Source organism: Stenotrophomonas sp. SPM (assembly GCF_003105135.1).
Lineage (GTDB): Bacteria > Pseudomonadota > Gammaproteobacteria > Xanthomonadales > Xanthomonadaceae > Stenotrophomonas.
Genome location: NZ_QETL01000004.1, coordinates 1 through 56,220, shown reverse-complemented (window position 1 = coordinate 56,220; position 56,220 = coordinate 1). Strand labels below are relative to the sequence as shown.

The window sequence follows — 56,220 nt, the reverse complement described above, 5'->3', positions numbered from 1 at the left end:
ATGTTCAGGCCGGCCAGAAGGACAAGCACCACGCAGAGACACTTTGGAAAATCGCTTGCAGTCATCAGTCAGCTCGTTGGTTTCAGCGACGCAATGGCAACCCTTCCGGCCATCCGAATCAATTCTCGAAGAACTCGGGAACCGCACAGGCCGAATACACCAGGATGCACGACTGACCGCCCTCTGCCGATTGGCAGTCTCTCATTGGTTCGCTTCGGCTTTCTAAAGAAGGTCGGCACCGGCTGTCCTCACTACTCCGCCGTTCCCGAGCAACTCCAACTCAGCTGAAAAACAGCACGCCTCAACTACCAATCAAGCAGCGTTCAATCCTCGATAAAGTGCGGAGCACTGCATGCGGCATACACCACCATGCAACTTTGCCCACCGTCTTCGGCCTGGCACCGCCTGAACGAGTCTTCCTTGGCCTTCTCAAGACTACCCGCTCTGGAAGCGTTCAGGACACCGCCGCGCGCCTTCAATTGGGAGATATCCGGACCGGAGAGCGCGGCACATTGGTTGTGATAGGCCAGAAGCACCTAGCAGTCGTTACCTCCGGTCTGCACGCATCGAGACAACGCGATCCGGCTCGCCTCTTCCTTGGTTGCTACGGACTCAACCACACCAATGGCGAGATTTGTATCCCGCGTTGGCTTCTCATCCTTTGCAATCGCACCCCAAGTAGTGACCCAATGACCAGTAGGTTGTGCCGCCCCTTGCCCCGTCGCGCTGGGGATGAGAGCGCAACCGCCAACCCCCTGATCACCGATCGGATACTGGCCCGGAAAGCAGCGGCCCTCGCCCATCACCACTACTGGCGTCAACTGACCAAACAGGACCACGCCTAAGAGCATGTACCTTTTCGATGCCAAAGCGATCTCCGCTAGCGTCCAGTGCCTCGATCACGTCAGCCGGTCAGAACGATTCATATACCGGCTTCGTGCAATTCTCGTATGCGACCGTACACGCCTTTCCACCGGTATCAACGCACGACTGTTGGGCATACTTACGCGCCTCCGCAGAGTCCTTGGCACTGGCAAGACCGGCGCGAGAAGACCCATCCTGAGTACTGGGAACCAACCAAGCAACGCATTGATTCCGATATGTATAGATGACCCGGCAATCGGACGCACCGCGCCTCCCGCAGTCTGCCAGAGCCATCTGTTCTGCGTTCTCCTTACTTAGGCGCCCCGTCGCAACACCAGCATCTGCGGTCGCATCGGACGAAGCAATTGCCCCCCAGGTCTTATGCCACTGTCCCGCAGGTTCAGGCTCGCGGGCGCCACCACCGGCGCCTGGAATTGGAGCGCAGCCTCCTACCCCCTGATCTCCGATCGGGTACTGGCCCGGAGGGCAGCGCCCCTCTGCACTTACGTTATGGAAATAGCTAATGCCCAAAAGGAAAACAAGACCAAGTCCAAGCTGACCCATTGTGCGCAAAGCGGAAAAGCCCATAAAAACCTCAATATCTATAGTTACCCGCGAAGCCAATTTAATGACCCGACGCATTGCCTCGTGCACCTGGGGTTTGAACTGCCGCCCCGTGACTGCCATCGAGCCGCGGCATTGTTGCGTTGTGCTGCGCTTGACCGTGGCTTCCGTCCGCAGCCGGAGCCGTCGGCGGCGGCGCCGACATACCCGGCGGACGACCATCAGCGCTCGGCGAAGCACTCGCGCCACCGCCTATCTGCGAATATGCCATGAAGGTACCGAGGGTGCCCTGGAAGAACATCGCGGCCATTGGGGGTGTAGTCAGGATCAGCGCCGTGAGGATCAAACCCATACCGCCCTGCTGCATGGCCTGGCTGGTCATGCCGTCGGACATGCTTTCCTTCAGGATGAACTCCTGCACCAGTGCGGTTGTCCAGAATGTCGCGGCCACGCGCACCACCATGTCCAGCGCGATGGACACCATCGCCGCAAGCACCGCCATGGAGAACATGGTTCCGAGCCCATAGAAGAGCCAGCGCTGGAACAGCTGCTTCGTCTGTTCAAACAGCAGGCACAGAATGAACAGCGGACCGAAGCCGATGAACAATGCCATTGCGATCTCATAGAGCATCAGCATGGCACCGGCAGTGATCGCCGGACCGGCGGTACCCATACCGATGAAGAACAGCGCGCGCTTCTTGTCTTCCAGCAACTCGCCATCGTTCATGATCTGGATGGCATCGATGCTGGACAGCGCGACCTGCATCCAAGCCAGGCTCTTGTCGATCTGGTCTTCGGGTGATTCGTCCGAACCGGTGACGACCTGGGTGATCTCTTCCTTGACGTCATGGGTCAGGAAGCGATGGAGGTCGGTGCCGAACATGCCCATGGTCGTCGCAACGCTGACGATGAGCGCAGCGCGGGCCATGTTGGTCACCAGCACCATCATCGAATCGCGGCTGCGGCCGGTGATGATGCGGAAGCCCTGCACCAGTACCCACAGAGTCATGAGCGTGAGGGCGATGCCGCCGACCCACTGCATCATGTGCCCCATCATGTCGATGCCGAACTTGTTTATCTTGCTTCGCAGGAAGTCGAAGATGAACTTGAAGAACACGAAATCCCCGATCGACTGGACACGTGCCACGTGCCCCATCAAATCCTGGAATCCGCCGTTGAAATCAAAATTGGCAATCGACCTGAGCATTTCCGCAATCCCTTGATGTATCCCTATCCGACAACCTCATGGGACAGGCGCACCCGCGCCGGCCCCGATCTGCGTCAATCGACGCTCAGTGCGCCCTTCAGCGCAGCGGTCTTGACCAATTGCGACATAATCCCCGGCTTACCCTTCAGCGCTACGCGCGCGAGTACGCGCTGGTTGGCCATCATCGACTGCTGATAGGCGTCATAGGAGCGCATGCGTGCTTCCCATTTCTGCTGCAACACGGATATCTCGTTAGCAGTTCGAAGCGAATCGCTGTTGACTGCGCTCACCGTACCGGACAGGTTTCCACTCCCGCCCATACGCCACCCCATGATTTCACTCAACGTCTTGTCCACGCTGGGGATCGTCTTCTCCATGAAGTCGACGGTCTCATTGCGCTTGCGGTTCTCCATCATCTGGATGTTCACGCAGAGCTGCTGTTGCTGCGCGTAGAGGTCACCGGAGGTGTCGAGCACAAACTTCTTCAACAGGCTTGTGGCGCTGAAGCCGCCCGAGGTCCGGCACACCTCCGCAACCATGTAGTCGTCAGGCACGCGCTCCAACGTAGCCCCCGGAGGCAAGCCAAAGTTGTTCATCAGCCCCTGGATCTTGACCATCGCGTCGCGATATTCCTGGAGCGTCCTGTTCCAACGACTGATCTGCTCGCCATATTCCTTGCCGTCGGCGATCAGCTGCGCGTTCGACTGCTTGAAGTCCTTCAAGGCCTGGATGAGGGCGCTGAAGTCGAACACCGGATAGCCGCTCGCCCCTGCCGGGGTGGTGGAGAAAACCGCCATGCTGCCGAGCAACAGGGCTGCCAGGCGCTTCTGGCGCAGGGTGCGGCCGGAGGTGCGGTTGTGGTTCGCCTTGCTCATGTCGTTCTCCACGAAGATGGGTTTCATCATTGTCGTCCTTGTCATTCGGCGCTCAGGCCGCATCGGTTTCGGCGGCCGCCCTGGCCTTGCCCGAGCCCTTCCGATTCCTGTAGAAATCTTCCAGCCACTGCTCCGGCGTCAGTTCGTCCACCGTCACGCGCGCACGAATGGCTGCGGTCTGCAGCACGCGGTGCATCACGTCGATGTTGTCGGTGGACGCGGAGATCACCGACAGGATGTCATCCATGCCGCGCAGGTTGAGCTGGCAGACGCTGGAGGCGTGACCCTGCTTGACCAGGAAGCAGCGCGAGCGCTCGTCCAGTGCGGTGACCACCCGGAACTCCGCCTCGGTCAGCTTGAGGCCATCCATGTAGTCGCTCTTGCTTGCGTTCGGATTCGGCAACAGGATGAGCGTGGCAGTCTGCTCGATCAGCGCCGCGGAGATGTCGCTCTTCAGCGCGTCCTCCGGGCTCTGCGTAGCGAAGATGCCCAGGCCATTCTGCTTACGGATGGTCTTCTGCTTGTTCTTGGCAAATTCCTTCAGGCCACCTTCGCCATCCAGGATTTTCCAGAATTCGTCCATCACGTAGATCAGCGGACGACCGTCGATCAGCGACTCCAGGCGGTGCAGCAGGTAGTTGATGACCGGCACGCGCACTTCAGGGTTGTCGATGATGTCGGTGTAATCAAAGCCGATGATGTTGGCCTTGCTCAGGTCCACGGTGTCGACCGGGTTATCGAACACCCAGCCCAGCGAATTGCCCGACGTCCAGCGGCGCATGCGCGCGTAGAGACCATCGTCGCCCATGTTGGGCAGGCTCTTCTGGAAGTTGGTCATGCTGCGCAGGTGCATCGGCGTGTCGAGCATGCTCTCCACCGCGCGGTAGATGTCCTCTTCCTCACGGGCGCTGTATTCACGCTTGCCGGCTAGTACCTTGATCAAGTCGGCCAGGAACTGCACGTTGGCTTCATTGTTCTCGCACTGGAACGGATTGAAGCCGGTCGGCGCGCCGTTCTCCAGGGCCAGGTAGTTGCCACCGCAGGCGCGCACGAAGATCTCCGCACCGCGGTCCTTGTCGAAGAAGAAGATGGTCGGCGACGGGTCGTACTTCTGTACCTGGCTGAGCAGGAAGTTGATCAGCGCGGTCTTACCGGTACCCGACTTACCGATCACCATGGTGTTGGCGATGGCTTTCTCACCCAGTGAGTTTTCCGACGGGTGGGTGGCGTGGAAGTTGAAGTAGTACGGCTGGCCGTTGGTGGTCTGCAGTGTCGTCACGCAGTCGCCCCACGGGTTGTTGTGCTGCTTGCCGGTGGCGAAGTTGTGCAGCGGCGACAGGCCGAGGAAGTTAAGCGAGCTGACATTGGCCAGACGCGTGCGGTAGCGCCAGTTGCCCGGCAGCTGCGAGTAGAACGAGGACGTGACGGCCAAGTCTTCCTTGGTCGATACGAAGCCGGCATTGGACAGCTCGGCGCGCGTGGTGGCGACGTTCTGAGACAGCGTGGCCTGGCTGTCGCCATACACGGTCATGATGAAGTGGTACTCGCCCAGCACGAAGTTGCCCGAAGACAGCTGGTCCATGGCCTGGTCGAGTTCAACGATCTGGCTGACGGCCTTGTCGCCCGAGGAGATCATCATGCCCTTGGTGCGGTCAAGCACCTTCAGTGCGTCCTGGCGACCCATCGGGCTGAACGAATGGGTGATGACGTACTCATAGTCCAGGTACTTCAGCCCATTGAGGATGCCCGGGTAGGTACCCTCGGCATACTCCTTGATATTCAGGATTGCGCCGAAGTGGTTGGCGCCATTGGGGGTATTGATGACGAAGTCACCGGTCTTCGCCGAGAACATGTGCCGGCTGACCGGGAGATAGTCCTTCACCGGGGCGGACAGCACCGGAACCGGCTCATCGATGCGGTTGATCAGGTAGCCGAACAGCTCCAGCGTTTCGGAGAAGACCACACCGTTTTTTGCTTCGTACATGCCCATGCGATACGGCGCGTAATCGCGAATGACAGCTTCGACGTTGCCGGCCAGCTCCAGCAGCTTTTCGACGGCCTGTTCCTGCTCTGCACGCAGCTTGTCGACATTGGCCGACTTCTCGACGAAGCGCTTACCGGCCACGACCGGGCGATAGATCATCGTCAGGTAGAGCTCGTTCTGCATGATGCGCTGCGAGGACAGCATGCCCATGTACTGGTCGGATACGTCCTGGTTGAAGCGCTGCTTGAACGTGCTCTTTCCCTTCAGCGTGCGGCGACGGCGGATGTCGTGCACCCAGAAGGCGACGTTGACGAAATCCGGCGCGCGCAGGGTCTGCAGCAGCCGGTTGAACGTATTGTGCCGGTGCTCCAGCTCCCACTCCTCGCGACCGACGAACGGCAGCCCTTCCAGATGCCAGGTCAACAGGTAATCGCCGCCCGTGGTCTTCACCACGTTCGGGGCTACATGCGACGACAGGGGAATGAATTCGCTGATGGAGGTATCTGGGCTGAACATACGACTGCTTCCAAAGAGGTACTGCGAAGGAATTCTCGTCAGGAGCCGACGGGCGCTGGACGCCCGTCGGTTCCCTACCGACCCTCAATCCATTCGGGCCGGCTTGTCGCGGTAGTGATTCGGGCTGAACACCCACATGCCGTCGTGCTCACGTGCGTTTCGAACCCGGAGCTTGACCATCAAGCGCAATCCCAGCAGCCGGAAGATCATCTCGTCACGCTTGGCCATTTGTCGCATGATGAAAACCGCGACCGGAATGGTGAGCAGGAACCAGAAGTTCGTGTACATGCTGAGCAGCAGCAACCCACCGGCCACCATGAAGAACGGCAGGTAGGGCACGCCCAGGAACATCGCAGGGCGAGTGCAGCCGCGAAAAACGACGTTCTTATGCACCGTAGTACTGAGCGACGTTCTTGATGACCATCAGCGCCATGCCGCCGTTGCCGCTGGTTGCATTGCACTCGCCGAACTCATCACCCAGGAGCATCTTGGCGATCTGGCCAGCAGCGCCGATCAGCACGCCACCGATCAGGATCGGTGCGACATCGCCAATACGCTTGTGTGCGAAGGCAATCTGGTAGCCTGCGAAGATCACGGCGATGGTGACGACGGCGATCGAAGCCATGTTGAGCAGGCCGTTGACGCTGCCGAAGAAGCCGCAGACCTTGCCATCGGTACCACCGTAGTTGACGTTGTTGGCGAACGCCTCAGGTGCGAGGACAGCACCCGCAAATGCGACGGCCATCAGCATGGTCTTCAGCGTGCGCTGGGCCTGTACGACGTCGAGATTGAAACGCTTCATGGATGGATTTCCTTGTTGATGGACTAACACAACTGAATCGACCGGCCGGGGGACCAGTCGCACCACGACTTCGTCAGAACACGAAGGCCGCATCCCCTGCGGGAATCTGTTGAACTGGCGCGGCAGGTGCCGCCGCCGGTGCGTTGTAGGCATTGCCAGGTGCCGCGACCGGCTGGTTGCGCTCACTCCAAGGGCGGAGCATCACCGGAGCATCGCCACCCGCCGCGACAGCACCCGGCAGCTGCTGCGGCATGGCCAGGGAAGGCTGCTGCGCCGCTGCCTGCGGGAACTGCTGCGGCAAGCCTTGAGGCGCCTGCGCCTGCGGCTGCATCGCGCGATCAACCGAACCCAGCACGACCCGCGACAAGGCCTGGTCGGCGATGTTCAGCAGACTGCCGCGCGCCATCGCGCCGGCGGAAGGGTAGACCGTATAGGCACGCGCCGGGTCATTGGAGGGCACGTAAACCGGCGCGGTGTTCTGCGCCACGATCCGCGCGTCCATCGGCGAGACGCTCTGCGGGTGGTGCTCGACCTTGACGACGCGGCGCTCGCCGCGGTTGACCACGTCGATGGGCGCCACGCCATTGCTGGCCAGCTGCTGGCCACGGCGCATCGAGTCGTAGATCTTCTGCACGTAGCCGTGGCGGAAGCCGGTCTCGAAGTTGCCCGAGTAGTAGCAGCTGAAAGATTTGCCCCAGTCCTGCCCCGAGCGCTTGTAGCACTCGGCCAGGATGCGGGAGCCGGCCTGCAGGTTCGCGCACTGCTGGAAGGCCTTTTCGTAGGAGTCCAGGCCGTACTTGCCAAGGTTGTAGCGGTTGACCTGGGCCAGGCCGACGGAGAAGTTGTAGCCCTTCTCTTCCAGCATGCGCACCGTCGCCAGCGCTTCATCCAGCGCCTTGGGCTGGCGCACCAAGGCACCACCCACCACGCCGATGGCATAGGGGTTGCGCGAGGATTCGACGTTGATGACGTGCTGCATCACGTCCATGGAGACGGCCATTTCCGGGCACGCCATCATTTCCAGTCCTGGGAGCATGGTTCAGCCCTCCTGCCCCTGGGCACGCCCAGGATTGAAGTCGATGCCGGTGATGTAGCGCGCGCCGGCATGCGCCTTGATGTGCACAACGATATCGATGGTCATCATCAGCAGGCGCTTGATGACGTTGAATTCCAGGCCGGAGCCTTCGGCGGATGCCTTGACCATCAGCGCCAGCTGGTCCCAGGTCTGCTCCGGGCTGCCGGCGTGGCAGCTGGTGATCGAACCGGGGTGACCGGACGCGCAATTGCGGATGAAGTAGAAGGCTTCATCGCCGCGCAGCTCGGCCAGGATGATGCGCTCGGGCTTCATGCGCAGGCAGGCTTCCATGCAGCTCTTGGCGGTGACGTTGCTCGCGCTCTGCCCGCCCTTCGAATACAGCAGGTGCACCACGTTGGGCTGGGTCAGGAACAGCTCGCGGGCATCCTCGATGGTGACCAGGCGCTCGCTGTCCGGAATGTGGTTGACCAGCGCCTTCATGAAGGTGGTCTTGCCGCTGCCGGTCGCGCCGGAGACGACGATGTTCTTGCGGTACATCACCGCGCGCCGGAAGAACTCGGCGTACTCGCGGGTATGCCGCAGCTCCAGCAGCTCGCGATCCTGCTCGCTCAGGCTGCCATCCTGTTCGAGGATCTGGGCGAAGAAGCCATCCTCGTTGTACTGGGTGAGCGACTTGGTTTGCTTGGACGGCAGGCGGATGGTGATCGACACCTTGCCGGCATCGCACGCCGGTGGAATCACGAACTGCGCACGCTGCCCGGTCGGGAAGGTGAGCGACACGACCGGATCGGCATCGGTGATGCGCTGGCCGGTGTTGCTCTCGTTGACCACGGCGGTGCAGAACTGCCGGGCCCGCTCGAAGGTCAGGCCCGGGACATCCACACGCTGCCACCCCGCCCGCGTCTCCAGGTACAGCTCGCCCGGCCGGTTGATGCAGATTTCCGTCACTTCAGGCGAGGTCATGTACTCGGCGATGCCCAGCACTTCGTACTGATAGCGCAGGAAATCGCTGGAGACGAGGGCGAGGGGTGACACTTCGGCGTCCATGGTCGTTCTGTCGGTTACCGGCGCGGGTTGAGCACGTTGGTGAAGTCAACGTCCTTGGCGACGTAGACGTTCACGATGGTGCCCTGGTTGATGGTGACCGTCGGCGGGCGACGGCCTTCGCTGAGCGCCTCGTTGGCCAGGCGTTCCATGGTGCGTGCGGTGGCACTCTCATAAGGCGACTGCACGGCGAACCCATTACTGCCGATGGTGGTCGACTCCGGGCCGTGCTCTGCAGCGGCGTATTTGAAGGCGTCGGCAATCAGGCTGATCATCAGCGCCGAGGCGATGCGGCTACCCCAATGCGCGCTGTACTGACCCGGATGACCTGCGCCACCCAGCCCATCGACGCCCGGACTGGACATGGCCACGTCGATACCATTGGGCGTGGTGATTCGGTCCCAGATGACCTCGACACGCTTGCCCGAGGGGCCGCCACCGTAGGCACCGTAGATCTTCGAACCCTTCGGCAGCAGCAGGCTGCGACCGTTGACCGAGTAGACCGGCTCGGTGAGCAGGCAGGAGGTGTAACCGGCCAGGTCGGTGATGATGCGGGTTTCCAGCACGCAGCGCAGATACGTGCCGCGCACCAGCAGCGCATCGGGGCTCTGGATGTAGGTGGCACTGGAAATGTTGTCGACGTCCGGCCCACGACGGACCCTGGCCGGCGCAGCGTTGCCGTTCTGCCCCTGCAGCGCTGCCATCGTCGCAGCGAGGTACGGATCTTCGTTGGCAGCAGCGCCTTCCGCGCCCTGGCCGCCATCACCCGTGCCGACGCCACCGCCGGCGGCGATGCGACGGTCCATCAGGCTCGGACCACGGTTGACCTCACGCTCGGCGGGTTCCGAGCGCGGAATGTAGGTCGGTCCCATGGCTTCCTGCGGCGGAGGCGGCAGCATCGGAATCGGCTCGGCGGTTTCCTGGGCCGGCGGCGGCGCAGCGGGCGCCATGGACGGCAGATCCGGCGTGCTGGCACGTGCGACCTGACGGGGCGCCTCTGCGTCAGCGCTGTCGTCACGCCCCTTGCGCAGCAGCAGGAAGCCCATCGCCAGCACCAGCACCAGGATGCCGCCCAGGAACAACAGGGCCTTGCGGTTCAGGCGCTGCTCTTCGGAAGTGCGCAGCTGCGGCGCGCTGGCATCCAGGTCGGGCGCGGTTTCAGCCTGCGTGGATCCGTAGTACGGGTTGGAGGACGTCTCCTGGCCCGCCGGGTCCTGCCCGTACGGCGACGGATTCGGGTCGTTGCCCGGAGTGTTCTGCTGGCTCATTTCTTCACGTTCCTTCGCAGACCGACGACGAAGTCGCCGTGGCGGATGACCAGGTACGGGTACGTCCCGTGCACGATCAGCGTGTTGCCCTCAACGGTGGTGTTGACCACGAAGTCCTCACCGTATTCCTTCTCGCGCCCGAAGACTGCCGGGAAAATGCCGGTTTTGTACTCCGGCGAATTCGGCAGCTTGAGGTAGGTGAAACGGCCGTCGTCGTAGGCGTGCACCGGAATCAACCACCCCATCTTCTTCGCCTTGCTGGTCGAATAGGAGTAGTTGAAGTTGTACTGGCGATCCTTGGCCAATTCGGTGCTCAGCAGCGGCTTGGCTTCTTCTTCCACCGCTTCCTGGGCCACGCCGAACACGGTCTCGTTCGGGTAGACGAACTCGATCTTGTACTGCACGCCGGCACGGCGGGCCTGTTCCAGCTGGCGCCAGTCGGTCGCCACCACCTTCAGTTCGAAGATGTAGGAATGGGTCTCGGTGCGAACCATCATGTTGGTGTCGACGTCGACGTTCTTCGGCTTGAGGTAGAACACGTTCTCCCGACGGGTCAGTTCCCAGCCACTGCTGAAGCCGGTGCTGTAGTCGAGGATCTTCTCGTTCGGACTCAGCTCGATCTGGGTGGTCAGACCCAGGCCGGTACGAACCGGGTAGATCCGGTCCTTCTCATACTCGTATCGGTCCACTGCCTGCGCCATCGCCGCGGTGGAAAACACCAGCGACAGCAACGACAGCAGCGCCAATGCGCTCCCCCTGACTTTTCGACTACTCATCGGTTGCTTGCTCCATCAGCATTTCCGGTGGATTGGTTCTGTGCGCGGTTCATTACCCACCCCGCATCGGCTGCGCCTGCGGGGGCTGCATGCCCTGCGGCTGTCCCTGCATCGGCTGCGCTTGCTGCATCGGCTGGCCCTGCATCGGCTGGCGCTGCATCGGCTGACCCTGCATCGGCTGACCCTGCATCGGCTGGCCCTGCATCGGCTGGCCAGTGGCCGGATCAACCATGGGTGCCGCGGCCGGGCCGTTCGGGTCGTACATGCCCTGTGCCTGCGCAGCAGCCTGCTGCGCCTGCTGCGCTGCGTCCGCCTGCTGCTGCATCGCGCCCTCGTCGGGCACTGGCACGCCGCGGGCGTAATCGTTGTCGACGCGGTACTCGGTGACCTGGAAGGCCAACGGGTTGAGCACGCGATCCTGTTCGGACAAGGCCAGGTTCTGGTTGTACTCGAAGCGCATCGTGACCAGCTGGTTGTCCAGGTAGGTCGCGATACCGGTACGCTTGTCCAGCAGGCTGCGCTGGATGCGCACGGACGCACCGCGGAAGCTGCCGTTGGCCTGTGCGGCCAGCGGCGTGATGCTGAGGATCTTCACGCGGATGGCCTTGCCGCGGCCATACATCACGAACGGGTTCTGCGGATTGTTGCCCGCATAGCGCTGCTTCATGCTCGCGCCCACCGCATCGGTGGACATCACGAAGACCAGTTCCCAGTCGCGCAGGCCCATCACCGCCGCATCGTAGGACTCGCGCGCCAGCACGTACTGGGCCACGTTGCTGCGGTTGACCGCTTCGTTGGTGGTGATGGTTTCGCCCTGGAACGTGCCGCGCAGGCGCGCCACGGTGGCAGTGCCGGTGTAGGCGTCAGCCATCACCAGGAACGGCACTTTCTCCTTCAGCGGCAGCATGTAGTAGTAGCCACCGGCCAAGGCCAGCGACATCAGCAACGATGCGGTAGCCACCCACCACGCGCGCCGCTCGCTGCGGCGTGCCATGTCGGCCACGGTGATCTCGTAGCTGACCGCCTTGGCGACCGACTGCTCGACCTTCTGGCTGTTGCCTGCATCCTTCTTGCGGAACATGGATTCTTCCGTACTGCTGAAACATCAATGGGTGCAACGCCCCTCCGCCAGGCGCGGGGTGCAGCATGTTCGATGGTTTCCTGGATGACTCAGCTGCCGCTGTCCGGATCAGGGCCCTGGGCCGACGCGGTCGGCGTCGATCCGGCGCTCTGCACGACGATCTGGTTGCCGACGATGGACACGGAAACACCCTGCGCCGAGTAGGCCGACGTGACATCGATCACAGCCTGCTGCGCGTTGGTCGTATCAATCCGCGTCACCGCTCCGTAGAGGGTGAAATCCGAGCTGAGGCGATAATCCAGCGTGCGGCCGGAATCCTTGGCCCATCGGTCGAGCATGCCCTTGAGCGTGCCGTCCATGGGCGAGGCCTGGTACACGTAGCTGGAATACAGCGGAATCTCGGTAGGGGTTTCCGCGAAACGGTTGACCGGCTTCCACCGGCCGCCGAAATCGGGTGCGGGCTTGGTAGCACATCCGGCCACCATCACCGCCGCTGCTGCGGCGATGGACAACTTTGCAATAAACGCCTGATTCATACGGGCTTCACTTTGACGTACGAAAAAGCAGTCCCGATGTTGGTCCCCTGGCTGCTCCGGCTTGGCATTATGCCAACCGGACACGCGTCGGGAACCCGACGCGTACGCGCGGCTTCACGACGGCTCCCCGGCGGCCCGAAGACCGCCAACCAGGTTGCTGAAAACGGTTACACCAACCCGTCCTCTCGCACCCTCACCAACTTCGGAACCATCCCTGTTCCAATGGCTGAAACTCCTGGCCACTTCTGAAAGCGAGCTGAACCAAAAGGTCCTCGCGCCGTGCATAGACTGGCACAACCACGCGTCAATTCAATGTCAGACAAGTCTGAATTGCACGAACGTATGGCATTTTCTTGACGCGTCTCACAAATTTATATTTGTGAGACCACGTTTTTCGGCCAGTCGGATGCGGCTTCCTCACAAATTCAGAACAGGAGCTTCCACTTTTGGCAGTAGACGCGACGTGAAATATTTATCTTTGTAGTAGCGGATCTTGTCGCACTTCACCGGATGCGGGATGCCTTCGTAGAGGAATACTTCCTTGTCCGGGCCCATCGCCTTCAGTTCCTGAGGCAGCATCAGCGCACGCCGCTCTTCGGTGAAGCTGTGGGTCTTCTCACGCGCGTGGGTGACGTTCTTCTTGCGGATGGTGGTGTACCCCAGCATGTCCGAATAGTCGTTGGCATCCTGCTGCTCACGCGGCGCGTAGAGGATCTGCAGCGCGTGGTTGGTGATGATGGTGCGGGAGATCTCCCGGCCATAGGTCGCGTCCAGCTGCGACATGCTCTGGATGATCGGTAGCAGGCGCACGTTGTAGCCGGCCATGTAGGACACCGCCGAGGCGATGATGTCGACCTTGCCGATCGAGGTGAATTCGTCCATCAGCAACAGGCACTGATACTTCAGGTCCGGGTTGGACTTGGGCAGTTCCTTGGTGTTGAGGTTGATCAGCTGGCTGAAGAACAGGTTGATGATCAGGCGGCTCTCGGCCAGCTTGTTGGGCTGGATGCCGATGTAGATGGTCATCTTCTTCTTGCGCACGTCGGTGAGCAGGAAGTCGTTGCTACTGGTGGCCTTGTCCAGCACCGGATTGACCCAGGCGTTCAGCGGTTCCTTGAAGGTGCCCAGGATCGAGGCGAAGGTCTCATCGGCCTGGGACAGCATATTGGCGAAGGCCGAGCGCGCATTGCTGCTCAGGAACGGCCGTTCGGACAGGCTCTTGAGGAACTTCTTCAGCTCGGTGCCATCGCCCGAGGACAGGCGGTACACCGCGCCCAGCGTGGGCGTGCCCTGGCCGCCGGGGAAGCCACTGGCGCGCTCGTCATCCCAGTTCTCGAACAGGTAAAGGGTGAAGGCAATGAAGGCATTGCGGGCCTGGCTGACCCAGAACTTCTGGTCCTCGGCACCATCGGGGTACAGCATGGCGCCGATGCTCATCAGGTCCGAGATGCGGAAGGCCGGATCGTCGGACACGTAACTGAGCGGGTTCCAGCGGTGCGTGCGGCGGTCTTCGGCGAAGGGATTGAACAGGTAGATCTCCTGCCCCTGACTGGCGCGCCAGCCGCTGGTCAGGTCGAAGTTCTCCTGCTTGATGTCCAGCACCACCAGCGACTCGCCGTACTCGAGCAGGTTCGGGATGACCACGCCCACGCCCTTGCCCGAGCGGGTCGGCGCGGCGAGGATCACGAACTGCTGGCCGTCCAGGCGCACCAGCTTGCCGCCATGGCTGCCGACCACGATGCTCTGGTCTGACTTCTTGTACAGGCCGTGCTTGGCCAGGTCGGCACCGGTGGCAAAGCGCGCGTCGCCATGCAGCGACTTCTTTTCCTTCTTCAGCAGCCACACCAGGCTGCCCACCAGCACGATCAGCAGCGGCAGGCCGAAGCCCAGGTAGCCGGCCCACCTGATCTTGCCCACGAACGGGGCGACCTGTGGCTGGCCCAGTGCGTTGTAGTACTGGTAGTAGGTATTCCAGGTGAACAGCTTGGTGTCCAGGCCAAGCAGCAACAGCGTCAGGTAGCCGGACAACGCGAAACCAAGCAGCAGGGCGACCACCGTAGCGATGGCGATGGTCAGGAACTTATTACTGGGCAACACCCGAATCCTCCATGATGCGCACTGAGGCGCGACGGCCTAGCGGCGGCGTCGTTGCGACGCGCGTTTCCGCAGGTTGGTTTCATTCTCCAGCCCGGGCTCGATGCCCTCTTCACGCTCCAGCACCTCCAGGTACCGGCGCGCTTCGGCCAGCGACATCAGATCGGTCAGACGCTCCCCGTCATCGACGATGACCGCGTGACCGATCACATCGCCGGGAGCGTACACCGGCGCGTGGGTCACCGCTACCAGCCGATAGCGGCCGCGCAGCTCGAGTTGATGCGTGTACTCCTGCATGCATGCTTCTCCGTGATGGCGTTCACATCTCGTGCCCGCGTCAGGCGATGATGCCGCCCCTGCCGTAGTGGCGGCATGCAGGCGACGCAGACGACAATACACATCCCTGCACCCGAGACTGTCATGGATTGGATCGCAGGCGCCCGCGCACTGGCCACCGAAGCCCACGCCGGGCAGATGGACAAGGCCGGCCAGCCCTACATCGGCCATGTGGGCCGGGTAGCCGCCCGCGTCTGCGGCGACGCCGATGCCGAGGTGGTGGCGTGGCTGCACGATATGGTGGAGGACTGCCCCGGATTTGCCGCGCAGGTGCAGGCATTTCCGCCAGCAGTACGGCACGCGGTCCAGCTGCTGAGCCGCAACAGCACACCCGACGCCGACCACTCACGCGCGCATTGCCGCCGACCCGCTGGCGCTGAAGGTGAAGCTGGCCGATTTCGCCGACAACGCCGATGAAGGCCGGCTGGCCGCCTTGGACGCCACCACCGCCGAGCGTCTGCGCGTGAAATACCGTCATGCGCTGGCCCAGCTTGCCTCCGTGCCCGGGCCGCCCGCTCCATCCATCGAACACTGATTTACCCCTGCGCGGGTGCCGCTGCTGCGGTGCAGCAGTACAATGGGCGGCTTCCCCCGCCCTGCCCGCCCCCGCATGAGCCCTAATTCCCCCCTGGCCGCGCGGCTGACGCCGCGTCAGCGCACCTGGATCATCCTTGCCCTGTCGCTGGGTGGCTTTGCCATCGGCACCAGTGAATTCGCCAGCATGGGCCTGATGCTGGAGATCAGCCGCGGCCTGTCGATCAGCGAGACCCAGGTCGGCCACCTGATCAGTGCCTACGCCATCGGCGTGGTAGTCGGTGCGCCGATCCTCGCCTTCATCGGTGCCTCGTTCCCGCGCCGCAAGCTGCTGCTGGCGCTGATGGGCTTCTACGCGGTGGGCAACCTGGCCAGCGCCCTGGCCCCGAATTACGGCACCATGCTGATCGCGCGCTTCGTCGCCGGCCTGCCGCATGGCGCTTACTTCGGCGTGGCGATGCTGGTGGCCGCGGCCATCAGCCCGGCCGGCCAGCGTGGCCAGGCGATGTCGCGGGTGCTGCTCGGCCTGTCCATTGCGATCCTGATCGGCAACCCGCTGACCACCTGGCTGGGCCAGCAGTTGAGCTGGCGCACGGCCTTCGCCCTGGTCAGCGTGCTGGCCATCGCCACGGTGGTGATGATCGCCCGCTTCCTGCTGCCCGACCCGGACGAGGTGCGTACCTCGCCGATGCGTGAGCTGCGCGCGTTCAACACCACCCAGGTGTGGCTGGCGCTGGGCATCGGCGCGGTCGGCTTTGCCGGCATGTTCTGCGTGTTCACCTACCTCGCGCCGACCCTGGTGCAGGTGACCGGCGTGGCCGAGTCGTGGATGCCGCTGGCCGTGGGCGTGTTCGGCATCGGCGCGATCATCGGCAACATCGCCGGTGGCTGGCTGGTGGACAAGTTCCACTTCAACGCCGCCGCCATCGTGCTGGTGTGGTCCATCGTGATGCTGCTGCTGTACCCGCTGGCCGCGCAGTTGGTGTGGACCATCGGTCCGATGATCATCACCGTGGGCACCATGGGTGCGCTGGCCGCCGTGCTGCAGACCCGCCTGATGGACGTGGCCGGCGAGGCGCAGACGCTGGCCGCCGCCTCCAACCACGCGGCGTTCAATACCGCCAACGCGCTGGGCCCGTGGCTGGGCGGCATGGCCATCAGCGCCGGCTTCAGCCCGGCCACCACCGGTTATGTCGGCGCCGCCACCGCCATCGGTGGCCTGCTGCTGTGGGGCGTGTCGATGCTGGTCGACCGCCGCCGCAAGGCCGCCTGAGGTCCTGCACGCAGCCCTTGCCGCCGGCAGGGGCTGTGGCCACGTGACTGGATTTGACCTCGCCACCGCATCGGACTGACAGGGTCATCACAGGGGAAAGTGTGACGATGAATACACCTTCTCCCTTGGCACCCCTTTCCCCATGTCGGACACCGGTCATTTCGCCATTCGCGCCTTCGAGGCCGTCTTCAACATGGCCGGCGGGGTGGAACGCATCACTTCGCTGACCGTTACCTGCAACCACTGCGACGCTACGACCTCGTCTACGGACGGCAATCTGTTGCACCTGCCTGGCGGCACGCTGTTCCGCTGTGATGACTGCGGATGCCACCAAGCGGTAAGCAATGCACGGGTTGCGGACTGGAAGCTGCCGCGCGTGCTGGGCGTATGAACATGAACACGTCCCTGACCGGGCCACAGCGTCAGATCCTGCAGGCCATTGCCGATGCGGGGCAGGTGGACAGTGACGCCGCCAGCTGGGCGGTCAACGCAGGCCTTGCCGTGCAGGCAGAAGACGGTGACATCGACCTGACCCCGCGCGGACGCGACGCGTTGCAAGCCCAGTCGCCACGCTGAGCCGACGACGGAGCGGGCATGCGGCGTTTCGTGCAGGCCTTTGTGGATGTGGACAGCTTTGCCCCTGCCCTGCCCGGCGACGTGTCGGCAGCACTGGCAACGGCGGATGCGCGCTACAACATCGGCAAGGACGGCCACGCCTGGGTCTGGGCGGCCGGCGCCGCCGATACGAAGACCACGACGGTGGTTGCGGAGATGCAGTGGGGCCTGGTGCCGCGCTGGTCGAAGCAACCTTCCACGCCCTACACCACGGTGACCGCCCGGCTGGAACGCGCCCCGCGCAGCCGCATCTTTGCAGATGCGTGGAGCAAGCGGCGCTGCATCGTGCCGATGACGGGCTATTTCAAATGGGACCGGCAGCGACGACCACCGTGGCCGATGTTCGTCCAGCGTCAGGATGGGTTGGCGTTGATGGCAGCAGGCCTGTGGGAGCACTGGCAGGACGAGGCCGGCGACATGCGCGACACGTTCTCGATCCTGACTGACGGCAACCCGGCTATCCCGGCCCCGCTGTCTACCGACGGGCCGGTCTTTGTGGAGCCCGCGGTCGCAGCGGCATGGCTGAGGGGAGAGCTGACCACGCCGGCGCAGCTGCGACGGCACGCGCATACCGCGGCGCTGGAGGCTGCCTATGTGGGCCTGGGTATCCGCGACCCGCGACGGGATGACTACACGCTGCTGGAGCCGGTGGACCCCGACGCTCTGGGTGCTGACGACGCGCTGCCCGACTGGGATGGCGATGCGCTGGATGACCATGCGTAAGTGATGGGCCCGGGGTCGGACCCATTTAAAAACACATGGCGTGGATGTGGCTTGCTGCACAGTGCAGCCCATGCATCACCGCCCTGCCCCTGCCCGTCATGATGCCATCGCCCTGCAGGCGGGGATGCTCGGCAGCGTACTGGGCATTGGCCTGTTCAAAGCACTGGCGATGTCCGGCGTGGTGTCCGGCTCGCTGATGGGCATGGGCCTGTGGCTGCTGGCCTGCGTCCTGCTGGGCGCCTGGGCATTGGCGGCAGGCCTTGCGTGCCTGGCCCTGAGCCGGCGCGTGTTCGTGCTGATGCTCGCGCTGTCGGCGGTGTTCGTGCTCTGCATTGCCTGATCCGCAGGCGCTTCCAAAAAAATCCAAACCGCGGCGCTAAAGCTTCAGGCTGCGCCGCCGCTACCGCTGTACTGCTTGCCGGGACTCTCTCCTGTGCAGACACGCCCGGCAGTCGGGCCTACAACGACTACCGGATTTCACAAAATGAACACGCTGCGCTGCTTCAAGGTTGGCACCCGCCTCACTGCGGGTTTTTCCATCCTGCTCCTGCTGATCGCCACCATTCTTGCGATCGCCCTGCACAGCAACCATCAGCAGCGCCAACAGTTCGACAACGCGGTGAACGTGCGCGTGACCCGCATGGGCGAGCTGTACGACATGCTCATCATCAACAAGGAGCTGCTGCTCCTGCGCCGCGACATGCTGATCAAGCGCGGCCAGGGCCTGGAAGCAGATCTTGCGAAGGCGCACGCGATGTCCGCGCGATATGACCAGATCTGGGCCCACTTCACCGAACGCCCGGCCACCAGCCCGCTGGCCGAAACCATGCGCATCAAGGTCGCACAGAAGCAGCAGGCCACGCTGGCCCTCACCCGCGACCTGGACGCCGCGATGCAGGCGGGCGATTTCGATGCCGCCAGCACGCAGTTGCTGACCCGCGCCGGCCCCGCGGCTGCCGACTGGAACGCTGCCCTTGCGGAGTTCGCCGATCTGCAGCAGAAGTTGGTGGAAGAAGCCGCCACGGAAATGCAGGCCTTGGCCGCACGCACCACCGGGCTGCTCAGCCTGTTCGGCGTCCTCAGCCTGGGCCTGGGCATCATCGCGGCGTGGCTGATCTCGCGCAGCCTGACCCGCCCGCTGGCCCAGGTGCAGGCGTCGATCAATGCGGTCACCCGTGGCGACCTCAGCGTCCGCCACCAGGACGACAGTCCCGATGAAGTGGGCCAGATGCTGCGCGCCACCGACGGCATGATCGGCCTGCTGCAGCGCTTCTCGCAGCAGACCCAGCTGATGATCGGCAAGCATGCCGGCGAGGACATCAGCCACCGCATGCCGGTGGATTTCCCTGGTGTCTACGGCGAACTGGCGCAAGGCATGAACACGATGGTGTTCGAGCATCTGGATGCAATCGTCGATGCCATCGACGTGTTGAACCAGTACGCGCAGGGTGACCTGAGCCGCGACGCACGGCGCCTGCCGGGCAGCCGCGCGATCCTGCATGAATCGATGGATGCCGCCAAGGCCAGCCTGCATGCAATCAACCAGGACATCCAGCGCCTGGCGTCGGCGGCTGCGGCCGGCGATTTCAGCGTGCGTGGCGATGCCACGGCCTACCGTCACGATTTCCGCCGCATGATCGAAGACCTCAACCGCCTGATGGCCACCGCCGATGGCAGCCTCGGCGCGCTGTCCAAAGTATTGGGTGCGATGGCCGAGGGCGACCTGACCCGCCGCATCAAGGGCGACTTCCAGGGCGTGTTCGCCACCATGCAGCGCGACACCAACCGCACGGCGGAGAATCTGGGGGGCATCATCCGCCGCATCCAGGAAGCCTCCGGTTCAATCGCCAGCGCATCCGATGAAATTGCCGCCGGCAACACCGACCTGTCGCGGCGCACCGAAAGCCAGGCCGCCAACCTGGAAGAGACCGCAGCCTCCATGGAGGAACTGACCTCCACTGTGCGCCAGAATGCCGAACACGCACAGCAGGCCCATGCAGCCTCGCGCAGCGCCGGCGAAGCCCTGCAGCAGACCGCCCAGGCGGTACAGGACGTGGTTCGCGTGATGGACAGATCAATGCCTCGTCGCTGCGGATCGGCGAGATGATCAGCCTGATTGACGGCATCGCGTTCCAGACCAACATTCTCGCCCTCAATGCCGCGGTCGAAGCAGCCCGTGCAGGCGAGCAGGGGCGCGGATTCGCGGTGGTGGCCAGCGAAGTGCGCAGCTTGGCGCAGCGTGCGGCGGCTTCGGCCAAGGACATCAAGGCATTGATCGAAGATTCCACCGACAGGGTCGAGGCCGGTATCGGTATCGCCCGCCAGACCGAGGCCGCCATCGCACAGTTGACCGGTGCCGCGGGCCTGACCGGACACCTGGTGCAGCAGATCGCCCAAGCCAGCGCCGAGCAGGCGGCCGGCATCGAGCAGGTCAACCAGACCATCTCGCAGATGGACGAGGCCACCCAGCAGAATGCCGCACTGGTCGAGGAAGCCAGCGCCGCGGCGCGTGCGATGGCTGGGCAGGCGGCAGATCTGGACCGGGCCTGTGCCGTGTTCCGGGTATCTGCACAGGCTGGCGCTGCGCTGAAGCGCGCCGCCTGACCTCATGGGGTATTGCGGGCACTCACACTGCCCGCATCTGCCTCGCCCTACCCTCAAAGTGCAGGCCTGAAGCATTCAGTAGGCCACGGCCTGCGCCCCTTCCCCCGACCGCGGCGGCGCGACATTGTGGTTGCGCTGTCGCCGTCAAGCCTGTGCAGTCCCTCTGTACGTTTCGATGTGGTCCTGATGCCCTCCCCCGAACAAGAACGTATGTCCACCCTGGCCGGCCTCAACGCCCTGGACGAGGTTTCCGGTGCAGCCCTGGACAGCCTCACCGAGCTGGCCACTCACGCCTTCAAGGTGCCCGTCGCATTCGTTTCGCTGCTGGACGTCGACCGGCAGCGACTGGTCTCGCGCAGGGGCCTGCAGATCGCACAAACACATATCCGTGATTCGATCTGCGCCTCGGCCATCGGCGCCCCGGAAACGCTGGTCATCGATGACCTGCGCAAGCACCCACGGCATGCCAGCAACCCGCTGGTGACAGGCGAGACCAGGCTTCGCTTCTATGCAGGCACGCCGCTGGTGGCGCGCAACGGCGTGGCCATCGGTGCGTTCTGCATCATGGACGACGCCCCCCGGCAGTTCTCCGAAGCGGAGCGGCGGCAGCTGCAGACCCTGGCCAGCGCAGCCATGAACGAACTGGAGCTGCGCGCCCTGACTGGCCGCCGCGACCCCGTCAGCGGCCTGCCCGACCGGCACCAGTTCGCCCTGGACCTGGCCGCCAAGGCCAAGCGCGAGCCGGACACCTTCCTGCACGCAGTGCTGATCGATGTCTTCGACGCAACGACCTCCACCGAGGCCGGGCAGGTGCTGGGCATGGCGCCGCTGGAAACGTTGATCCGGCGTATCGGCGTGCGCCTGCGCGTTGCCCTGGACGGCATGGCCGAGGTCTATCACGTAGGGGTCGCACGGTTTGCCTTCGTGGTGGAGCTGTCATCGTCGAAGGCCGTCGAAGACCTGGTTGCTGAACTGCAGGAACGCGTGACCCGACCGATGATGGCCGCGCAGGTGCCGATGGCCCCTTCGTTCCACGCGGGCATCTGTGGCGTCACGCTGGGCCAGCACAATGCAGACGAAATCATCCGCCGCATGCTGGTCGGCCTGAATGCCGCCATCAACAGTCGTTCGCCATTCCGCTGGTATTCCGAGACCCGCGATGCGCGCACGCGGCGGGGCTATAGGCTGGCCACCGACGCACGGGTGGCCCTGCAGGAACAGCAGTTCCACCTGGTCTACCAGCCCCGCTTCCGCGCATCGGATCTTTTGCCGGTGGCCGCCGAAGTACTGATCCGCTGGAACCATCCGCAACTGGGGGCAGTCAGCCCGGCCGAGTTCATCCCGGTATTCGAACGTACGGCGGTCATGCAGGGCATCACCCGCTGGGTGACCGACAACGCACTGGACCAGCTGGTGGCCTGGCGAAAGGCAGGCATCAGCCTGCTGCTGTCTATCAACTACTCGGCCCGCGACATGGCCGAGGACGATGCCGCGCTGCGCCTGATCCGTGCAATCGAGCAGAAGGGCCTGTCGTGTGGGGATGTCGAAGTGGAGATAACCGAGAGCCAGTGGCTGCGCGTGGATTCCCCCGCCGGCCAACAGCTGCGGCAGATGGCCGCGGCCGGGCTGCGCATCGCCGTCGACGATTTTGGCAGCGGCTACAGCAATTTCGGCTACCTGTCCGAGCTGCCGATCAGCACGCTGAAACTGGACAAGACGGTGATCGACCGCCTCTGCCAGGACCCGCGGGCGGCATTGAAGGCCGAGGCCATCATCGGCCTGGCGCAGCGCCTGGGCTACAGCGCCGTGGCCGAAGGTGCCGAGACGGCCGAACAGGTGGCCCGGCTGCAGGCGTTGGGCTGCGATGAAATCCAAGGATTCGCGTTGGCCCGGCCGATGACGGCTGAAGCATTCAGCGAACGATTCGGAGCGGTTCTTCCCGCCCCGTAGAGTCGAGCTTGCTCAACTGCCGCTGCTCGACTCTACGGCGGTAGCGCTCGCTATACTTGTATGGCCCACCGTGCTGCCCGGAACAGCTGCCATGCCCACCCGAATCGACTTCCGGCCCTCGCTGGACCTGGCATGCAGGATCACCGGCATGCGCGTTGCCCTGGTCGGGGAAGTCACCGAAAGCACCTGGCGTTCGATCCAGAGCATCGACAGCGCGGGCCTGGGTATTTCCAGCGGCATGATCCTCGATATCAACCGCACCTTCTGCAAGGACGTGAGGTCTTCGCGGGCTCCGGTCTGGTTCGGCGATGCGCTTGCCCATCCGTTGTTCATCGACAGCCCGATTCCGGGCATGTACGGCTTCCGCAGCTACATCTCGGTGCCGGTGCTGCTGGCCGATGGCTCCCTCTTCGGCACCCTGTGCACACTGGATCCCGAGCCGAAGCCGGTCGACGAGCAACAGGTGCAGTCGATGAACGACGTGGCGACGCTGGTGGCCGCACAGATCGACGCGTTGCGCAGCCACGATGCCGACAGCCGCACCATCGACGGCCTGAAGGAACAGGGCGATATGGTTGGCCGGCAGCTGGCCGAGTACGAACAATCCAATGCCGAGCTGCAGCGCGTCGCCAAGCAGCGCGAGGAGTTCATCGGCGTGCTGGCGCACGACCTGCGCAACCCGGTGCAGGCCATCCGCGCCGGCGTCGATCTGCTGGGCCTGGGGGCATTGACCGATTCGCAGCAGAAGGTACTGGGCCACATCAACGACAGTGCCGATCGCATCGCCGAGTTGATCGATGTCACCCTGGATTTCGCACGGGGCCGCCTGGGCACCGGCATCGCGCTGAAGCTGGAGCCTTGGTCGGACCTGTCCGGCGTGCTCGCGATGGCCTGCCGCGAGGCCATGCGCCCCTTTCATGGCCGCAATTGCGAGGTTGACCTGCAACTGCCCGTCACCTTCGTCTGCGACGCCGCACGGCTGTGCCAGCTGCTGGCAAACCTGGTCATCAACGCCGCCATCCACGGCACCCCCGGACAACCGATACACGTCAAGGGCCGCAGCGTGGGCGCGGGCATCGAAATCAGCGTGGCCAACCAAGGCGTGATCCCGGCGGCGCAGATGGGCCACCTGTTCGAACCCTTTGCGCGGCCGCAGGAAAGGCGGTTGGATTCCGGCCTTGGGCTGGGCCTGTACATCGCCGCGCAGATTGCCAAGGCCCATGGCGGCATGCTCACCGTGACCAGTTCCAGCGACGAAGGGACCGTGCTGACCGTGCGTCTCTGAGGCCGGCGTATCGCGTGCAGAGCGGCTACACGCCCGACCCGCTACCCTGTTGCACCTTCCTGCCCAGAGCGGCCATGTCTTCCTTCCCCCTCCCGGCGTCTGAGCCCGGGCAGCTCGCGTACCGGTTGCTGCAGGACAGTGACTGGGCGCGCTCGCCGGCCGCTGCCGCCGCACCGGTCGAACTGCGCACCGTGCTGTCCATGATCCTCGACTCGCCGGAGCCGCTCTGGATCGCGTGGGGCGTGGAGGAGATGACGTTCTTCTTCAACGATGCGTACTTGCCGATGCTGGGCGGCAAGCTGCACGGCGCCATGGGCAGCGGCCTGCGGCAGGTCTGGGCTGATGTCTGGGAAGACGTGCGGCACGCCATTGCCGATGCCTTTGCCGGCACCAGCCGCAGTTTCCAGAACCTGCCACTGGTGATGGATCGCGACGGCGCCATGAAGGAGACCTTCTGGACGTTCTCCTATTCGCCGTTGCGGATGGCCGATGGCGAGGTTGCCGGGCTGCTGTGCGTGGTGAGCGAACAGACCGAACGGGTGATCGAGCGTACCCTGCACAGCCGCCAGGTGGCGGCCATTACCCAGGAAGCGCGCGAAGCCCACCTTGAGCTGGTGCGCGCGCGTGAGCAATTGCGCCAGGCGCAGAAGCTGGAGGCCATCGGCCAGCTCACCGGCGGGGTGGCACATGACTTCAACAACCTGCTGCAGGTCATCACCGGCTCGGCGGACATGCTGCTGCACACCGCGCAGCCCGAGGATCCGCGCGGCAGGTATGTGCACTCCATCGTCACCGCTGCAGAGCGTGCAACGCGGTTGACCTCCCAGCTGCTGGCCTTCTCCCGCCGGCAGAGCCTGTCACCGGAAGTGTTCGACCTGCGCGAGAGTGTGCACGCGCTGGCGGATATCATCACGACCGTGGCTGGCGCCCGCGTCTCGGTCGCCATCACCCTGCCCGACACCCCGCTGCAGGTGCTGCTGGACCGTAGCCAGCTGGATACGGCACTCATCAACATCGTGGTCAATGCCCGCGATGCCATCACCGGCCATGGCAACGTCACCATCGACGTACAGCGGGTGACTGCGGTGCCCTCCGTCCGTTTTGCCGCGCCGATGAAGGGCGACTTCGCCGCCATCAGCGTCAGTGACACTGGCACCGGCATCGAACCTGCGGTGCTCGACCACATCTTCGAGCCCTTCTTCACCACCAAGGACGTCGGTGCGGGAACGGGGCTGGGCCTCAGCCAGGTGTTCGGCTTCGTCAAGCAATCCGAAGGCGAAGTGGATGTGCACAGCCAGCCCGGCACCGGAACACGGTTCACCCTGTACCTGCCACTGAGCCAGGGCAGCGAGAGCGCGCCGCGGCCCGTGCAGCACGACGGGCTGGTGCATGGCCACGGATTGTGCGTGCTGGTGGTCGAGGACAACATCGACGTGGCCGAGTTCGCCGTGGCCGCCCTGCGTGAACTCGATTACCAGGTGGTGCTGGCACGCAATGCCGCTGACGCACTGGCCGAGCTGGAACGCGATGCCCATCGCTTCCAGGTGGTGTTCACCGACGTGGTGATGCCGGGGGTGAATGGCCTGGACCTGGCGCGCACGATCCGGGAGCGGTTCCCCTGGCTGCCCGTCATCCTCACCAGCGGTTACAGCGAGCTGCTGGCGCGCGACCCAGGGCATGGCTTTACCCTGCTGCGCAAACCCTACACGCTGAAACAGCTGGCCCAGGCCATCAGCGAATCGGGGCAGCATCAGCGGTAGTCGCATCGCCTGGTAGGTGCCCACCTTGGTGGGCACGATTCTGTCACAGCGCGTGCGACCAGAAGCGCCCACCAAGGTGAGCATCTACCGGCGCTAGAACGCTGATGAATCAGCGCACCTTGTACAACACCGCCGCACCCGGCCGCGGTTCGAACGCCGGCACGGTCTGCTGGGTCAACGCCATGCCCTTCGCATCCCACACCAGCGTCTCCACCGGGTACTCATCCTTGCGGGTCATCTGGTCGATCTTCGCCACGGCAACCGTCGCAGCCTCGGGCACTTCCGGGTTCCACCCGAACACACCCACACGCCCATAGAACACCGCCGGCGCCGAAGCATCCAGCCGGCGATCCGGGCACATCACCAGGCCGCGGTCGAGCATCACCCGCAACGCGCCCACGGGCACCTTATTCACCGTAGGCGCGGTGCGCTCGGTGCTGTGCCCGGGGCACACGTTGGCGGCACGAGTGACCATGTCTTCCGCCACCTGGCGGTCGGATTGGGCGAAGGCCAGCGCCGGGGCCAGGCAGAGGCCGAGCAGGACACGCGGGGACTTCCGGGTCATTGCTGAATTCCTTGAATGGGTTGCAAGCGAACTTAGCAATGGCCGCACGCGGAGTTGCAAAGGCGGCGTGAGCCTTCGGTTACGTCGTCATGGCGCCTAGCCCATCCGCATGGATGGGTTGTCCCGTGTCTGCAGGTCCATCTCCTGCTGCTGGCGCTGCACCTGGCTCTGCTCGCGGTCCACGCTGGCCACCTGCAGGCGCTGCAGCGACTGCTCGACCGGTGTCTGCACCGCGAGATCCGTCGGCATCGACGCGCGCAGATGCGCGGGATCGTTTGGCTCGCCCTGCACCACAAAGACGTTGCGGCCGGCAGGGTTGTCGCTCGTCTGCGCGCTCAACATCACGTGGTCGGCCCGCTCCAGGTTGTGCCGGCGCGCCAGCGCCATCACGCTGGCGGTCAGGCGCTCGCTGCTTTCATCACGCGTGCGCCCTGCCTGCGCATCCAGAACCGCCACGCCCTGCCTGACCTGCTGCAGCAGACCGTATTCGGCATGGCCCGGGCCGATATCGGCCAACCGGGTCGGGGCGAGGCGGGGGTCCGGGAGATCGTCGACCGACGCCGTGAACGGGCTGCGGGTGATCGTGCGGAACGTATCGTCTGGATGGAACTGGGTGGCCTTCTGCTGGCGCTCCAGACGCACCTCGCGCGCATCATTGAGTTCAGCAATGCGTGCGGGATCGGTGATCTCGCTCATCGTCACATGGCCACCACCGGCGCTGACACTGGTCCACTTCTTCTCCCCCTCGAAGTACATGGCGTAGTGGCTGTTGCCGCCGATCACGTTTGGGTCGACCGACGAGCGACCTTCAAGGGCTTGGACGGCTTCATGCGCCGTCAACGTGAGCACATAGCGACCGCCCTTCCACTTCCCATCTGCGTTAGGGCATCGGTACTGGTGTCCCAGGCGCGCGTCATGCCTCGGTAGTCGTTGTTAAGCATGCTGGTCCAGATCTGCTCCATCTTCTGCGGACCTTCCTTGGCAAGCGCAGCCTGCAGCAGCACGCGCGGGGTCCAGCAGTTGGGGTCCAAGCCGTGATCATTGAAGGAACGATCGTGTGCCAGCATCACATCGGCGCCAGGCAGGTTCAGGGCCAGATCCGGACGGTGGTCCTCCATCCTTTCCTGGCGGAGCTCCAGATTTTTTTCCAGCAGGGTCCTGCCGAATGCCTCCCATTGGCGCTCGCTCAGGCGGGTGTTGGGAAAGCGGGAGCCCTCATCATGCTGCGTGCTCGCGTAGCTCTGCGCATAGCTGTTGGCCACCCTGCCCGGAAGACTGTCATTGCGTACCACACCCAGTGCCAGCGTCCCGTAACCGTCTGCCCCCGGTAGCTGCGAGAGATAATTCCAATAGAGCTCGCGGTTACCGTCCTTTGCGTAATTGCGCAGGATCCTCAGGTCATGCTCGGTCAACCCACTCATACCAGACTCCTTCCATTCCTTGGATCAATTGGATCGCGCGCTCGAAAGCACGCTTCTGACAGCGTCTTCCATACGCTTCCAATCCTTCAGAAACACCCGCTTGTAATCCAATCTGACAGACAATTTGTCGTCCAGATCGACGAAATAGTGGACGCAGCTCGCAGCGCGTACACCCGGCTCCTGAACCACGCTGCCGCCCACCAGGCGCACGCCATCAGCGAAATGCGCCTTCGCATCACACTTGATGAAGCTCGTAATTCGACCATCAGCCTGCCGCGCGGCGTACCAGTCTTTCTCAAAGGCTGGATTGCGAACGGGGGGGGCTCCGCTGCGTTCCTGGTAAAGCTTGGCATACTGAACCATCCTGGCCTCATCAATGGCATAGGGCGTCAGCCCCAGCATCTCCGGCAGCGCCGTGCGCAGATCGAGCCGCTCCCGGGGGTCTTCCCGTTCCAACGAACCGGCCTCGGTAATCAATTCATTGGACGCATAGCGTTCCAGCAACCCCTCAACCGGAACACGGTCAACGTAGTTGATCCTGACCGAAATCTCCTTACGGAAATCATTGGTCCGGGGATCGGCCCGCGCACCTGGCGCCGTCGGCTTCATATCCGGCCATTCAATCACCAGGGTAACGCCCTCGCCCGGCCAGGGCGCGATCTGGCTGTCCAGATAATTAGCGGGAAACCGGAACGTCGTCGGACCGAGTTTCACATCCACTGGCGCGTCGGTGTAGGTATGCCCATTGAGGGTACGGCCGGTCTGGGTTGCGCCCGACATGGCAGGATTCCTTTCGTGTTCGTTGGACGGCGGACGTGCGCATGCACTGGCACTTGCTGCGACAGCAAGTGCCAGTGCCAAGCAGCGGCCGGGGGACATCACGTGAATGGCCATTCCATAGCAGGGTTCCGGGGCCACTATAGGGAACCGGGTGTCAACGAGACAGGAACGGCGTCCCAACCTTCAGGGCACCAGGCTGCGCTCCACCTGCAGCGACAGCATCTGGCAGGCATTGAACAGCCCTTCAATCACCACCGCGGAGGGGCAGCATGCGGTGTCATCGCTTTCCCGCGCCACGTGCGCAGCGTGCAGCACGGCGGTCAACGCGGTGATGCCTGAAGCGCTGCGGGTGGCCAGAGCCAGGTCGAATGCCCGGCCGGGGCTGAGGCAGGTTTCGGTCCACGCCTCGCCATCGGCACGCAGGTTTTTTCCGTGGGCTTTGAGGTGTGCAAAGAACGCGGATGATGGCGCACCTTCAGCGGATTCGCAGAGGGCATCCTCAAGCGTTTCGGCTACGGCATTGGGAAGATCGCGCAGGGCTGCGCCGAGCAGCGCGTGCAGGCGGGGATAGTCGGGAAGACGGTCAGACATGGCGGCAACCTCACGGTGCGGCCACCTGCAGATGCAAGGTGGCGGACGGTGCGGGTTGGCGTGCCGGATACGTAGTACGAAAGCCGGCGGGCCCGAGGACCCCCACGCACCGTCCGCCATGAACTGGCAGAGGGTGCATTGTCGTGACTGCAGTTTCAGCTGCAAGCCCGACGCCGTGTACTACGTAAGTTCGGGACGCCAATCCCGGCCAGGGCGAGTGCCTTGGCGAGGCGATGATTGGCGTACTGTTCGGCGGTTGAAAAGCAGGAAAACTCCCTACTTCGCTGTAATTGAGGCGCTTGCGTCATGCAGTGGCGAATTGCCCATCGAATGGCGCTCCCGGCCTGCAGGCGTCATCCATGCAACCGTCATTCCGCTCCTCGCCGATGTGGCAGATGCGACACACCTCCGCCCTCAGCTGTCCTCAAGCGTGCTCTGGTAACCGCGATAGGTTTCGCCCCACTCGCGCATGGCCAGCAGCACCGGCACCAGCGTGCGTCCGAACTCAGAAAGCTCGTACTCCACCTTCGGCGGCACTTCCGGGTAGACATGGCGGATCACCACGCCATCGGCTTCCAGCTCACGCAGTTGGCTGGTCAGCATGGATTGGGTGGCATTGGGCACCCGCCGTGTGAGTTCCATGAACCGGCGTTTGCTTTTGATCAGGTGGAACAGGATGACCGGCTTCCACACCCCACCCATCACCGACAGCGTTACCTCCACGGCGCAGCCGCTCTTGCCGTCCCAACGCTTGCTACGCATACATACTCCGGAAAACCATAGTACCTACGAAAAACCATCGTTCTTGTCGCAATAACGGTGCGAGCCTAGCATGGCCCCATCCACTGAACGTGAGGCCCCACCATGAAGTTCAAGGCACTGCTTTCCAGCAAGACGAACGACCGTGTTTCCACCGAACTGGTGGATTTTGACGAGGCCGACCTGATGGATGGCGATGTCCTGGTGCAGGTTGATTATTCGACCCTCAATTACAAGGATGCGCTGGCGCTGACCAACGAGCGCCCGGTCATCCAGAAGTTTCCGCTCATTCCCGGCATCGACCTGTCCGGCGTGGTGCTGGAATCCAGCAATGCCGGTTTCAAAGCCGGTGATTGCGTGGTGCTCAATGGCTGGGACCTGAGCATGGGCCACCACGGCGGCCTGGCCCAGCGCGCCCGCGTGCGCGGTGAGTGGCTGAACAAGATTCCCGGCAACCTGACCACCCGCGATGCCATGGCCATCGGCACCGCCGGCTATACCGCCATGCTGTGCGTGCTGGCACTGGAAGACGCGGGCGTGACCCCGGAAAAAGGCGATGTGCTGGTAACCGGCGCCAACGGCGGCGTGGGCTCGATTGCCGTAGCCATTCTGTCCAAGCTGGGCTACCGCGTGGTGGCCGCTACCGGCCGCCCCGAACATGCAGAATACCTGCACAGCCTGGGCGCGGCGGAGATCATCGACCGCGCGGAGCTTTCCGAGCCGCGCAAGAAGCCGATCAGCGCCGAGCGCTGGGCCGGCGTGGTGGACGTGGCCGGCGGCCCGACCCTGGTCAACGCGCTTGCCGAGACCAAGTACCGCGGCGCCGTGGCCGCCTGCGGCCTGGCGCAGAGCGATGCGCTGCACGGCTCGGTGCTGCCCTTCATCCTGCGCAACGTGACCCTGGCCGGCGTCGATTCGGTGAATGCCCCGCAGAACGTACGCCAGCGTGCATGGGATCGCCTCGCCACCGACCTGGACCCGCAGAAGCTGGAAAGCACGGTGCAGCTGATCGGCCTGGCCGAAGTATTGGATGTGTACGAGCAGATCATCCCGGGCAAGGTGCGCGGGCGGATCGTGGTGGATGTGAACGCCTGACGGCGATCGGGCCAGCGGTGGTGCAACGCCATCGCTGGCTGCGGGCCTGCCTTACCCAGAAGCTCTGCGCACGGCACCAAGCCCCCTTATCATGGAGCTGTAAGGGCGCTTTACGCCCAGTGACGTACGCAAGGCAGTATCTGGATGTCTATGGAATGGCGCCCCTCCGGCTGGGGCCAGCGTGTGACCCGTTCGCCGAACTGGCGGCTGCGACTGGATGGCGAGCATGTCGAGCTGCTGATCGAGGGCCGGCAGTACCGGCAGCACGTGGACGGCGACCAGCGTGTGCGGGTTCTTCCGGGCCTGTTCTGGGCCCGGGTTGCGCTGCAGAGCGAGGACGGCAAAACGCTGTCCGTGGACGGCCTGCCCAACGGCCAGGCTTCCCGCCTCGCGGCTGCTGTCCAGCAGGTGCTCTTTGCGCGCACCACGCGCGGGCGCAAGGCACTCTTTGCGGACATGCTGGAGCAGATCCAATCGTGGCTGGCCGTGGCCGACGCCCTCACTGACAGGGGCAGCGCCGGCCGCCACTGGATCACCCACGAACAGCAGCAGACGCTGCTGGCCGAGCGCCCCACCCTGCCCTTGTCTCCGGCCGAGCTGGAACGGCTGTTCCTTGATGAAGACCTGCACGACGATCTGCATTCGCACAGCCACCGGGCCGCGCTGGATGCCCTGCACGACTGGCAGCTGGATTGGCCCGCCGTATGGGCCGACGCCAATTCCACCATGGCGACCCGGGAGCTGGTGCTGGCCAAGGACTTCCTGGACCGCGTCGAAAGCAAACCGCTGACCGAGGAACAGGCGCGCGCGGTCATCTGCTTCGACAACTGCGTGCAGGTCGTCGCTTCGGCGGGCTCCGGCAAGACCTCCACCATGGTCGCCAAGGCCGCTTATGCCATCGATCGCGGGTTCGTTGAGCCCGAGCGGATCGTCATGCTCGCCTTCAACAAGGATGCGGCCAGGGAACTGGAGGAGCGCGCGCAGCGCTCCTTCGACCGGCTCGGCATGGGCGACACCGTGGTCGAGGCCCGGACCTTCCATGCGCTGGGCCTGGCCATCATCGGCAAGGCCACCGGCCGCAAGCCCGACATTCCCGAATGGGCCATCGACGCCACGCTTGGCTTCAACAAGCTGGCCGAACTGGTGGACGACCTGAAGGATCGTTCGATCCACTTCCGTACCCAGTGGGACATGTTCCGCCTGGTGTTCGGGCGGGATCTTCCGCCGTTCGGTGCGGAGATGATGGCCGATGGCTACGACCGCGACGGCACGCCCTACATCCGCACCCTGCAGGGCGAGCGGGTGAAGAGCCTGGAAGAGTGCGTCATTGCCGATTGGCTGTTCTACAACGGCGTGGCGTACGACTACGAGCGCCGTTACGAATTTGATACTGCCACCGATACCCATCGCCAGTATCGGCCGGACTTCTATTACCCGGACGCAGCGCTGTATCACGAGCACTTTGCGCTGGATGCCAACGGCCAGCCGCCGAAGCACTTCGCCAATTACGCTGAAGGCATGCAGTGGAAGCGCCAGCAGCACGTGGCGCGCGGCACTTCGCTGGTGGAGACAACCTCGTTCGGCCTGCGCAGCGGGCATGCGTTGGAACATCTTGCGGAGAAACTCGGCGACGCCGATGTCGAGCTCGACCCCAACCCCGACCGTGAGCTGCCCAGCGAGGGCGCAAAGCCGATGCCGGATGCGGATCTGATCGGGCTGATGCGCACCTTTATCGCCCACGCCAAAAGCAACTGCCTGACGCTGGACGATCTGGCCGCGCGCCTGCAGCAGATGCCCGAGGACCAGTTCAAGGAGCGGCACCGGCGATTCCTGGAAATCGCCGCGCCGGTCTTCCAAGCCTGGGACGAGGCGCTGGCGTACGAGCGCGGCATCGACTTCGAGGACATGCTCAACATGGCCGCTGGCATCCTGGAGCAAGGGCATTATGAATCGCCCTACGACCTGGTAATGGCTGACGAATTCCAGGACGCCTCGCGCGCGCGCGCGCGCCTCTGCCGCGCCCTGGTCAGCCAGCCGGGTCGCCACCTGTTTGCAGTGGGCGATGACTGGCAGTCGATCAATCGCTTCGCCGGTGCGGATGTTTCGGTGATGACCGGCTTCCGTGAATGGATGGGCCACGCCCAGGTGCTGAAGCTGGAGCAGACCTTCCGCTGCCCGCAGGAACTGTGCGATATCTCCAGCCGCTTTATCAGCCGCAATCCCGCACAGATTGCCAAGACGGTCCGCTCGGCTACGCCAGCGATGGGGCCGGTGCTGCAGGCCTTCCAGATGACCCGGCGCGAGGAAGTGCAGGACGGTGTGCGCCAGTACCTGGCCAAACTGCATCAGCGGTTGCTGTCCGGGGCGGTTCCGCAGGGGCGCGACGGGCTCGTTCGCGTGTTCGTGCTGGGCCGCTATCGGGCGGATCGCAATGCAGTGCCTGCGGACTGGAAGACGCTGTTTGGCAGCACGATGGAGGTTGAGTTCCTGACCGCCCATCGATCGAAGGGGCGCGAGGCGGACTACGTCATCCTGCCGGCCATGGTGAACCGTGGATTCCCGAGCCTGCGCGCGGATGACCCGGTGCTGTCACTGGCGATGCCGGATGGGGATACCTACCCGCTGAGCGAAGAGCGGCGGTTGTTCTATGTGGCGCTGACGCGTGCGCGGCGCAGCGTGGCGATGTTTACCCTGCAGGGCAAGCATTCGCCCTTCCTGGATGAGCTGGTGGAGGGAGGCGTTGTGGAGGTGACCGGGATCTCAGGTGCGGCCATCAACGAAGAGCGCTGCCCGGTGTGCAAGGTGGGGGTGTTTGTGGAGCGGAATGGGCCGCATGGGGCGTTCCGGTCGTGTTCGAGTTACCCGTTGTGCCATAACAAGCCGAAGGGCCCGCGTGGAGCCAGCCTTCATGGGCCGCGCTCGCCGCGGTGAAGCGGAACAAGCGCGGCGAGCCGCTGAACTGTATCCGGGCCAGATGCGCTCCAATCAGTTGTCGCGGCATGTTGCAGAGCAGATGCCGACGTTGAAATGATGCGCATGGAACGGTGCGGGAAATAGCACAGAGGGACATTGCCGTTGGCGAGCACTTCCACGTCGCGGCGATCCTCGGCGCCCAGGATGCGCTCCAGTACCGCCTCAACGCCATCATGTGGCCCTTCGAAGTATTGGAGAAAGCGCGCGCCATCCAACAGCAGAACGCCGGTGACATCCACGCCCCGATTGAAGTCAGTGGAACCCCGGCCGATCTGCCTGACCCGCGCTCGGGCAAGCCCAGCAACAGCTTGGCCGATGTAACACACGGCGGGTACCTTAAGGGAGTGCAACCTCCCTGGAACACGAGCAACTTAGTTCATTATCACCGGTCTGCGTGAGAACGTTGACGCCCGGAGATTGCCGCCGCTACCGGAGGCCGGGCGGAGAGTCAGACTGCAGGATGCAAAAACGCCCCTGTCGGGGCGTTTTATCATCTGGCGGAGAGAGTGGGATTCGAACCCACGGAAGGTTTAACCCTTCGCCGGTTTTCAAGACCGGTGCCTTAAACCGCTCGGCCATCTCTCCAATCGGGGTCCCGGTTGCCCGGGCAGCGGCGTATTCTCGCACGTGAAGCGCATTTGCCCAAGACCACCCTTGCTCCTGCCCTTCGCATCCGGCACGGTGGGGCATCACCTGCAACCGGAGCCGCCATGGCCCACCTCGATCTGGCGAACCTGCGCACCTGCCTGCTGGACGACACCCAGCTGGCCGCGGTCGCCCTGACCCGAAGCTTCGCCGGCCATCTGCCGGTCAGCAGCGGGCACCTGGTGGTCTGCGATCCGCTGGTCCAGGCCGAGGCCCCAGCGCTGGCCGACTACACCGTCCCGGCGGGCCTGCATCCGGTCGAAATCATCGTGCACAGCGGCCGCCCGGCGCTGGCCGTGGTCTGGTTCAAACCGCGCCAGGCACTCACGGTATCGGCCCTGCACTGGCAGATGGCGCGCTGGACCACGCAGGACCTGACCGGCCTGGATGAGGACAGCTTCATTGGCTACCCGGTCGACGCCGGCATCGGTTGTTTCATGGATACCGATACCCAGCAGGCGCTGCTTGCGCTGATCGATCAGGGCAACGAAGCATGGTCCGATGCGCTGATTGACCACGACGGCCTGGATGAAGGCGCCGAGTACCGCCCTTGGGGCCAGGACTCCCCGCACGGCCTGGTCGTGTTCACCAGTGGCTGCGGCGATGGCGTCTACCCCAGCTACTGGGCGTTGGACACATCCGGCATCCCGGTGGCACTGGTAACCGATTTCCTGTGCATCGAAGGCGGTGAGGGGCGCGACGCGCGAGAGATCGCCGATCAGGCCTATCGCGACAGTCTGGCGCCTGAGGAAGCCGAGGCCCTGGCGCAGTTGGTGGCTGCCGTCGAGCGTGATGACACGGATGCGCTGCGCGCGCTTCTGAAGGATGCGCCACAGCGGGCCAACCAGATCGAACCCGGCTGCGGCGGTACTGCCCTGTTCGAGGCGATCCGCCTGGACCGCCCGCAGGCATTAAGGGAACTCTTGCAAGGCGGCGCGCAACCAGCGATGCCCGAGCGCCTGCACATGAACAAGGTGACCAGCTACCGCGACTATGCGCGCTTCCTGAAGAAGCCACGCAGCCCGGAGCTGATGGCCGTGCTGGAGGCGCCGGTCATTACCAGGACTACAACGCCGGAACAGGCGCGGCCCGGCTTCTGGGCTCGGTTGTTCGGGCGCAGGTAACTGGCGCCGGAAACGGCAACGCCGGGCATGGCCCGGCGCTACCGTTCAAAGATCAGCGTCAGCGTCGAAGGGCACGCCTCAGCCCGCATCCACCGCCAGTGCACCCAGCGCACTGGCCTTGATCTTCTCCTTGGCCTTCTCGCACGCGCCACCGCAATCCAGGCGCGAGGCCTCCAGCTGCGGCGGCAGGTGTTCGGCCAGGAAATCGATGAACACGCGCACCGCCGGCAGCAGGCCGCGGCGCGAGGCGAACACGGCGTGGCACACGCCCTGCGGCAACGACCAGTCCGGCAACACCACTTCCAGTTCGCCATTGCGCACGGCTTCGGCGCAGACGGTTTCCGGCAGCATGGTGATGCCGAAACCGTCCTTCACCATGCTCTGCAGCAGCGGGAAATCGAAGCCGGCCACGCGCGGCTGCAGGTCCACCCGGCGCACTTCGCCTTCCGGGCCATGCAGTTCCCAGCGCTGGCGCGCTTCATCTTCGCTGATGCTGAGGGTGACGTGCTGGGTCAGTTCCTCCGGATCCTTCGGGCGGCCGGCGCGGTCCAGGTACTTCGGGCTGGCCACCAGCAGTTCCTGCACCTGCCCGAAGCTGCGCATCACCAGGCTGCCGTCGTCATCCAGGCGCGAACGCACGCGCAGGGCCACGTCGTAGCCTTCATTGATGATGTCCACGCGGCGGTTGCTGATGTTCAGCTGCAGGCGGACTTTGGGGTACTGCTCGAGGAACTTGGGCAGCAGCTTGGGCAGCTGCATCTGCGCCAGCGACACGGGCACGCTGGCGCGCACAACGCCGCGCGGCTCGGCGCTGAGGCGGTCAACCACCTCGCGTGCGGCCTGGGCCTCGGCCAGCATGGTCTGTGCATGGCGATGCACGCTGGTGCCGACGTCGGTAACGGCGAAGCGGCGCGTCGAACGCTGCAGCAGGCGCACGCCCAGGTCGGTCTCAAGCTGGCTGATACGGCGGCTCAGGCGCGATTTGGGGATGCCCAGGGCGCGTTCGGCGGCAGCGAAACCGCCGTGGTCAACGACCATGGCGAAGTAGTACAGGTCATTCAGGTCATGCATACCCGAGTTCCATATCTAGAACAATTCGTGGCATTGAATCACCTTTATCCTGCCCGTGCAACAACCTATCGTTCCCTCCGTCGGCGGCAAACACCGCCCTTCCCCTCCAGAACATAGGTGACTGCCATGAAGCTTCTGCATCTCGACGCCAGCGTGCTTGGCGACAATTCCGTGTCCCGCCAGCTGACCGCTGCCGTGGTCGCCCAGTTCAAGAACCAGATCGACGGCCTGCAGGTCGATTATCGCGATCTTGACGCCAATCCGGTACCGCATCTGCGCAGCAGCTCGCTGGCCGGTGTCGATGCCGCCGAGGCGACCGACGCTGAACAGGTGATGCAGCAGTTCCTGGCCGCCGACATCCTGGTCATCGGCGCGCCGATGTACAACTTCAGCATCCCGTCCACCCTGAAGGCCTGGATCGACCGCGTTGCCGTGGCCGGCCGCACCTTCAAGTACACCGAGAACGGCCCGGTGGGCCTGGCCGGTGGCAAGCGCGTGATCGTGGTGAGCGCCCGTGGCGGCATCTACACCGATTCGCCGGCTGACTTCCAGGAGCCCTTCCTGCGCCAGGTGTTTGCCTTCATGGGCATCGACAACGTCGAGTTCGTGCGTGCCGAGGGCATCGCTTACTCGCCGAAGCACCGCGAAGACGCCATTGCCGGCGCGCTGTCGGCCCTGCCGTCGCACGCTGCCGAAGAAGTGGCTGCGTAAGTACTGCGTTCCAGCGATCGGCGCCCTCCCCCCTCCTCGTCGGGGGCGCTGATTGCGGGCCGGGAGCCCCTCCCCCATCCCGGCCCACCCCGACGGCTCCGCATTGCGGGGCCGTTTTTTTTGTTGTGCGGGGCCGGTAGGCTGGGGGCATGAACTACATCGTCACGGCTGCGCATCGCAGCGAGTTTCCGCACCCGATCACCCTGCGCCGTGGACAGGCGCTGGTGGTGGGCGAGCGTTATGAGGGCCCTGAGGGCTGGGAGGACTGGTTTCTGTGCCAGGCCGAGGGTCAGGAACGGGGATTCGTGCCGGCGCCGGTGATCGGGCGCGATGCGCAGGGTGGCGCGTTTGCCACGGAGGATTACTGCGCGCGGGAGCTGGATGTGGATCCGGGGCAGGTGTTGCGCGGGGTGCGCACGCTGAATGGCTGGGCGTGGTGCGTGCCGGAAACGGGCGAGCCCGGGTGGGTGCCGTTGGAGAAGGTGCGAGCACAAAAAAAGAGCCGAGCATAGGCTCGGCTCTACAGGTATGAGGTGCGTCGGTTATCAACCGATGGTTTCGACGCCACCCATGTAGGGCTTCAACACGTCCGGCACGGTGATGGTGCCGTCGGCGTTCTGGTAGTTCTCCATCACCGCGATCATCGCGCGGCCGACCGCCACGCCCGAGCCGTTCAGGGTGTGCACGAGCTCCGGCTTGCCGGTGGCCGGGTTGCGCCAGCGGGCCTGCATGCGGCGGGCCTGGAAATCACCGGTGTTCGAGCACGAGCTGATTTCGCGGTAAGTGTTCTGCGAGGGCAGCCAGACTTCCAGATCGTAGGTCTTGATGGCCGAGAAGCCCATGTCGCCGGTGCACAGCAGCACCTTGCGGTACGGCAGGCCCAGCTTTTCCAGCACGACTTCGGCGCAGCGGGTCATGCGGGTGTGTTCGGCGTCGCTGTCTTCCGGGCGGCAGATCGACACCAGCTCGACCTTCTCGAACTGGTGCTGGCGGATCATGCCGCGCACGTCACGGCCGCCGCTGCCGGCTTCGGCGCGGAAGCACATCGAGTGGGCAGTCACGCGCAGCGGCAGGCGCTCGGCGTCGATGATCTCGTCGCGCACCAGGTTGGTCAGCGGCACTTCCGAGGTCGGGATCAGGTAGCGCGTGGAATCGCCCACGGCGGTCTTGAACAGGTCGTCCTCGAACTTCGGCAGCTGGCCGGTGCCACGCAGCGAATCGGCGTTGACCAGCAACGGCACGTTGGTTTCTTCGTAGCCGTGTTCGCCGGCGTGCAGGTCCAGCATGAACTGGGCCAGGGCACGGTGCAGGCGGGCGACCTGACCGCGCAGTACGGTGAAGCGCGAGCCCGACAGCTTGGCCGCGGTCTCGGCGTCCAGGCCGGCGTTGCGGGCGCCCAGTTCGACGTGGTCCAGCACCGGGAAATCGAAGGTACGCGGGGTGCCCCAGCGCGCCTGCTCGACGTTGCCGTTCTCGTCGGCGCCGGCCGGCACGTCATCGGCCGGCAGGTTCGGGATGCCGGCGGCGATGGTGTCGATCTTCTCGCGCAGCTCGTCCAGGGCCACTTCCGAGGCCTTCAGCTCGTCTGCGAACGCGGCCACTTCGGCCATGATGGCCGACACGTCCTCGCCCTTGGCCTTGGCCTGGCCGATGGCCTTGGAACGGCTGTTGCGCAGGCTCTGCAGTTCCTGGGTCCGCACCTGGATGCGCTTGCGATCGGCCTCCAGGGACTCCAGGGCAGACACGTCGAGCTCGAAGCCGCGGCTGGTGCGCAGGCGTTCGGCGAGGTCGGCGGGCTGGTGGCGGAGCAGGGCTGGATCAAGCATGGCGGGTGTCGTGGTGGGTATCAGGAACGGGATTATCGCCTGTTATACGGATTTCTGCCGCCCGGTTCATTCCCGCCGTGGCAGAATCGGGGCATTCCCTGCTGGTCCGGTCCATGTCTGCACCCCGCTCATCGCCTGCCAAGTCGTTCACCGTGCATATCCCGCGCAACGCCCTTAAGATCGCCGGCATCGCCTTCGGCGTAGGCGTTCTGCTGTTCGTGGTGGTCTGGTTGACCGGCCGCGACAAGGAATTCTTCCGCGCCGATGACCCGGCCACGCAGACCCCGCAGGAGACCGCGCAGGTCGAGCCGTTGCCCGAGCCCCTGCCCGCCGCGGCCGGCTCCAGCGACATGCCCGATGCCAAGCCGGCGCCGGTGCAGGAAGAAGCACCGAAGCTGGTGGAAACCGCCCCGCCGCCGCCGGCCAGTACCGAGCCGGCCCCGGCCGCCCCGGGCAGCGCCGCGCCGGCCACGGGCAACAGCCAGCCGATGCCCGTGGCAGGCCAGTCGCCGCCGCCGTCCTACCCTGCCGGTGCGCTGCGCCGTGGCGAATCCGGCAGTGTGGTGGTGCGGGTGGACGTGGATGCCACCGGCTATGCCAACAACATCACCGTGATCCAGCGCAGCGGCTCGCGCGAGCTGGATCGCGCCGCAACCGATGCGGTGCGCCGCTGGCGCTTCAGCCCCGCGCTGAGCAATGGCCAGCCAGTGCCGGGCTCCATTGAAGTGCCGTTCGACTTCAAGCCGCAGTAACTGAACGCTTCCCGGCAGGCAAGCTGAACCCTGCCGGTTGCGTTGACGCAACGCTGACACACCGCTACATCTCCTCGGGCAAGACTTTGTGCGTCGTTACTGACGCGAGGAGTCTGCAATGAGTGCTACTACCCATGAACACCTTCATTCCCCGCATTTGCAGCAGGATGTGAGCGAGCGCCCGCAGCGCACCTCACCCTGGTTGTGGCTGGCGCTGATCGTGGCCATGTTTGCCGCTGCACTGATGTGGCTGCGGTTCTCGAACCAGGAAGACGTGGCGCCGGCCCCCATGGGCGAGCGCATGCTGCCGGCCAGCGAGACCCCGGTAGCCACTGCGCCGGCAGCGCGCAACGCGGCCCCGGCCAGCGAGCAGCGCAAGGCGACCCCGGCCGTACGCAACCGTCAGGCCAGCCCGCTGGCCAGCAATGACAAGCCGACCTACCCGGCAACCGCGCTGCGTAACGGCGTGCAGGGCAGCGTGGTGGCCAGCCTCAACGTGGATACCCGCGGCAACGTGACCGAGGCGAGCATCGTGTCGCGTAGTGGCGAGCGCAGCCGTGATCTGGATCGCTCGGTGCTGCGCACCGTGCAGGGCTGGAAGTTCCAGCCGGCCATGCAGAACGGTCGTGCCGTGGCGAGTGTGGTGCGCGTGCCGGTGGATTTCCGTACCGAGCAGCGTTGATCGCGAGCGAGGGGTTCGTGATCGATCGGAAGACGGAGGCTTCGGCCTCCGTCTTTTTTTGTGCCGGGGTCGGAGACCGCCGGGCATGGCCCGGCGCTACCGGATATGCCGCCAGGTTGAAACCGCCGCTACCGGGGTCGACGCCGAATGGTAGCGCCGGGCCATGCCCGGCGAGCGCAGCGGCGTCGCGGCGACCTCAGGCCAGGTTGAAACCGGCGCTGCGGGCCAGGCCGTCGAAATCCGGGAAGGACGTGGCGACGTTGGCGATGTCGTTGATGCGCACTTCGCCGCCGCTGATCTGGCCGGCAATGGCGAACGCCATGGCAATGCGGTGGTCACCGTGGCTTTCGATGGTGCCGCTGCCCAGGGTGATGCCCCCGTGCAGCGTGGCGCCATCGTCGGTTTCATCCACCTGCACGCCCAGCGCGCGCAGGCCGGTGGCCATCGCGGCGAGGCGATCCGATTCCTTCACCCGCAGCTCGGCGGCGCCGGTCACCACGGTCTGGCCTTCGGCTGCGGCAGCCGCCACGAACAGGGCCGGGAACTCGTCGATCATGTCCGGCACCAGTGCCTCCGGAATGCGCGCGCCCTTCAGCGGCGCATGGCGCACCACCAGGTCGGCCACCGGCTCACCACCCTGCTCGGCCGGGTTTTCTTCAGTGATGTCCGCGCCCATCAGGCGCAGCGCGTGCAGCAGGCCGGTGCGGCGCGGGTTGAGGCCAACCTGCTTGAGGCGCAGCTCGGAGCCCGGAATGATGCTGGCGGCGACCAGGAAGAACGCGGCCGAGGAGAAATCAGCCGGCACCACGATGTCGGTGGCGCGCAGGCGCTGGCCGCCGCGCAGGCGGGCCTTGCCCGGCGAGAACTCGATGTCCACGCCGAACGCCGAGAGCATGCGCTCGGTGTAATCGCGGGTCGGGTGCGGTTCGACCACACTGGTTTCGCCCTGCGCGTACAGGCCGGCCAGCAGCACGGCCGACTTCACCTGCGCACTGGCGACCGGCGAGGCGAAATCGATGCCCTGCAGCGACTGGCCACCATGCACGCGCAGCGGCGGGGTGCCATCGCTTTCGGTGTCGATCTTCGCGCCCATCTGCGACAGCGGGCCGGTGACACGGCGCATCGGACGGCCGGACAGCGACTCATCGCCAACCAGCGTGCAGTCGAACGGCTGGCCCGCCAGCAGGCCGGCCAGCAGGCGCATGCCGGTGCCGGCGTTGCCGCAGTCCAGCGGCGCGCTGGGCGCCTGCAGGCCATCGATGCCGACGCCGTGCACCACGCGCTGCGAGGCACTGGGGGTTTCAATACGCACGCCGAGCTGGCTGAAGATGCGCGCAGTGGCACGGGTGTCTTCGCCTTCCAGGAAGCCCTCGATATGCGATGTGCCATCGGCCAGCGCGGCAAACATCACCGAGCGGTGCGAGACCGACTTGTCGCCGGGAATGGTCAGGCTGCCCTGCAGCGGCTGGCCCTTGCGGGCAATCCAGTGTTGCGCGTTGCTCATCGTTCGATCATTCCGTAAACGCCGGCACGCCGGCGGTGCATCAATGGGCGCGGCACGCGGCCGCAACGGCAATCAGGGCACGGCCACCGGGTAGGAACCCAGCACCTTGATCTGCGCCGAGTGCGCTTCCAGCTCGGCCAGCGCGGCCTGCATCGGCGCGTCGTCGATGTGGCCAGCCAGGTCGATGAAGAAGCCGTATTCCCACTTGCCGTGGTGCGACGGGCGCGACTCGATGCGGTTCATGCTGATGCCATGGCGGGCGAACGGGCTGAGCACATCGAACAGCGCGCCGGGCTTGTCATGGATGAACACCAGCACCGAGGTGCGGTCGTGGCCGGAGGTCGGGAAGATGTTGCGGCCTACCACCAGGAAACGGGTGGTGTTGTCGGCATCGTTCTGGATGGGCTTGGTGACGACCTTCTTCAGGCCGTACACGTGGCCGGCGCTCTCGCCACCGATAGCGGCCGCGTCGTCGGCGTTGCGCGCACGGCGCGCACCTTCGGCGTTGCTGGCGACCGGGATCTTCTCGGCCTTGGGCAGGTTGGCGCGCATCCACGCCGAGGTCTGCATGAAGGACTGCGGGTGGCCGTAGACGCGCTCGATGTCTTCCAGGCGGCCACTGCGCGACATCAGGTACTGCTGCACGCGCAGTTCCACTTCACCGCAGATCTTCAGGTTGGAGGTGAGGAACATGTCCAAGGTGATCTGGATGGTGCCCTGCCCCGAGTTTTCCACCGGCACCACGCCGAAATCGGCGCTGCCCGCTTCCACTTCCTGGAACACTTCTTCGATGCTGGCCATCGGCAGGCCCATCGCCGAGCGGCCGAAGTGCTTGAGCACAGCCTGCTGGCTGAAGGTGCCTTCCGGGCCGAGGTAGCCGATCTTCAGTGGTTCCTGCTGGGCCAGGCAGGCCGACATGATTTCGCGGTAGACGTGCACCAGCACTTCATCGCTGAGCGGGCCTTCGTTGCGGTCCACCACCATGCGCAGCACCTGCGCTTCGCGCTCGGGTCGGTAGTAATCGACGGCGGCGGCGAGCTTACCCTTGGCCTTGCCGACCTGGTGGGCGAACTGCGCACGCTCGGCGATCAGGCTCTGGATGTCACGGTCGATCTGGTCGATCTTGGAGCGCACATCGGCCAGTGCCAGCGGCGCCTGGGTCGGCACCGGGGTGGTCTTGGACGCGGCCTTGCCCTTGGGCGCGGCGGCGGCCTTGGCGGACCCGCCCTTCTTCGGCGACTTCTTGCTGGGTTTGCTTGCCATCGGAATTCCTTGTTGCGGGGCACGCACCCGAGGGTGCGCGCCGTTCATTGCTCAGCCGTTGCGCTGCTGGAAATCGGCCATGAAGGCGACCAGCGCCTCGGCCCCCGCCATCGGCATGGCGTTGTACAGCGAGGCGCGGATGCCACCGACCACCTTGTGGCCCTTCAGGGCCAGCAGGCCGGCGGCCTTGGCTTCGGCCACGAAGCGGGCATCGAGATCGGCGTTGGGCAGGAAGAACGGAATGTTCATCCGCGAGCGCGCCGAGTGCGCGACTTCGTTGCGATAGAAGCCGCCGGAGGCATCGATGGCGCCGTACACCAGCGCGGCCTTGGCGGCATTGCGCTTGGCGAACTCGACCACGCCACCTTCGGCCAGCATCCACTTGAACACCAGGCCGGCCAGGTACCAGTTCCAGGTCGGCGGGGTGTTGAGCATCGAATCGCGGGCGACGTGCGAGCGGTAATCGAAGATGTCCGCGCGGGCCTGGCCGCTGCGCTCGAGCAGGTCGCGGCGGATGATCATCACCGCGATGCCGACCGGGCCCAGGTTCTTCTGCGCGCCGGCATAGATGACGCCATAGCGGCGCACATCCAGCGGTTCGCTGGCGATGGACGAGCTGAAATCGGCCACCAGCGGGACGTCACCGGTGTCGGGTACATCACGGAACTCGACGCCGTGGATGGTCTCGTTGGCGGTGATGTGCACGTAGGCGGCATTGGCCGAGAGCTGCCAGCTGTCGCGTGCCGGCAGCGCGCGGTAGCCATTGGCTTCGCTGCTGGCGGCGATGTTGACGCCCACGTAGGGGCTGGCCTGCTTGACCGCGGTCTTTCCCCAGTGGCCGCTGACCACGTAGTCGGCACGCTGGCCGGCCTGGGCGAAGTTGAGCGGGATGAGCGCCTGCTGGGTGGTGGCGCCGCCGGGCAGGAACAGCACGGCATAGTCGTCGGGGATATCAAGCAGGCGGCGCAGGTCGGCCTCGGCCTCGGCCGCCACGGACATGAACTCCGGGCCGCGATGGCTCATTTCCACGATCGAGGCGCCGGCACCGTGCCAGTCCAGCATTTCCGCCTGCGCCTGGCGCAGGACCGATTCCGGCAAGGTTGCAGGGCCGGCACTGAAGTTGAACGCGCGCGTCATGTGACACCTGTGGGGCAAGACCCCTAGTATGCCGCAGTGCACCAGCCTTGCGGCCTGGTGCGGCAAGGGAAATTTGGTTTCATTGGTATCCATTTGCCGCGCGCACAGCACCGGTAGCCGCCAACCCTGCCAACCAAGGTTGGCATCTACCAGAGCGAAGGCCGGTAGCGCCGGGCCATGCCCGGCGGACGCGGATCAGCGCGCGCCGAACCAGAGCAGCAGGCTGAGCACACCCGCCAGCAGCAATGCGCTTACCAGCAGCCACGGCCAACGCCGCACGCGGCGAGGCGCCACCGGCGCGTCCGCCACCTGCTCTGCATTCTGGCTGGCGTCGTCCTCGGCCGGCAGCGGGCGCCGGCGCGGATCGTGCGGTACTTCCAGCACGAAACGGTGCTGCCCATCGAAGACCACCTGGTCCCCCGGCTGCAGCCAGCAGTGGCGCACGGCCACGCCGTTGACCCGGGTGCCATCGGCACTGCCCAGGTCGCGCAGCAGCACGCGATCGCCATGCACTTCCACACGGGCGTGCTGCTCGGCAAAGGCAGGGTCGTCGATCTCGATATCAACATCGCCACCACGGCCGACCAGGCGCGGGCGCGACAGGGTGTAGCTGCGGCCATGGTGCAGGCCGCCGACACCGCGCAGCAGGCGTTGCTCATCGGCGATGCCATCACTGGCCGGCGACGGCGACGGTGCCTGCAGCAGGCTCTCGACCTCACCCTGCAGGACCATCTCCACGCCATCCACATACACCGCATCGCCTGCGCGCAGCAGGGCCATGCGCCGCACCGGGCGGCCGTTCACGTGGATGCTGCGGATGCCGTTGCCGACCTGCAGCCAGAGGCCACGGTCGTCCATGCAGAACTGGGCCAGCAGAAGCGCGCCATGACCGGGGTCACCCAGCCGCACGCTGCCGTTTGCCTGGCGCACGATGCGCTGCACCCCGGGCCGCAGGGGCTGGTCGGGCTGTTGTTGTTGACTGAAGTGAACAAGCAGGTTCTGCACGCGGCGCAGACTAGCAGGTTGCTCGCCAACGCAGAAGAACCGGCGACGGGCGCTTGGCGTGGCGCCCGCCGATGCGCACAATGGCCGCCCTCTTTGATATCCCCGCCCAGCGCCAGGAGCCTGCATGTCCACCATCGATGTCCGCCACGCCCACGCCCTGCCCGATGCACAGGCCCGCGAGGCGATCGAACAGGTTGCCGCCAAGCTGGGCGAGCGCTTCGGCCTGAAATCCAGCTGGGCCGCCGACGTGCTGAACTTCAGCGGCAGCGGCGTGGACGGCGCCATCGAGCTGCAGCCGGGCGCCGTGCGCGTGACCGCCAAGCTGGGTTTCCTGCTGTCGGCCATGAAGGGCATGGTGGAAACCGAGATCCAGCGCGTGCTGAAGGAAAAGCTGGGCTGAACCCAGGCAGCGGCCATCACGGCCCTGCAACGTTCGTGCGCGCTACCCTCGGGGACAGGTCCAACTGCCCCGGGAAGCGCGATGAACCAGTACGAGAATGACGACCGCCGCGACGACGACGCTTCGTTCGGCGAACAGGCCGAGCGCTTTTCGCGCAAGTTCAGCAATTCGGCACAGCAGGTCTGGCTGGCTGGCCTGGGTGCACTGGGCCGCGCACAGGCCGAAGGCAGCCGCTTCTTCGATGGCCTGGTGAAGGAAGGCGAAGCCTGGGAATCCCGCCGCCGCGAGCGCAGCGGTGAGGAGGGTCCGGGCTGGCGCGACAACGTGGAGACCTCCCTCGACGAGGCCCGCGAAAAGGCCTCTGGCACCTGGAACAAGGTGGAAAAGGCCTTCGACGACCAGGTGCAGGGCGTGCTCAAGCGCATGCACGTCCCCACTGCCAGTGACGTGGCCGCACTCGAGGCCCGCCTCGATGCCTTGCACGCGCGCTTGGCCAAGCTGGAGAACCGCGCGGCTTCGGGCAGTGATGCGCCGGCGCCGGGAAGCCACCAGTCGCCCGGCGGCGTGCCCTGACCTTCGATTGTTGCAATGCAATAAAAATTCACTGACAATCGCGAGAAACCCGCCAATCGCTTCGGCTGCCGTTTGTTCCCTCCCCTCACGGCTTCAGGATTGGCGGGTTTTTTCGTGCCTGCGCCACGCGGATCTGCGGGCTACATCACAATTCGTGTCGGGAAGGCCCTGACGCAATATGACTGCGTGGCCTTTACACTGTCGTCTTCGGTTTTCGCCCCTTCCGCTCCCTTCCTGCATGCTCCCTTGGATTCTGGCCCTGCTGTCGGCCCTGCTTACCTGCACCCTGGCCATCGTCTATCTGTGGTGGGTCAAGCGGCGGCGAACGGAAATGCAACTGGGGCTGCAGGCCCTGGCGGGCATGCATTGGCGCGAATTCTCGACACTGATCAAGCGGATGCTGCGCGAGCGACGCGGCCTGCGCGAAGTGGCCGACCCAACCGACGAAGTGCGCGAGCCGAGCAGTGATTTCCTGCTCAGCGATGGCCCCAATACCTGGCTGGTCTCCTGCAAGCACGGGCTGGCCTACCGCATCGGTACGGCCGCGGTGAACGAGCTGGGCGCCGTCGCGCGCCTGGGCGGCGCCAAGGGTGGCCTGCTGATCACCGAGGGCCGGGTCGAGCGCGATGGCTTGACTGCTGCCGAAAAGCAGTCGGTCGAAGTTCTGGATGGCCCGCGCCTGTGGCCGCTGCTGCAGCCCTACCTGCCGGCCGAGATTGAGACGCGCGTGCGCTCGACGGCCCGTCGGGAGGCGCTGCGTCGCATCGCTATTTCCGCGCTGGGTGCGGTGACTCTGGGCCTGCTGGTCGGGCTGGGCCTGCAGGGCCTGCACGTGGAATCCAGCGGAGCCGCTGTCGACAGCACGCCGCCGCCGGCAGCAGCCGCGCCGGCGCCGGTCGCCACCGACGTGCAGCCGGACGCTGCGCCGCTGGCAGACGCGGAGGACGTGCCTGCACCGGAGGCTCCGGCTGAGGCTGCGCCTGCTGCGCCCGCCGACAACGACCGCAACGAGCTCAATCCCGATATCGCGACCCTGGACCGTTACCAGGCCGAACTGGCACGTGCACTGGCCCACCAGCCCGGTATCGCCAGCGGCGTCTGGCTGACCCGGCAGACCCTCGCCATCAACCGCACCGGCGAGCTGGAAGCCGTATGGCCGCGGGTCTGCCAGGAAGTGCTGCGTTACCCCGCCCTGCGCAACGTGCGCGTGCAGCTCAACGCCCGCCCGGGCGTGGATGAGCCGGTTCGTTGGCGGCAGTGCGCTACGTATTGATGGGGGATCATCCACGCATGGCGTGGATGGGCAAATGATGCCGTGGCGTCAACGCAACGCGGCAAGGTGGGCAATGTAGCTCGAACGCGATTCGCCGGCCGCCTTGGCCTGCGCATCCAACCTTGCGAGGATCCGCCGCGGCAGGCTGATGTTGACCCGCTCGACGGTATCGTCCAGCAGGGCGGGATCAATGTTGATGTAAGCGAGAATCCACTGGGTCCCAGTACCAGCATCGGCCACGAGCTTCTGCGGCGCAGACGGCGTCGGGATGGAGCACCCTGCATCAAGCGCGGCGTCAATCCACGCAAGCGCGGCCTCCTCCGCCGAACTGAGGGCGTCATCAAGCGTGTCGGCCGCAGAGAAACAACCCGGCAGATCGGGCACGACCACGCCCCAGGCTGTGCGTTCGTCACCGGCTTCGATCAAGACTGGATATCGCATGGGACCCTCTACGTCAGCCCAGCAAGCTTCCGGATTGCCTGGACCAGGCCAATTCCCAGATCTTTCCTGGGATGCGGCACGGTAATGATGTGCGGGCAACGCGGATGTACGAATACATGGTGGGAGCCACGAATCCGACGGCAGGTCCAACCCGCCGCGCGTAGTTCCCGGATGAGGTCCCCGCTTTTCATACGCGGACCTTACACATCGTACACACGCACCGACAGAGTTCAAGGCGACAGGTGAGCGCCCGGCTGTCCGACTTACCGCGCGCCCGGCGCGAAGCGTGCCACCAGGTCCCAGGCATCGCCCAGGAACATCTGCCGCACGCGGGTGATCGGCTGGTCGCCGCGCCATGTCAGGCGCTCGATCACCAGGCAGGCAGTGCCCGGCTTCACGTCCAGCAGTTTGGCCGAGGCCGCGTCCGCGCCCCAGGCGCTGATGCGGTGCTGGGCGCGGGTCCAGGACACGTTCTGCAGCAGCCAGCTGCCCGGCGCGGTAGTGCTGAAATCGATCTCCAGCACCTCGGGCACGCCCACCGGGCTGATCAACCGGTGCTCCAGCGCCAGCGGCCGGTCATCGGCCAGATGCAGGCAGCGCATCGCCAACAACGCCTCGCTGCGGGCGAGCTCAACCTCGCCGGCATTGCCCGGCTCGGCCAGGCGCAGTTCGCGCTGCAGCAGCCGATAGGCGTACTGATGGCCGCGCGAGCCGACTTCCATGGCGATGTCGGGAATCTCCAGCGCCACCTGTTCCAGGTGCGGAGGCTGCCGCGCCACGAACGAACCGGCGCGACGGCGGCGCTCGATCATGCCGCTCTCGGCCAGCGCGGTCAGCACCTTGTTCACCGTCATCCGCGAGCAGCCGTACTGCTCCATCAGCTCGTGCTCGTACGGGATGCGGAAACCCGGCGCCCACTCTCCACTGAGGATGCGGCTTTCCAGATCGCTGCGGATACGCTGGTTGAGCGTGGCGGACTTGCTGGCCTTCACGGGTGTGGGGGTCTCGATGAGCGGGAGGCGGTCAGCCCAGCACGCCACGCAGGGCAGCGGCGAAGGCGGTGGTGATGGCCTCGCGCTGCAGGTGGCGGCCATCGGCCACGACCTGGCGGCCATGGCGCCAGACCGAACGCAGCGCGCCATTACGTGCAGCGAAGACCCAGCTGTCAAGCCATGCGTCATTCTGTCGCGCCTGCAGCGCCGGGTGTGCGGGGTCCAGTTCGAGCAGATCGGCGCTGGCCCCGACCTGCAGGCCGGCGGCCACTCCCAGCGCCTGGGCGCCGCCCTGCAGCGCGCCCTCGAACAGGAAGCGGCCGCTGCTGCGGACGGCATCCGGGGCGAGGACGTTGCGCCCGCGCAGCGCCAAGCGCTGGCCGTACTCGAGCAGGCGCAGTTCCTCGGCGGCGTCGATCAGCACGTTGGAATCCGAGCCGACACCGAAGCGGCCGCCCTCGCGCGCGAACACCTGCATCGGGAACAGGCCATCGCCGAGGTTGGCCTCGGTGATCGGGCACAGGCCGGCCACGGCCTGGCTGGCCACGATCCGCGCACGTTCGGCATCGGTGATGTGGGTGGCATGCACCAGGCACCAGCGCTCATCGACGGCAGCGTTTTCGTACAGCCACTGCACCGGCCGCTGGCCGCTCCAGGCCAGGCAGGCCTCAACCTCGCGCACCTGCTCGGCGATGTGGATGTGCACCGGGCCGGTGGTCAGCGGCAGCAGGGCATCCAGTTCCTCGCCGGTGACCGCGCGCAGGCTGTGCGGGGCAATGCCCAGCACCGCGTCGGGCAGCGTGGCCAGGGCGGTCTTCGCCCCTTCCAGCAGCCGCGCGAACCCGTCCACATCGTGGATCAGCCGACGCTGCGCGGGATTCGGCGGTGCGCCACCGAAATCGGCGTGCGCGTAGAACACCGGCAGCAGGGTCAGGCCAATGCCGGTCTGCTCGGCGGCGGCGGCGATGCGCGCGCTCATCTCGGCCGGGTCGGCATGGGGCTGACCATCGGCCTGGTGGTGGAGGTAATGGAACTCGCCGACGCGGGTGAAGCCGCTTTCCAGCATTTCCATGTAGGCCTGGGCGGCGATGGCCTGCACTGCCTCCGGGCGCAGGTGGGCCAGGAAGCGGTACATCAACTCGCGCCAGCTCCAGAAGCTGTCACCGTCGCCGCCACCGATCTCGGTCAGGCCGGCCATGCCGCGCTGGAACGCGTGGCTGTGCAGGTTGGGCAGGCCCGGCAGCAGCAGGCCAACGCGGGTATCACCCTCCTGTGCGCCCTGCCCCGTTTCAATGCGGGCGATGCGGCCGCCCTGCACCTGCAGGCGCACGTCGCGCGCCCAGCCCTCGGCCAGCAGGGCGTGGGTGGCATGGAAACAGTGCGGGGAACGCGAATCGGACATGGCTGGACAACCCGAAATGGACGTCTATATTGTATAGACATATAAGCACAGCCGCGTTGTGGATGCCATGCACGTCGATACCCTCTGGTCCAACGTCCACCTGATGACCCTCGATGGCGAGGGCCTGGGTCTCATCACCGATGGTGTACTGGCCTGCGCCGAGGGCCGCATCGCCCACGTCGGCCCGGCCGGCAGCGATGCGCACCTGCAGCCGACCACCCGCATCGATGGCGAAGGCCGCTGGATCTCGCCCGGCCTGGTCGACTGCCACACCCACCTGGTGTACGCCGGCAACCGCGCCAATGAATTCGAGCAGCGCCTGCAGGGCGTCAGCTATGCCGACATCGCCCGCGCGGGCGGCGGCATCGTCTCCACCGTGCGCGCCACCCGCGCCGCCTCGCCGCAGCAGCTGGCCGCGGAAAGCCGCCCTCGCCTGCTGGCGATGCGCGCCGAAGGCATCACCACGGTCGAGATCAAATCCGGCTACGGCCTGACCCTGGACGACGAGCGCAAGCAGCTTCAGGTGGCCCGCGCACTGGGCGAGGAGTGCCGGGTGAACGTGGTGCCGACCTTCCTCGGCGCGCATGCGGTACCGCCGGGGCGCGAGGCGCAGGAGTACACCGACGATGTGTGCAACGTGATGATCCCGGCCATTGCTGCCGAAGGCCTGGCCGAGGCCGTGGACGTGTTCTGCGAGAACATCGCGTTCTCGCCGGCGCAGGCGCGGCAGGTTTTCGAGGCGGCGCGTGCGAACGGGCTGGCGGTGAAGATCCACGCCGAACAGCTGAGCAACCAGCATGGCGCCGAACTGGCCGCCGGCTTCGGTGCGCTGTCGGCCGACCATATCGAACACCTTGATGATGCCGGCATTGCCGCGATGGCCGCCGCCGGCACCGTGGCCGTGCTGCTGCCCGGCGCCTTCTATTTCACCCGCGATACCACCCTGCCCCCGATTGCCGCGCTGCGTGCGGCCGGCGTGCCGCTGGCCCTGGCCACCGACAGCAACCCCGGCACCTCGCCGCTGACCAGTCCGCTGCTGGCGATGAACATGGGCGCCACCCTGTTCCGCCTGACCGTGGACGAATGCATTGCCGGCTTCACCCGTGAAGCGGCGCGCGCGCTGGGCCGCGGCGAGCGCATCGGCCGCCTGGCGGTGGGCCTGGACTGCGACCTGGCGATCTGGGACATCGACGCGCCGGCCGACCTGGTCTATCGCATGGGATTCAACCCGCTGCACGCGCGCGTGGTGCGCGGGCAGCCCGACCTGCCTGCTTCCTGGAGCAACACATGAGCAACACCCTGGTTCTTCGCCCCGGCCATGTCACCCTTGCCCAGTGGCGGCAGGTCTACCGCGGCGCACCGCTTGCGCTCGACCCGGCTGCGCTGCCAGTGGTGCGCGCCAGCGCCGCCGCGGTGGCCGCGATCGTCGCCAAGGGCGCGCCGGTGTATGGCATCAATACCGGCTTCGGCAAGCTGGCCAGCGTGCGCATCGAGCGCGAAGACCTGGCCACCCTGCAGCGGAACATCGTGCTCTCGCATGCCGCCGGCGTAGGTGAGCCGATGCCGGTCAGCGTGGTGCGGCTGATGATGGCGCTGAAGCTGGTGAGCCTGGCGCAGGGCGCTTCGGGCGTGCGCGAGGAAACCCTGCTGCTGCTGGAAGCGATGCTGGTGAAGGGCGTGCTGCCGGTGGTGCCGGCGCAGGGCTCGGTGGGTGCATCGGGTGATCTGGCACCGCTTTCGCACCTGGCCAGCGTGATGCTGGGCGTGGGCGAGGCCTTCATCGGCGAAGAGCGCCTGCCGGCGGTGGACGCCCTCTCGCGCGCTGGCCTGCAGCCGGTGGAACTGGATGCGAAGGAAGGCCTGGCCCTGCTCAACGGCACCCAGTTCTCTACGGCGTATGCGCTGGCCGGCCTGTTCGACATCGAGACCGTGTTCCAGGCCGCGCTGGTGACCGGCGCGCTGTCGGTGGAAGCAGCCAAGGGCTCGGACACGCCGTTCGATCCGCGCATCCATGCCATCCGTGGCCAGCGCGGGCAGATCGCCACTGCCGCCACGCTGCGCTCGCTGATGCAGGGTTCGGACATCCGCGAATCGCATCGCGACAACGATGTGCGCGTGCAGGATCCGTACTGCCTGCGCTGCCAGCCGCAGGTGATGGGCGCGGCGCTGGACATCCTGCGCCAGGCCGCGACCACGCTGGAAATCGAAGCCAACGGCGTGACCGACAACCCGCTGGTGTTCACCGAAACCGGCGAAGCGCTGTCCGGCGGCAACTTCCACGCCGAGCCGGTGGCCTTCGCCGCCGACATGCTGGCGATGGCCGTGTGCGAGATCGGTTCCATCAGCGAGCGTCGCCTGGCGATGCTGGTGGACCCGGCGCTGTCCGGCCTGCCCGCGTTCCTGACCCCGCGCCCCGGCCTGAATTCCGGCTTCATGATTCCGCAGGTGACCGCCGCCGCGCTGGTCTCTGAAAACAAGCAGCGCGCCTACCCGGCCAGCGTGGATTCCATTCCCACCTCGGCCAACCAGGAAGACCACGTGTCGATGGCCGCGCACGGCGCCCGCCGCCTGATGCAGATGGCCGAGAACGCGGCCAACGTGATCGGCATCGAGCTGTTGGCTGCGGCGCAGGGCTGCGATTTCCATGCGCCGCTGCGCTCCAGCGCCGCACTGGAAACCGTGCGAGCCACCCTGCGCGCGCAGGTGCCGACACTGGAAGAAGACCGTTACTTCCACCCGGACATGGTGATCGCCACGAACCTGGTGCGCAGCGGCGCGCTGGCGCAGGGCCTGGGTGCGCTGCTGCCGACCGTGGAGCCGCAGGCATGAACGCCCTCCCCGAATGGCTGACGGTGCACGAGGGCGATGCCCCGTTGATCGTCAGCTTCCCGCACACCGGTAGCGAGCTGCCGCACGAGCTGATGGGCGATTACCACTCGCCGTGGCTGGCGCGGCGCGATGCCGACTGGTGGGTGCACGAGCTGTACGACTTCGTGCGCGGCATGGGCGCGACCACCGTGCGCTCGGCGATCTCGCGTTCGGTGATCGACCTCAACCGCGACCCCAGCGGCGTGTCGTTGTACCCGGGCCAGAACACCACCGGCCTGTGCCCGCTGACCACCTTCGACAACCAACCGCTGTACCACGCCGGCCGCGAGCCGGATGAAGCGGAGATCGGCCGCCGCCGCGACACGTACTTCGCGCCCTACCACGATGCGCTGGCCGTGCAGATCGCACGCCTGCGTGCGCGCCACGGCACGGTGGTGGTGTATGACGCGCATTCGATCCGCTCGCATATCCCGCACCTGTTCGACGGCGAGCTGCCGCAGTTCAACCTGGGCACCGCCGGCCCTTCCGGTGCAGCGGACACCGCCTGCGACAACGCACTGAGCGATGTGGTGGAGAACCTCTTGAAGATCAGCGGCATGAGCCAGGTGCGCAACGGCCGCTTCAAGGGCGGCTGGATCACCCGCCACTACAGCGACATTGCCGGCGGCGTGCACACGCTGCAGATGGAACTGGCCTGCCGTGGCTACATGCACGAACCCCTGCCCGACCAGGTGGACGAGCACAGCTGGCCCACCCCGCTCGACCCCGAACACGCCGCACCGCTGCGCCACACGCTGGCGCAGGTGCTCACTGCCTGCCTTGAATTCGCTACGAACCGGAGCGCCGCATGACCCGCAACGACCCCAGCCGCACCATCATCGCGCCCACCGGCACCACGCTGAACGCCAAGAGCTGGCTGACCGAAGCGCCGCTGCGCATGCTGATGAACAACCTGCACCCGGACGTGGCCGAGCGCCCGCAGGAACTGGTGGTGTACGGCGGCATCGGCCGCGCCGCGCGCGACTGGGAAAGCTTCGATGCCATCGTCGAAACGCTCAAGCGGCTGGAGGATGACCAGACCCTGCTGGTGCAGTCGGGCAAGCCGGTGGGCGTGTTCCGCACCCATGCCGATGCACCGCGCGTGCTGATCGCCAATTCCAACCTGGTGCCGCGCTGGGCCACCTGGGACCACTTCAACGAGCTGGATAAGAAGGGCCTGGCCATGTACGGCCAGATGACCGCCGGCAGCTGGATCTACATCGGCGCGCAGGGCATCGTGCAGGGCACCTACGAAACCTTCGTGGAAATGGGCCGCCAGCATTTCGGTGGCGACCTGACCGGCAAGTGGCTGTTCACCGGTGGCCTGGGCGGCATGGGCGGCGCGCAGCCGCTGGCCGCGGTGATGGCCGGCGCCTCGTGCCTGGCCGTGGAGTGCCGCAAGAGCAGCATCGACATGCGCCTGCGCACCGGCTACCTGGACACCTGGACCGACAACCTGGATGAGGCGCTGCGGCTGATCGATGACGCCTGCAAGGCGGGCACGCCGAAATCGGTCGGCCTGCTGGGCAACGTGGCTGACGTACTGGCCGAACTGCTGGAACGCGGCATCAAGCCGGACCTGCTGACCGACCAGACCTCGGCGCACGACCCGGTGAACGGCTACCTCCCGCAGGGCTGGACGGTCGAGCAGTGGGACGAGAAGCGTGTTTCCGCACCGAAGGAAGTTGAAAAGGCTGCGCGTGCGTCGATGGCCAACCACATCCGCGCCATGCTCGGCTTCCATGCGCTGGGCGTGCCGACTGTGGATTACGGCAACAACCTGCGGCAGATGGCGCTGGAAGAAGGCGTGGCCAATGCCTTCGACTTCCCCGGTTTCGTGCCGGCCTACATCCGCCCGCTGTTCTGCCGCGGCATCGGCCCGTTCCGCTGGGCCGCGCTGAGCGGGGACCCGGAAGACATCGCCAAGACCGATGCCAAGGTGAAGGAGCTGATTCCGGACAACCCGCACCTGCACCGCTGGCTGGACATGGCCGCCGAGAAGATCAAGTTCCAGGGCCTGCCCGCGCGCATCTGCTGGGTGGGTCTGGGCGACCGCGATCGACTGGGCCTGGCCTTCAACGAGATGGTGGCCAACGGCGAACTGAAGGCGCCGGTGGTGATCGGCCGCGACCACCTGGATTCGGGCAGCGTGGCCTCGCCGAACCGCGAGACCGAGGCGATGGCCGATGGTTCCGATGCGGTGTCCGACTGGCCGCTGCTGAACGCCCTGCTCAACACCGCCAGCGGCGCGACCTGGGTGTCGCTGCACCACGGCGGCGGCGTGGGCATGGGCTTTTCGCAGCACGCCGGCATGGTGATTGTCTGCGATGGCACCGAGGCGGCGGCGAAGCGGATTGCGCGCGTGCTGTGGAACGACCCGGCCACCGGGGTGATGCGCCATGCCGATGCCGGGTATGAGATCGCGGTGGAGTGCGCGAAGGAAAAGGGGCTGTATCTGCCGGGGATCCTGGGCTGATCAAGTTCCATCGATAGTGCCGGCCGCTCGCCGGCTCTGCCCTGGGCTCCGCTCGTTGCCCGCCAGCGGCCCGCCCCCCCCCGGCTCCCTGTGCCCCCGGGCCTACCCCGGCCCTCCCCGCCAATCCACGTAAAGCCGAGCCCATCCCCGGCCCTGCTTGCCGG

54 protein-coding genes, 1 tRNA gene and 2 pseudogenes are annotated in these 56,220 nt (G+C 65.4%); 26 read left to right on the top strand and 31 right to left on the bottom strand.

The features are described from left to right. Positions 1-912: 912 nt before the first annotated feature. The 14 genes and pseudogenes from DCO49_RS02565 to DCO49_RS02500 all read right to left on the bottom strand — a co-directional run bounded on the left by DCO49_RS02565 (position 913) and on the right by DCO49_RS02500 (position 14,944). Positions 913-1,428: a DUF4189 domain-containing protein gene (locus tag DCO49_RS02565; protein WP_116862700.1), complete on the bottom strand. Its 516-nt coding sequence runs from the start codon at positions 1,426-1,428 to the stop codon at positions 913-915. A 61-nt stretch (positions 1,429-1,489) separates the two neighbouring features. Continuing rightward, the gene (locus tag DCO49_RS02560) at positions 1,490-2,635 is read right to left on the bottom strand and encodes a type IV secretion system protein (protein WP_243402632.1); all 1,146 of its coding nucleotides are present in this window, start codon (positions 2,633-2,635) and stop codon (positions 1,490-1,492) included. Positions 2,636-2,709: 74 nt separating this feature from the next. After that, complete coding sequence (locus DCO49_RS02555) at positions 2,710-3,537, bottom strand: hypothetical protein (RefSeq protein ID WP_133249379.1); 828 nt, start codon at positions 3,535-3,537, stop codon at positions 2,710-2,712. A 25-nt stretch (positions 3,538-3,562) separates the two neighbouring features. Then, positions 3,563-6,010 carry a VirB4 family type IV secretion/conjugal transfer ATPase gene (locus tag DCO49_RS02550; RefSeq protein WP_116862669.1) on the bottom strand — a complete coding sequence of 816 codons (2,448 nt, stop codon included), beginning with the start codon at positions 6,008-6,010 and terminating at the stop codon, positions 3,563-3,565. Between the two features lie 84 nt (positions 6,011-6,094). Beyond that, positions 6,095-6,403: a VirB3 family type IV secretion system protein gene (locus DCO49_RS02545; protein ID WP_116862668.1), complete on the bottom strand. Its 309-nt coding sequence runs from the start codon at positions 6,401-6,403 to the stop codon at positions 6,095-6,097. Then, entirely contained in the window at positions 6,396-6,812 is a 417-nt protein-coding gene (locus tag DCO49_RS02540) for a TrbC/VirB2 family protein (RefSeq protein WP_116862667.1), read from the bottom strand. Before DCO49_RS02540 ends, DCO49_RS02545 begins: the two co-directional genes overlap by 8 nt. A gap of 73 nt (positions 6,813-6,885) precedes the next feature. Continuing rightward, positions 6,886-7,848, bottom strand: a complete 963-nt coding sequence (locus DCO49_RS02535) for a lytic transglycosylase domain-containing protein (protein ID WP_116862666.1) — start codon at positions 7,846-7,848, stop codon at positions 6,886-6,888. A gap of 3 nt (positions 7,849-7,851) precedes the next feature. Further along, positions 7,852-8,895, bottom strand: coding sequence for a P-type DNA transfer ATPase VirB11 (virB11, locus tag DCO49_RS02530; protein ID WP_116862665.1), 1,044 nt, complete (start codon positions 8,893-8,895; stop codon positions 7,852-7,854). Positions 8,896-8,909: 14 nt separating this feature from the next. Continuing rightward, positions 8,910-10,160: a TrbI/VirB10 family protein gene (locus tag DCO49_RS02525; RefSeq protein ID WP_116862664.1), complete on the bottom strand. Its 1,251-nt coding sequence runs from the start codon at positions 10,158-10,160 to the stop codon at positions 8,910-8,912. Continuing rightward, on the bottom strand, positions 10,157-10,936 hold the full coding sequence (locus DCO49_RS02520) for a TrbG/VirB9 family P-type conjugative transfer protein (RefSeq protein WP_116862663.1): 780 nt from the start codon (positions 10,934-10,936) through the stop codon (positions 10,157-10,159). The genes DCO49_RS02525 and DCO49_RS02520 overlap by 4 nt, the downstream gene beginning before the upstream one ends. Beyond that, a pseudogene (locus DCO49_RS02515) lies at positions 10,933-12,017 on the bottom strand (type IV secretion system protein). Before DCO49_RS02515 ends, DCO49_RS02520 begins: the two are co-directional and overlap by 4 nt. A gap of 89 nt (positions 12,018-12,106) precedes the next feature. Then, entirely contained in the window at positions 12,107-12,553 is a 447-nt protein-coding gene (locus DCO49_RS02510; RefSeq protein ID WP_116862662.1) for a hypothetical protein, read from the bottom strand. Positions 12,554-12,970: 417 nt separating this feature from the next. Further along, positions 12,971-14,650: a type IV secretory system conjugative DNA transfer family protein gene (locus DCO49_RS02505; RefSeq protein ID WP_116862661.1), complete on the bottom strand. Its 1,680-nt coding sequence runs from the start codon at positions 14,648-14,650 to the stop codon at positions 12,971-12,973. A gap of 36 nt (positions 14,651-14,686) precedes the next feature. Then, the gene (locus DCO49_RS02500) at positions 14,687-14,944 is read right to left on the bottom strand and encodes a hypothetical protein (protein ID WP_116862660.1); all 258 of its coding nucleotides are present in this window, start codon (positions 14,942-14,944) and stop codon (positions 14,687-14,689) included. A 123-nt stretch (positions 14,945-15,067) separates the two neighbouring features. Here DCO49_RS02500 and DCO49_RS02495 point away from each other — a divergent pair, with 123 nt between their 5' ends. From DCO49_RS02495 to DCO49_RS02445, 12 genes are all read left to right on the top strand, one after another. After that, the gene (locus DCO49_RS02495; protein ID WP_243402630.1) at positions 15,068-15,400 is read left to right on the top strand and encodes a hypothetical protein; all 333 of its coding nucleotides are present in this window, start codon (positions 15,068-15,070) and stop codon (positions 15,398-15,400) included. Further along, positions 15,366-15,518, top strand: a complete 153-nt coding sequence (locus DCO49_RS20435) for a hypothetical protein (RefSeq protein ID WP_243402629.1) — start codon at positions 15,366-15,368, stop codon at positions 15,516-15,518. The genes DCO49_RS02495 and DCO49_RS20435 overlap by 35 nt, the downstream gene beginning before the upstream one ends. A gap of 75 nt (positions 15,519-15,593) precedes the next feature. Continuing rightward, a complete protein-coding gene (locus DCO49_RS02490) occupies positions 15,594-16,790 on the top strand; it encodes an MFS transporter (RefSeq protein ID WP_116862659.1) in 1,197 nt (398 codons plus the stop codon). Between the two features lie 142 nt (positions 16,791-16,932). Further along, positions 16,933-17,181 carry a hypothetical protein gene (locus DCO49_RS02485; RefSeq protein ID WP_116862658.1) on the top strand — a complete coding sequence of 83 codons (249 nt, stop codon included), beginning with the start codon at positions 16,933-16,935 and terminating at the stop codon, positions 17,179-17,181. Next, positions 17,178-17,366, top strand: a complete 189-nt coding sequence (locus DCO49_RS02480; RefSeq protein WP_116862657.1) for a hypothetical protein — start codon at positions 17,178-17,180, stop codon at positions 17,364-17,366. The genes DCO49_RS02485 and DCO49_RS02480 overlap by 4 nt, the downstream gene beginning before the upstream one ends. A gap of 18 nt (positions 17,367-17,384) precedes the next feature. Beyond that, positions 17,385-18,128, top strand: coding sequence for an SOS response-associated peptidase family protein (locus tag DCO49_RS02475; RefSeq protein ID WP_116862656.1), 744 nt, complete (start codon positions 17,385-17,387; stop codon positions 18,126-18,128). 70 nt (positions 18,129-18,198) lie between these two features. Next, complete coding sequence (locus tag DCO49_RS02470) at positions 18,199-18,468, top strand: hypothetical protein (RefSeq protein WP_116862655.1); 270 nt, start codon at positions 18,199-18,201, stop codon at positions 18,466-18,468. A gap of 144 nt (positions 18,469-18,612) precedes the next feature. After that, positions 18,613-20,235, top strand: a complete 1,623-nt coding sequence (locus tag DCO49_RS20620; protein WP_116862654.1) for a HAMP domain-containing protein — start codon at positions 18,613-18,615, stop codon at positions 20,233-20,235. Then, on the top strand, positions 20,232-20,732 hold the full coding sequence (locus DCO49_RS20615; protein ID WP_116862653.1) for a methyl-accepting chemotaxis protein: 501 nt from the start codon (positions 20,232-20,234) through the stop codon (positions 20,730-20,732). Before DCO49_RS20620 ends, DCO49_RS20615 begins: the two co-directional genes overlap by 4 nt. A gap of 210 nt (positions 20,733-20,942) precedes the next feature. Then, on the top strand, positions 20,943-22,682 hold the full coding sequence (locus DCO49_RS02455) for a sensor domain-containing phosphodiesterase (protein WP_116862652.1): 1,740 nt from the start codon (positions 20,943-20,945) through the stop codon (positions 22,680-22,682). A 91-nt stretch (positions 22,683-22,773) separates the two neighbouring features. Continuing rightward, a complete protein-coding gene (locus DCO49_RS02450) occupies positions 22,774-23,967 on the top strand; it encodes a GAF domain-containing sensor histidine kinase (protein WP_116862651.1) in 1,194 nt (397 codons plus the stop codon). 74 nt (positions 23,968-24,041) lie between these two features. Next, positions 24,042-25,727 (top strand): ATP-binding protein, encoded by a 1,686-nt coding sequence (locus DCO49_RS02445; RefSeq protein WP_116862650.1) that lies wholly within the window; start codon positions 24,042-24,044, stop codon positions 25,725-25,727. Between the two features lie 109 nt (positions 25,728-25,836). Here DCO49_RS02445 and DCO49_RS02440 read toward each other — a convergent pair whose 3' ends face one another. From DCO49_RS02440 to DCO49_RS02420, 5 genes and pseudogenes are all read right to left on the bottom strand, one after another. Further along, positions 25,837-26,292, bottom strand: coding sequence for a hypothetical protein (locus tag DCO49_RS02440; protein ID WP_116862649.1), 456 nt, complete (start codon positions 26,290-26,292; stop codon positions 25,837-25,839). A 96-nt stretch (positions 26,293-26,388) separates the two neighbouring features. Next, positions 26,389-27,713: pseudogene (locus DCO49_RS02435) on the bottom strand (XVIPCD domain-containing protein). Positions 27,714-27,737: 24 nt separating this feature from the next. Beyond that, complete coding sequence (locus tag DCO49_RS02430; RefSeq protein ID WP_116862698.1) at positions 27,738-28,601, bottom strand: hypothetical protein; 864 nt, start codon at positions 28,599-28,601, stop codon at positions 27,738-27,740. 75 nt (positions 28,602-28,676) lie between these two features. Further along, positions 28,677-29,084 (bottom strand): hypothetical protein, encoded by a 408-nt coding sequence (locus DCO49_RS02425; protein ID WP_116862648.1) that lies wholly within the window; start codon positions 29,082-29,084, stop codon positions 28,677-28,679. A gap of 414 nt (positions 29,085-29,498) precedes the next feature. Beyond that, positions 29,499-29,846, bottom strand: a complete 348-nt coding sequence (locus tag DCO49_RS02420; RefSeq protein ID WP_116862647.1) for a helix-turn-helix domain-containing protein — start codon at positions 29,844-29,846, stop codon at positions 29,499-29,501. 102 nt (positions 29,847-29,948) lie between these two features. On the opposite strand from DCO49_RS02420, the gene DCO49_RS02415 reads away from it, so the two are divergent. Then, the gene (locus DCO49_RS02415; protein WP_116862646.1) at positions 29,949-30,938 is read left to right on the top strand and encodes an MDR family oxidoreductase; all 990 of its coding nucleotides are present in this window, start codon (positions 29,949-29,951) and stop codon (positions 30,936-30,938) included. 150 nt (positions 30,939-31,088) lie between these two features. Beyond that, the gene (locus tag DCO49_RS02410) at positions 31,089-33,869 is read left to right on the top strand and encodes a UvrD-helicase domain-containing protein (RefSeq protein WP_116862645.1); all 2,781 of its coding nucleotides are present in this window, start codon (positions 31,089-31,091) and stop codon (positions 33,867-33,869) included. Here the strand turns inward: DCO49_RS02410 and DCO49_RS02405 are convergent. Both DCO49_RS02405 and DCO49_RS02400 read right to left on the bottom strand, forming a co-directional pair. After that, entirely contained in the window at positions 33,845-34,237 is a 393-nt protein-coding gene (locus tag DCO49_RS02405; protein ID WP_116862697.1) for a BLUF domain-containing protein, read from the bottom strand. The genes DCO49_RS02410 and DCO49_RS02405 overlap by 25 nt on opposite strands. Positions 34,238-34,406: 169 nt before the next feature. Then, positions 34,407-34,496, bottom strand: a tRNA-Ser gene (locus DCO49_RS02400). A gap of 125 nt (positions 34,497-34,621) precedes the next feature. Here DCO49_RS02400 and DCO49_RS02395 point away from each other — a divergent pair. Next, positions 34,622-35,680 (top strand): DUF4241 domain-containing protein, encoded by a 1,059-nt coding sequence (locus DCO49_RS02395; protein ID WP_116862644.1) that lies wholly within the window; start codon positions 34,622-34,624, stop codon positions 35,678-35,680. A gap of 78 nt (positions 35,681-35,758) precedes the next feature. Here the strand turns inward: DCO49_RS02395 and DCO49_RS02390 are convergent, their stop codons facing one another. After that, positions 35,759-36,751: a LysR family transcriptional regulator gene (locus tag DCO49_RS02390; protein ID WP_079222336.1), complete on the bottom strand. Its 993-nt coding sequence runs from the start codon at positions 36,749-36,751 to the stop codon at positions 35,759-35,761. Positions 36,752-36,877: 126 nt separating this feature from the next. Here DCO49_RS02390 and DCO49_RS02385 point away from each other — a divergent pair, with 126 nt between their 5' ends. Together DCO49_RS02385 and DCO49_RS02380 are read left to right on the top strand one after the other, a co-directional pair. Continuing rightward, positions 36,878-37,462 (top strand): NAD(P)H-dependent oxidoreductase, encoded by a 585-nt coding sequence (locus DCO49_RS02385; protein WP_079222337.1) that lies wholly within the window; start codon positions 36,878-36,880, stop codon positions 37,460-37,462. A gap of 149 nt (positions 37,463-37,611) precedes the next feature. Continuing rightward, positions 37,612-37,974: a ligand-binding protein SH3 gene (locus DCO49_RS02380; protein ID WP_116862643.1), complete on the top strand. Its 363-nt coding sequence runs from the start codon at positions 37,612-37,614 to the stop codon at positions 37,972-37,974. Positions 37,975-38,007: 33 nt separating this feature from the next. Here DCO49_RS02380 and serS read toward each other — a convergent pair whose 3' ends face one another. Further along, the gene (gene serS / locus DCO49_RS02375) at positions 38,008-39,288 is read right to left on the bottom strand and encodes a serine--tRNA ligase (RefSeq protein ID WP_116862642.1); all 1,281 of its coding nucleotides are present in this window, start codon (positions 39,286-39,288) and stop codon (positions 38,008-38,010) included. A gap of 113 nt (positions 39,289-39,401) precedes the next feature. On the opposite strand from serS, the gene DCO49_RS02370 reads away from it, so the two are divergent. Continuing rightward, complete coding sequence (locus DCO49_RS02370; RefSeq protein WP_116862641.1) at positions 39,402-40,040, top strand: energy transducer TonB; 639 nt, start codon at positions 39,402-39,404, stop codon at positions 40,038-40,040. 118 nt (positions 40,041-40,158) lie between these two features. Next, complete coding sequence (locus tag DCO49_RS02365) at positions 40,159-40,722, top strand: energy transducer TonB (protein ID WP_116862640.1); 564 nt, start codon at positions 40,159-40,161, stop codon at positions 40,720-40,722. Positions 40,723-40,918: 196 nt separating this feature from the next. On the opposite strand, the gene aroA is transcribed toward DCO49_RS02365, so the two are convergent. From aroA to DCO49_RS02345, 4 genes are all read right to left on the bottom strand, one after another. Then, the gene (gene aroA, locus DCO49_RS02360) at positions 40,919-42,226 is read right to left on the bottom strand and encodes a 3-phosphoshikimate 1-carboxyvinyltransferase (RefSeq protein WP_116862639.1); all 1,308 of its coding nucleotides are present in this window, start codon (positions 42,224-42,226) and stop codon (positions 40,919-40,921) included. Between the two features lie 72 nt (positions 42,227-42,298). After that, the gene (gene pheA / locus DCO49_RS02355) at positions 42,299-43,489 is read right to left on the bottom strand and encodes a prephenate dehydratase (protein WP_116862638.1); all 1,191 of its coding nucleotides are present in this window, start codon (positions 43,487-43,489) and stop codon (positions 42,299-42,301) included. A 51-nt stretch (positions 43,490-43,540) separates the two neighbouring features. Further along, complete coding sequence (serC, locus tag DCO49_RS02350; RefSeq protein ID WP_116862637.1) at positions 43,541-44,626, bottom strand: 3-phosphoserine/phosphohydroxythreonine transaminase; 1,086 nt, start codon at positions 44,624-44,626, stop codon at positions 43,541-43,543. A 195-nt stretch (positions 44,627-44,821) separates the two neighbouring features. Beyond that, positions 44,822-45,631: an FHA domain-containing protein gene (locus tag DCO49_RS02345; RefSeq protein ID WP_116862636.1), complete on the bottom strand. Its 810-nt coding sequence runs from the start codon at positions 45,629-45,631 to the stop codon at positions 44,822-44,824. Between the two features lie 124 nt (positions 45,632-45,755). Here DCO49_RS02345 and DCO49_RS02340 point away from each other — a divergent pair, with 124 nt between their 5' ends. From DCO49_RS02340 to DCO49_RS02330, 3 genes are all read left to right on the top strand, one after another. Continuing rightward, positions 45,756-46,031: a polyhydroxyalkanoic acid system family protein gene (locus DCO49_RS02340; RefSeq protein WP_108769216.1), complete on the top strand. Its 276-nt coding sequence runs from the start codon at positions 45,756-45,758 to the stop codon at positions 46,029-46,031. Positions 46,032-46,112: 81 nt separating this feature from the next. After that, complete coding sequence (locus DCO49_RS02335; protein ID WP_116862635.1) at positions 46,113-46,604, top strand: phasin family protein; 492 nt, start codon at positions 46,113-46,115, stop codon at positions 46,602-46,604. A 238-nt stretch (positions 46,605-46,842) separates the two neighbouring features. After that, entirely contained in the window at positions 46,843-47,877 is a 1,035-nt protein-coding gene (locus DCO49_RS02330) for a restriction endonuclease (RefSeq protein ID WP_116862634.1), read from the top strand. Between the two features lie 48 nt (positions 47,878-47,925). Here DCO49_RS02330 and DCO49_RS02325 read toward each other — a convergent pair whose 3' ends face one another. The 4 genes from DCO49_RS02325 to DCO49_RS02310 all read right to left on the bottom strand — a co-directional run bounded on the left by DCO49_RS02325 (position 47,926) and on the right by DCO49_RS02310 (position 50,712). Further along, positions 47,926-48,318 carry a type II toxin-antitoxin system HicB family antitoxin gene (locus DCO49_RS02325; protein ID WP_116862633.1) on the bottom strand — a complete coding sequence of 131 codons (393 nt, stop codon included), beginning with the start codon at positions 48,316-48,318 and terminating at the stop codon, positions 47,926-47,928. 8 nt (positions 48,319-48,326) lie between these two features. Then, positions 48,327-48,509 (bottom strand): type II toxin-antitoxin system HicA family toxin, encoded by a 183-nt coding sequence (locus tag DCO49_RS02320; protein WP_116862632.1) that lies wholly within the window; start codon positions 48,507-48,509, stop codon positions 48,327-48,329. A 72-nt stretch (positions 48,510-48,581) separates the two neighbouring features. Next, positions 48,582-49,310 carry a histidine utilization repressor gene (gene hutC / locus DCO49_RS02315; protein WP_116862631.1) on the bottom strand — a complete coding sequence of 243 codons (729 nt, stop codon included), beginning with the start codon at positions 49,308-49,310 and terminating at the stop codon, positions 48,582-48,584. A gap of 31 nt (positions 49,311-49,341) precedes the next feature. After that, positions 49,342-50,712, bottom strand: coding sequence for a formimidoylglutamate deiminase (locus tag DCO49_RS02310; protein WP_116862630.1), 1,371 nt, complete (start codon positions 50,710-50,712; stop codon positions 49,342-49,344). A 67-nt stretch (positions 50,713-50,779) separates the two neighbouring features. On the opposite strand from DCO49_RS02310, the gene hutI reads away from it, so the two are divergent. The 4 genes from hutI to hutU are packed head-to-tail and all read left to right on the top strand — an operon-like array spanning position 50,780 to position 56,056. Continuing rightward, a complete protein-coding gene (gene hutI / locus DCO49_RS02305) occupies positions 50,780-52,003 on the top strand; it encodes an imidazolonepropionase (protein WP_116862696.1) in 1,224 nt (407 codons plus the stop codon). Further along, positions 52,000-53,541, top strand: a complete 1,542-nt coding sequence (gene hutH / locus DCO49_RS02300; RefSeq protein WP_116862629.1) for a histidine ammonia-lyase — start codon at positions 52,000-52,002, stop codon at positions 53,539-53,541. Before hutI ends, hutH begins: the two co-directional genes overlap by 4 nt. Further along, positions 53,538-54,392: an N-formylglutamate deformylase gene (hutG, locus tag DCO49_RS02295; protein ID WP_116862628.1), complete on the top strand. Its 855-nt coding sequence runs from the start codon at positions 53,538-53,540 to the stop codon at positions 54,390-54,392. Before hutH ends, hutG begins: the two co-directional genes overlap by 4 nt. Beyond that, positions 54,389-56,056, top strand: a complete 1,668-nt coding sequence (gene hutU, locus DCO49_RS02290) for a urocanate hydratase (protein ID WP_116862627.1) — start codon at positions 54,389-54,391, stop codon at positions 56,054-56,056. The genes hutG and hutU overlap by 4 nt, the downstream gene beginning before the upstream one ends. The last annotated feature ends 164 nt before the right edge of the window (positions 56,057-56,220 follow it).

Bases quoted from the DNA above. Each gene is read 5' to 3' on its own strand.
- DCO49_RS02565 (WP_116862700.1), bottom strand. From the start codon at position 1,428: ATGGGTCAGCTTGGACTTGGTCTTGTTTTCCTTTTGGGCATTAGCTAT.
- DCO49_RS02560 (WP_243402632.1), bottom strand. From the start codon at position 2,635: ATGCTCAGGTCGATTGCCAATTTTGATTTCAACGGCGGATTCCAGGAT.
- DCO49_RS02555 (WP_133249379.1), bottom strand. From the start codon at position 3,537: ATGAAACCCATCTTCGTGGAGAACGACATGAGCAAGGCGAACCACAAC.
- DCO49_RS02550 (WP_116862669.1), bottom strand. From the start codon at position 6,010: ATGTTCAGCCCAGATACCTCCATCAGCGAATTCATTCCCCTGTCGTCG.
- DCO49_RS02540 (WP_116862667.1), bottom strand. From the start codon at position 6,812: ATGAAGCGTTTCAATCTCGACGTCGTACAGGCCCAGCGCACGCTGAAG.
- DCO49_RS02535 (WP_116862666.1), bottom strand. From the start codon at position 7,848: ATGCTCCCAGGACTGGAAATGATGGCGTGCCCGGAAATGGCCGTCTCC.
- virB11 (WP_116862665.1), bottom strand. From the start codon at position 8,895: ATGGACGCCGAAGTGTCACCCCTCGCCCTCGTCTCCAGCGATTTCCTG.
- DCO49_RS02525 (WP_116862664.1), bottom strand. From the start codon at position 10,160: ATGAGCCAGCAGAACACTCCGGGCAACGACCCGAATCCGTCGCCGTAC.
- DCO49_RS02520 (WP_116862663.1), bottom strand. From the start codon at position 10,936: ATGAGTAGTCGAAAAGTCAGGGGGAGCGCATTGGCGCTGCTGTCGTTG.
- DCO49_RS02510 (WP_116862662.1), bottom strand. From the start codon at position 12,553: ATGAATCAGGCGTTTATTGCAAAGTTGTCCATCGCCGCAGCAGCGGCG.
- DCO49_RS02500 (WP_116862660.1), bottom strand. From the start codon at position 14,944: ATGCAGGAGTACACGCATCAACTCGAGCTGCGCGGCCGCTATCGGCTG.
- DCO49_RS02495 (WP_243402630.1), top strand. From the start codon at position 15,068: ATGGATTGGATCGCAGGCGCCCGCGCACTGGCCACCGAAGCCCACGCC.
- DCO49_RS02490 (WP_116862659.1), top strand. From the start codon at position 15,594: ATGAGCCCTAATTCCCCCCTGGCCGCGCGGCTGACGCCGCGTCAGCGC.
- DCO49_RS02485 (WP_116862658.1), top strand. From the start codon at position 16,933: ATGTCGGACACCGGTCATTTCGCCATTCGCGCCTTCGAGGCCGTCTTC.
- DCO49_RS02480 (WP_116862657.1), top strand. From the start codon at position 17,178: ATGAACATGAACACGTCCCTGACCGGGCCACAGCGTCAGATCCTGCAG.
- DCO49_RS02475 (WP_116862656.1), top strand. From the start codon at position 17,385: ATGCGGCGTTTCGTGCAGGCCTTTGTGGATGTGGACAGCTTTGCCCCT.
- DCO49_RS02470 (WP_116862655.1), top strand. From the start codon at position 18,199: ATGCATCACCGCCCTGCCCCTGCCCGTCATGATGCCATCGCCCTGCAG.
- DCO49_RS20620 (WP_116862654.1), top strand. From the start codon at position 18,613: ATGAACACGCTGCGCTGCTTCAAGGTTGGCACCCGCCTCACTGCGGGT.
- DCO49_RS20615 (WP_116862653.1), top strand. From the start codon at position 20,232: ATGATCAGCCTGATTGACGGCATCGCGTTCCAGACCAACATTCTCGCC.
- DCO49_RS02455 (WP_116862652.1), top strand. From the start codon at position 20,943: ATGTCCACCCTGGCCGGCCTCAACGCCCTGGACGAGGTTTCCGGTGCA.
- DCO49_RS02450 (WP_116862651.1), top strand. From the start codon at position 22,774: ATGCCCACCCGAATCGACTTCCGGCCCTCGCTGGACCTGGCATGCAGG.
- DCO49_RS02445 (WP_116862650.1), top strand. From the start codon at position 24,042: ATGTCTTCCTTCCCCCTCCCGGCGTCTGAGCCCGGGCAGCTCGCGTAC.
- DCO49_RS02440 (WP_116862649.1), bottom strand. From the start codon at position 26,292: ATGACCCGGAAGTCCCCGCGTGTCCTGCTCGGCCTCTGCCTGGCCCCG.
- DCO49_RS02425 (WP_116862648.1), bottom strand. From the start codon at position 29,084: ATGTCTGACCGTCTTCCCGACTATCCCCGCCTGCACGCGCTGCTCGGC.
- DCO49_RS02420 (WP_116862647.1), bottom strand. From the start codon at position 29,846: ATGCGTAGCAAGCGTTGGGACGGCAAGAGCGGCTGCGCCGTGGAGGTA.
- DCO49_RS02415 (WP_116862646.1), top strand. From the start codon at position 29,949: ATGAAGTTCAAGGCACTGCTTTCCAGCAAGACGAACGACCGTGTTTCC.
- DCO49_RS02410 (WP_116862645.1), top strand. From the start codon at position 31,089: ATGGAATGGCGCCCCTCCGGCTGGGGCCAGCGTGTGACCCGTTCGCCG.
- DCO49_RS02395 (WP_116862644.1), top strand. From the start codon at position 34,622: ATGGCCCACCTCGATCTGGCGAACCTGCGCACCTGCCTGCTGGACGAC.
- DCO49_RS02390 (WP_079222336.1), bottom strand. From the start codon at position 36,751: ATGCATGACCTGAATGACCTGTACTACTTCGCCATGGTCGTTGACCAC.
- DCO49_RS02385 (WP_079222337.1), top strand. From the start codon at position 36,878: ATGAAGCTTCTGCATCTCGACGCCAGCGTGCTTGGCGACAATTCCGTG.
- DCO49_RS02380 (WP_116862643.1), top strand. From the start codon at position 37,612: ATGAACTACATCGTCACGGCTGCGCATCGCAGCGAGTTTCCGCACCCG.
- serS (WP_116862642.1), bottom strand. From the start codon at position 39,288: ATGCTTGATCCAGCCCTGCTCCGCCACCAGCCCGCCGACCTCGCCGAA.
- DCO49_RS02370 (WP_116862641.1), top strand. From the start codon at position 39,402: ATGTCTGCACCCCGCTCATCGCCTGCCAAGTCGTTCACCGTGCATATC.
- DCO49_RS02365 (WP_116862640.1), top strand. From the start codon at position 40,159: ATGAGTGCTACTACCCATGAACACCTTCATTCCCCGCATTTGCAGCAG.
- aroA (WP_116862639.1), bottom strand. From the start codon at position 42,226: ATGAGCAACGCGCAACACTGGATTGCCCGCAAGGGCCAGCCGCTGCAG.
- pheA (WP_116862638.1), bottom strand. From the start codon at position 43,489: ATGGCAAGCAAACCCAGCAAGAAGTCGCCGAAGAAGGGCGGGTCCGCC.
- serC (WP_116862637.1), bottom strand. From the start codon at position 44,626: ATGACGCGCGCGTTCAACTTCAGTGCCGGCCCTGCAACCTTGCCGGAA.
- DCO49_RS02340 (WP_108769216.1), top strand. From the start codon at position 45,756: ATGTCCACCATCGATGTCCGCCACGCCCACGCCCTGCCCGATGCACAG.
- DCO49_RS02335 (WP_116862635.1), top strand. From the start codon at position 46,113: ATGAACCAGTACGAGAATGACGACCGCCGCGACGACGACGCTTCGTTC.
- DCO49_RS02330 (WP_116862634.1), top strand. From the start codon at position 46,843: ATGCTCCCTTGGATTCTGGCCCTGCTGTCGGCCCTGCTTACCTGCACC.
- DCO49_RS02325 (WP_116862633.1), bottom strand. From the start codon at position 48,318: ATGCGATATCCAGTCTTGATCGAAGCCGGTGACGAACGCACAGCCTGG.
- DCO49_RS02320 (WP_116862632.1), bottom strand. From the start codon at position 48,509: ATGAAAAGCGGGGACCTCATCCGGGAACTACGCGCGGCGGGTTGGACC.
- DCO49_RS02310 (WP_116862630.1), bottom strand. From the start codon at position 50,712: ATGTCCGATTCGCGTTCCCCGCACTGTTTCCATGCCACCCACGCCCTG.
- hutI (WP_116862696.1), top strand. From the start codon at position 50,780: ATGCACGTCGATACCCTCTGGTCCAACGTCCACCTGATGACCCTCGAT.
- hutH (WP_116862629.1), top strand. From the start codon at position 52,000: ATGAGCAACACCCTGGTTCTTCGCCCCGGCCATGTCACCCTTGCCCAG.
- hutG (WP_116862628.1), top strand. From the start codon at position 53,538: ATGAACGCCCTCCCCGAATGGCTGACGGTGCACGAGGGCGATGCCCCG.
- hutU (WP_116862627.1), top strand. From the start codon at position 54,389: ATGACCCGCAACGACCCCAGCCGCACCATCATCGCGCCCACCGGCACC.